Source organism: Shinella sp. 1A1 (genome assembly GCF_055379515.1).
In genome coordinates this window covers 885748-942020 of the sequence record NZ_AP039671.1, presented here as the reverse complement: position 1 = coordinate 942020, position 56273 = coordinate 885748, and the positions used below count along the sequence as shown (strand labels likewise).

Annotated in this window: 51 protein-coding genes, 1 tRNA gene and 1 pseudogene (1 of these 53 running past the window's edge); 28 read left to right on the top strand and 25 right to left on the bottom strand. The window is 64.9% G+C overall.

Going from position 1 to position 56273, the window contains the following annotated elements; translation table 11 throughout:
• Positions 1-51: 51 nt before the first annotated feature.
• The 7 genes from nadA to recO all read right to left on the bottom strand — a co-directional run bounded on the left by nadA (position 52) and on the right by recO (position 8570).
• Positions 52-1131, bottom strand: a complete 1080-nt coding sequence (gene nadA, locus ACZ48C_RS04615) for a quinolinate synthase NadA (protein WP_464782338.1) — start codon at positions 1129-1131, stop codon at positions 52-54.
• Between the two features lie 167 nt (positions 1132-1298).
• Complete coding sequence (locus ACZ48C_RS04610; RefSeq protein ID WP_464782337.1) at positions 1299-2531, bottom strand: MFS transporter; 1233 nt, start codon at positions 2529-2531, stop codon at positions 1299-1301.
• Between the two features lie 208 nt (positions 2532-2739).
• On the bottom strand, positions 2740-3585 hold the full coding sequence (locus tag ACZ48C_RS04605) for an MOSC domain-containing protein (RefSeq protein WP_464782336.1): 846 nt from the start codon (positions 3583-3585) through the stop codon (positions 2740-2742).
• 78 nt (positions 3586-3663) lie between these two features.
• Positions 3664-4317, bottom strand: a complete 654-nt coding sequence (locus ACZ48C_RS04600) for an HD domain-containing protein (RefSeq protein WP_464782335.1) — start codon at positions 4315-4317, stop codon at positions 3664-3666.
• Between the two features lie 36 nt (positions 4318-4353).
• Positions 4354-7206, bottom strand: coding sequence for a DUF2339 domain-containing protein (locus tag ACZ48C_RS04595; protein WP_464782334.1), 2853 nt, complete (start codon positions 7204-7206; stop codon positions 4354-4356).
• 96 nt (positions 7207-7302) lie between these two features.
• Positions 7303-7812, bottom strand: coding sequence for a PaaI family thioesterase (locus ACZ48C_RS04590; RefSeq protein WP_464782333.1), 510 nt, complete (start codon positions 7810-7812; stop codon positions 7303-7305).
• Positions 7809-8570 (bottom strand): DNA repair protein RecO, encoded by a 762-nt coding sequence (gene recO, locus ACZ48C_RS04585; RefSeq protein WP_318911277.1) that lies wholly within the window; start codon positions 8568-8570, stop codon positions 7809-7811. The genes ACZ48C_RS04590 and recO overlap by 4 nt, the downstream gene beginning before the upstream one ends.
• 261 nt (positions 8571-8831) lie before the next feature.
• On the opposite strand from recO, the gene ACZ48C_RS04580 reads away from it, so the two are divergent.
• Positions 8832-9539 (top strand): L,D-transpeptidase, encoded by a 708-nt coding sequence (locus ACZ48C_RS04580; RefSeq protein WP_464782332.1) that lies wholly within the window; start codon positions 8832-8834, stop codon positions 9537-9539.
• Between the two features lie 63 nt (positions 9540-9602).
• On the opposite strand, the gene ACZ48C_RS04575 is transcribed toward ACZ48C_RS04580, so the two are convergent.
• The gene (locus ACZ48C_RS04575; protein WP_464782331.1) at positions 9603-10091 is read right to left on the bottom strand and encodes an SRPBCC domain-containing protein; all 489 of its coding nucleotides are present in this window, start codon (positions 10089-10091) and stop codon (positions 9603-9605) included.
• A 73-nt stretch (positions 10092-10164) separates the two neighbouring features.
• Here ACZ48C_RS04575 and ACZ48C_RS04570 point away from each other — a divergent pair, with 73 nt between their 5' ends.
• Positions 10165-10488, top strand: a complete 324-nt coding sequence (locus ACZ48C_RS04570) for an ArsR/SmtB family transcription factor (RefSeq protein WP_119258833.1) — start codon at positions 10165-10167, stop codon at positions 10486-10488.
• 32 nt (positions 10489-10520) lie between these two features.
• On the opposite strand, the gene bla is transcribed toward ACZ48C_RS04570, so the two are convergent.
• Together bla and ACZ48C_RS04560 are read right to left on the bottom strand one after the other, a co-directional pair.
• The gene (gene bla / locus ACZ48C_RS04565) at positions 10521-11414 is read right to left on the bottom strand and encodes a BKC/GPC family carbapenem-hydrolyzing class A beta-lactamase (RefSeq protein WP_464782330.1); all 894 of its coding nucleotides are present in this window, start codon (positions 11412-11414) and stop codon (positions 10521-10523) included.
• 147 nt (positions 11415-11561) lie between these two features.
• Positions 11562-13871, bottom strand: coding sequence for a Tex family protein (locus ACZ48C_RS04560; RefSeq protein ID WP_464782329.1), 2310 nt, complete (start codon positions 13869-13871; stop codon positions 11562-11564).
• Between the two features lie 226 nt (positions 13872-14097).
• Between ACZ48C_RS04560 and ACZ48C_RS04555 the strand changes: the two genes are divergently transcribed.
• Together ACZ48C_RS04555 and ACZ48C_RS04550 are read left to right on the top strand one after the other, a co-directional pair.
• Positions 14098-15147, top strand: coding sequence for a polyamine ABC transporter substrate-binding protein (locus ACZ48C_RS04555; RefSeq protein WP_119258836.1), 1050 nt, complete (start codon positions 14098-14100; stop codon positions 15145-15147).
• Positions 15134-17497, top strand: a complete 2364-nt coding sequence (locus tag ACZ48C_RS04550; RefSeq protein WP_464782328.1) for a putative bifunctional diguanylate cyclase/phosphodiesterase — start codon at positions 15134-15136, stop codon at positions 17495-17497. Before ACZ48C_RS04555 ends, ACZ48C_RS04550 begins: the two co-directional genes overlap by 14 nt.
• A 177-nt stretch (positions 17498-17674) precedes the next feature.
• On the opposite strand, the gene era is transcribed toward ACZ48C_RS04550, so the two are convergent.
• The 8 genes from era to rpoZ all read right to left on the bottom strand — a co-directional run bounded on the left by era (position 17675) and on the right by rpoZ (position 24395).
• A complete protein-coding gene (gene era, locus ACZ48C_RS04545) occupies positions 17675-18619 on the bottom strand; it encodes a GTPase Era (RefSeq protein WP_464782327.1) in 945 nt (314 codons plus the stop codon).
• 69 nt (positions 18620-18688) lie between these two features.
• On the bottom strand, positions 18689-19402 hold the full coding sequence (rnc, locus tag ACZ48C_RS04540; protein WP_119258838.1) for a ribonuclease III: 714 nt from the start codon (positions 19400-19402) through the stop codon (positions 18689-18691).
• Complete coding sequence (gene lepB / locus ACZ48C_RS04535; RefSeq protein ID WP_413251117.1) at positions 19399-20169, bottom strand: signal peptidase I; 771 nt, start codon at positions 20167-20169, stop codon at positions 19399-19401. Before lepB ends, rnc begins: the two co-directional genes overlap by 4 nt.
• A gap of 72 nt (positions 20170-20241) precedes the next feature.
• Positions 20242-20652 (bottom strand): holo-ACP synthase, encoded by a 411-nt coding sequence (gene acpS, locus ACZ48C_RS04530; RefSeq protein WP_119258839.1) that lies wholly within the window; start codon positions 20650-20652, stop codon positions 20242-20244.
• Positions 20649-21224 (bottom strand): DUF2062 domain-containing protein, encoded by a 576-nt coding sequence (locus tag ACZ48C_RS04525; protein ID WP_424546745.1) that lies wholly within the window; start codon positions 21222-21224, stop codon positions 20649-20651. Before ACZ48C_RS04525 ends, acpS begins: the two co-directional genes overlap by 4 nt.
• A 111-nt stretch (positions 21225-21335) precedes the next feature.
• Positions 21336-21488, bottom strand: coding sequence for a DUF3563 family protein (locus ACZ48C_RS04520; RefSeq protein ID WP_119258841.1), 153 nt, complete (start codon positions 21486-21488; stop codon positions 21336-21338).
• Positions 21489-21656: 168 nt separating this feature from the next.
• The gene (locus ACZ48C_RS04515; RefSeq protein WP_119258842.1) at positions 21657-23885 is read right to left on the bottom strand and encodes a RelA/SpoT family protein; all 2229 of its coding nucleotides are present in this window, start codon (positions 23883-23885) and stop codon (positions 21657-21659) included.
• 108 nt (positions 23886-23993) lie between these two features.
• Entirely contained in the window at positions 23994-24395 is a 402-nt protein-coding gene (gene rpoZ, locus ACZ48C_RS04510; RefSeq protein WP_119258843.1) for a DNA-directed RNA polymerase subunit omega, read from the bottom strand.
• 408 nt (positions 24396-24803) lie between these two features.
• On the opposite strand from rpoZ, the gene ACZ48C_RS04505 reads away from it, so the two are divergent.
• The 3 genes from ACZ48C_RS04505 to ACZ48C_RS04495 all read left to right on the top strand — a co-directional run bounded on the left by ACZ48C_RS04505 (position 24804) and on the right by ACZ48C_RS04495 (position 26610).
• Complete coding sequence (locus tag ACZ48C_RS04505) at positions 24804-25379, top strand: LabA-like NYN domain-containing protein (protein ID WP_119258924.1); 576 nt, start codon at positions 24804-24806, stop codon at positions 25377-25379.
• 49 nt (positions 25380-25428) lie between these two features.
• Entirely contained in the window at positions 25429-25962 is a 534-nt protein-coding gene (locus tag ACZ48C_RS04500; RefSeq protein ID WP_464782326.1) for a GNAT family N-acetyltransferase, read from the top strand.
• 183 nt (positions 25963-26145) lie between these two features.
• Positions 26146-26610 (top strand): hypothetical protein, encoded by a 465-nt coding sequence (locus tag ACZ48C_RS04495; protein WP_464782325.1) that lies wholly within the window; start codon positions 26146-26148, stop codon positions 26608-26610.
• Positions 26611-26628: 18 nt separating this feature from the next.
• Here the strand turns inward: ACZ48C_RS04495 and smpB are convergent, their stop codons facing one another.
• Positions 26629-27108: an SsrA-binding protein SmpB gene (gene smpB / locus ACZ48C_RS04490; RefSeq protein WP_119258846.1), complete on the bottom strand. Its 480-nt coding sequence runs from the start codon at positions 27106-27108 to the stop codon at positions 26629-26631.
• Position 27109: 1 nt separating this feature from the next.
• A complete protein-coding gene (dapA, locus tag ACZ48C_RS04485) occupies positions 27110-27994 on the bottom strand; it encodes a 4-hydroxy-tetrahydrodipicolinate synthase (protein ID WP_464782324.1) in 885 nt (294 codons plus the stop codon).
• 321 nt (positions 27995-28315) lie between these two features.
• Between dapA and ACZ48C_RS04480 the strand changes: the two genes are divergently transcribed.
• Positions 28316-30385 (top strand): lytic transglycosylase domain-containing protein, encoded by a 2070-nt coding sequence (locus ACZ48C_RS04480; protein WP_464782323.1) that lies wholly within the window; start codon positions 28316-28318, stop codon positions 30383-30385.
• A gap of 149 nt (positions 30386-30534) precedes the next feature.
• A complete protein-coding gene (locus ACZ48C_RS04475; RefSeq protein ID WP_464782322.1) occupies positions 30535-31413 on the top strand; it encodes an alpha/beta fold hydrolase in 879 nt (292 codons plus the stop codon).
• 89 nt (positions 31414-31502) lie between these two features.
• Here the strand turns inward: ACZ48C_RS04475 and ACZ48C_RS04470 are convergent, their stop codons facing one another.
• A complete protein-coding gene (locus tag ACZ48C_RS04470; RefSeq protein ID WP_464782321.1) occupies positions 31503-32561 on the bottom strand; it encodes a porin in 1059 nt (352 codons plus the stop codon).
• Positions 32562-33232: 671 nt separating this feature from the next.
• On the opposite strand from ACZ48C_RS04470, the pseudogene ACZ48C_RS04465 reads away from it, so the two are divergent.
• Together ACZ48C_RS04465 and ACZ48C_RS04460 are read left to right on the top strand one after the other, a co-directional pair.
• Positions 33233-33395 (top strand): annotated as a pseudogene (locus ACZ48C_RS04465) (porin); the annotation flags it as partial.
• A gap of 377 nt (positions 33396-33772) precedes the next feature.
• Positions 33773-33862 (top strand) — tRNA-Ser (locus ACZ48C_RS04460).
• Positions 33863-34005: 143 nt separating this feature from the next.
• Here the strand turns inward: ACZ48C_RS04460 and ACZ48C_RS04455 are convergent.
• Together ACZ48C_RS04455 and ACZ48C_RS04450 are read right to left on the bottom strand one after the other, a co-directional pair.
• A complete protein-coding gene (locus ACZ48C_RS04455; protein ID WP_464782320.1) occupies positions 34006-37353 on the bottom strand; it encodes a caspase family protein in 3348 nt (1115 codons plus the stop codon).
• A 98-nt stretch (positions 37354-37451) separates the two neighbouring features.
• The gene (locus ACZ48C_RS04450; protein WP_464782319.1) at positions 37452-38573 is read right to left on the bottom strand and encodes a Gfo/Idh/MocA family protein; all 1122 of its coding nucleotides are present in this window, start codon (positions 38571-38573) and stop codon (positions 37452-37454) included.
• A gap of 190 nt (positions 38574-38763) precedes the next feature.
• Between ACZ48C_RS04450 and ACZ48C_RS04445 the strand changes: the two genes are divergently transcribed.
• From ACZ48C_RS04445 to iolB, 5 genes are all read left to right on the top strand, one after another.
• A complete protein-coding gene (locus ACZ48C_RS04445; protein ID WP_119258855.1) occupies positions 38764-39636 on the top strand; it encodes a MurR/RpiR family transcriptional regulator in 873 nt (290 codons plus the stop codon).
• Between the two features lie 104 nt (positions 39637-39740).
• Positions 39741-41663, top strand: coding sequence for a bifunctional 5-dehydro-2-deoxygluconokinase/5-dehydro-2-deoxyphosphogluconate aldolase (locus ACZ48C_RS04440; RefSeq protein WP_464782318.1), 1923 nt, complete (start codon positions 39741-39743; stop codon positions 41661-41663).
• Between the two features lie 24 nt (positions 41664-41687).
• On the top strand, positions 41688-43538 hold the full coding sequence (gene iolD, locus ACZ48C_RS04435; RefSeq protein ID WP_464782317.1) for a 3D-(3,5/4)-trihydroxycyclohexane-1,2-dione acylhydrolase (decyclizing): 1851 nt from the start codon (positions 41688-41690) through the stop codon (positions 43536-43538).
• A 120-nt stretch (positions 43539-43658) separates the two neighbouring features.
• The gene (iolE, locus tag ACZ48C_RS04430; RefSeq protein ID WP_464782316.1) at positions 43659-44576 is read left to right on the top strand and encodes a myo-inosose-2 dehydratase; all 918 of its coding nucleotides are present in this window, start codon (positions 43659-43661) and stop codon (positions 44574-44576) included.
• 34 nt (positions 44577-44610) lie between these two features.
• Positions 44611-45405 (top strand): 5-deoxy-glucuronate isomerase, encoded by a 795-nt coding sequence (iolB, locus tag ACZ48C_RS04425; protein ID WP_464782315.1) that lies wholly within the window; start codon positions 44611-44613, stop codon positions 45403-45405.
• Between the two features lie 244 nt (positions 45406-45649).
• Here iolB and ACZ48C_RS04420 read toward each other — a convergent pair whose 3' ends face one another.
• Positions 45650-46678, bottom strand: a complete 1029-nt coding sequence (locus ACZ48C_RS04420; RefSeq protein WP_464782314.1) for an extracellular catalytic domain type 1 short-chain-length polyhydroxyalkanoate depolymerase — start codon at positions 46676-46678, stop codon at positions 45650-45652.
• A gap of 230 nt (positions 46679-46908) precedes the next feature.
• On the opposite strand from ACZ48C_RS04420, the gene ACZ48C_RS04415 reads away from it, so the two are divergent.
• From ACZ48C_RS04415 to ACZ48C_RS04400, 4 genes are all read left to right on the top strand, one after another.
• Positions 46909-48132, top strand: coding sequence for an acyl-CoA dehydrogenase (locus ACZ48C_RS04415; RefSeq protein ID WP_464782313.1), 1224 nt, complete (start codon positions 46909-46911; stop codon positions 48130-48132).
• Positions 48133-48251: 119 nt separating this feature from the next.
• Positions 48252-48608 carry a hypothetical protein gene (locus ACZ48C_RS04410; protein ID WP_464782312.1) on the top strand — a complete coding sequence of 119 codons (357 nt, stop codon included), beginning with the start codon at positions 48252-48254 and terminating at the stop codon, positions 48606-48608.
• A 124-nt stretch (positions 48609-48732) separates the two neighbouring features.
• Positions 48733-49164 carry a PilZ domain-containing protein gene (locus ACZ48C_RS04405; RefSeq protein ID WP_464782311.1) on the top strand — a complete coding sequence of 144 codons (432 nt, stop codon included), beginning with the start codon at positions 48733-48735 and terminating at the stop codon, positions 49162-49164.
• Positions 49165-49278: 114 nt separating this feature from the next.
• Positions 49279-50400 (top strand): pyridoxal phosphate-dependent aminotransferase, encoded by a 1122-nt coding sequence (locus ACZ48C_RS04400; protein WP_464782310.1) that lies wholly within the window; start codon positions 49279-49281, stop codon positions 50398-50400.
• Between the two features lie 47 nt (positions 50401-50447).
• Here ACZ48C_RS04400 and ACZ48C_RS04395 read toward each other — a convergent pair whose 3' ends face one another.
• Positions 50448-50717, bottom strand: coding sequence for an SEL1-like repeat protein (locus ACZ48C_RS04395; RefSeq protein WP_464782309.1), 270 nt, complete (start codon positions 50715-50717; stop codon positions 50448-50450).
• Between the two features lie 466 nt (positions 50718-51183).
• On the opposite strand from ACZ48C_RS04395, the gene ACZ48C_RS04390 reads away from it, so the two are divergent.
• From ACZ48C_RS04390 to ACZ48C_RS04355, 8 genes are all read left to right on the top strand, one after another.
• Complete coding sequence (locus ACZ48C_RS04390) at positions 51184-51525, top strand: DUF2147 domain-containing protein (protein ID WP_464782308.1); 342 nt, start codon at positions 51184-51186, stop codon at positions 51523-51525.
• Positions 51526-51941: 416 nt separating this feature from the next.
• Positions 51942-52106, top strand: coding sequence for a hypothetical protein (locus tag ACZ48C_RS04385; RefSeq protein WP_162911522.1), 165 nt, complete (start codon positions 51942-51944; stop codon positions 52104-52106).
• A gap of 28 nt (positions 52107-52134) precedes the next feature.
• On the top strand, positions 52135-52311 hold the full coding sequence (locus tag ACZ48C_RS04380) for a hypothetical protein (protein ID WP_464782307.1): 177 nt from the start codon (positions 52135-52137) through the stop codon (positions 52309-52311).
• A gap of 68 nt (positions 52312-52379) precedes the next feature.
• Positions 52380-52700, top strand: a complete 321-nt coding sequence (locus ACZ48C_RS04375; protein WP_119258864.1) for a YnfA family protein — start codon at positions 52380-52382, stop codon at positions 52698-52700.
• A 129-nt stretch (positions 52701-52829) separates the two neighbouring features.
• On the top strand, positions 52830-54332 hold the full coding sequence (locus ACZ48C_RS04370) for an AMP nucleosidase (protein WP_464782306.1): 1503 nt from the start codon (positions 52830-52832) through the stop codon (positions 54330-54332).
• A gap of 121 nt (positions 54333-54453) precedes the next feature.
• Positions 54454-54861 carry a GtrA family protein gene (locus ACZ48C_RS04365; RefSeq protein ID WP_464782305.1) on the top strand — a complete coding sequence of 136 codons (408 nt, stop codon included), beginning with the start codon at positions 54454-54456 and terminating at the stop codon, positions 54859-54861.
• Positions 54858-55865 (top strand): glycosyltransferase family 2 protein, encoded by a 1008-nt coding sequence (locus ACZ48C_RS04360; RefSeq protein WP_424546699.1) that lies wholly within the window; start codon positions 54858-54860, stop codon positions 55863-55865. The genes ACZ48C_RS04365 and ACZ48C_RS04360 overlap by 4 nt, the downstream gene beginning before the upstream one ends.
• Positions 55866-56273, top strand: partial view of a glycosyltransferase family 39 protein gene (locus tag ACZ48C_RS04355; protein ID WP_464782304.1) — the beginning only. The gene runs 1095 nt beyond the window's last position; only the first 408 of its 1503 coding nucleotides appear in the window; it begins with the start codon at positions 55866-55868; its stop codon lies off the right edge, out of view.

Genomic DNA, 56273 nt, shown 5'->3' with positions numbered 1-56273 from the left:
GAAAACCGCACCGTCCGCGCTCTGCCTTCCGCGATCCGAAAGCCAGCCACGTTACTGCTTCAAGTTCACCATCCGCTCGACGGCAAGGCGCGCCCGATCGGCGATCGCCGGATCGACCAGAACCTCCTCCGTCATGTTCACAAGGCTGTCGAGGATCTTCGGCAGCGTGATGCGCTTCATGTGCGGACAGAGGTTGCAGGGCTTCACGAAATCGACGCCCGGCAGCTCGGCCTGGATGTTGGAGGCCATGGAGCATTCGGTGACGAGCAGCACGCGCGCGGGATGGTTGTCCTTCACATAGTTGATCATGCCCGCCGTCGATCCGGCGAAGTCGCAGACGGCGATGACGTCCGGGTGGCATTCCGGGTGGCCGATGATCTCGATGCCGGGATGGGCTTCCTTGTAAGCGAGCAGCTCCTGCGGGGTGAAGCGCTCGTGCACCTCGCAATGGCCCTTCCAGGTGAGGATCTTCTTGTTCGTCTGCTTGGCGACGTTCATCGCCAGATATTCGTCCGGGATGCAGAGGACGGTGTCACTCTCCAAGCTCTCGATGACGGCAAGAACGTTGGACGAGGTGCAGCAGATATCCGTCTCCGCCTTCACGTCGGCCGAGGTGTTGACGTAGGTGACGACCGGCACGCCGGGATAACGCTGCTTGAGCAGGCGCACGTCCGCGCCGGTGATCGATTCCGACAGCGAGCAACCGGCGCGCGCATCCGGGATGAGGACGGTCTTTTCCGGGTTCAGCAGTTTGGAGGTCTCGGCCATGAAGTGCACGCCGCACTGGATGATGATCTCGGCATCGACCCGGGTGGCGTCGCGGGCGAGCTGAAGCGAATCGCCGACGATGTCGGCGACGCAGTGGAAGATTTCCGGCGTCTGGTAGTTATGCGCGAGGATGACCGCGCCGCGCTCCTTCTTCAGCCGGTTGATGGCGGCAACATAGGGCGCGTAGACCGGCCATTCGAAGGCGGGGATGAACTGTTTGACCTTCTCGTAGAGGTGCTCGGTCTCGCGGGCGATCTCCGGCGTGAAGGTGAGGTCCGGTTTCTCGGCGACGCCGAAGCGCTCCGCGGCGGTCAGCGGACGTGCAGCTTCGGCCTCCACTGCATGCTGGGCCAGAACGGTCATGGAACCCTCCTCCTCCGCCGTTTCCGGCGGCTTCGCCATTTTGCTCATATTGAGCATAACAGCTGTAAAACAAAACCGGCATTGCCGGTGGTTCAGATTTAGAAACTTTTATGACGCTTTGCAAGGCGCGCCGCCCGAATTCCTTCGGGCGGCGATACCGTTTCGAATCAGGCCATCGCCGGGCGGGCGACGCCCTTCTCCTCGATCGGCCAGTGCACGATCGCCGCGAAGATGCCGAGCACGACGCCCAGCCACCATACCGGATCGTAGGTGCCGAAATGGTCGTAGAGATAGCCGCCCATCCACACGCCGAGGAACGAGCCGATCTGGTGCGACAGGAAGACGATGCCGCCGAGCAGGCCGAGATGCTTCGTGCCGAACATGATGGCGACGAGGCCGTTGGTCGGCGGCACGGTGGAGAGCCAGAGCAGGCCCATCACCACGGCAAAAATGATGACGGAGGCCGGCGACTTCGGTAGGAGGATGAAGGCCGAGACCGCGACCGAGCGGGCAAGGTAGATATAGGCGAGGAAATAGGGCTTCGAGTAACGCTGGCCGATGAAGCCGGCGGCGAGCGAGCCGATGACGTTGAAGAAGCCGATCAGCGCCAGCGCGATCACCGCATAGCGCGCATCGATGCCGATATCGCCGAGATAGGCCGGGAAATGCGCGGTGATGAAGGCGACCTGATAGCCGCAGACGAAGAAGCCGGCGGTGAGCAGCAGATAGCTGCGGTGGCCGAGCGCCTCGCGCAGAGCTTCGCCGATGGTCTGCTTGTATTCGCTGGCGGCGATGATGCCGGAGGAGGAATTGCCGCGCAGCGGAATACCGAGGAGCGGCACGAGAAGCATCATGACGCCGAGCCAGACGAGGCTATCGGACCAGCCGAAGGCGCTGATCAGGCCCTGCGAGAGCGGCGCGAAGAGGAACATGCCGGCCGAGCCCGCCGCCGTGCAGATGCCGAAGGCCATGGAGCGCTGGTCCGGCGTGACGTTGCGGGCGAAGGCGGAGAGCAGGATGCCGAAGGAGCCGGCCCCGACGCCGAGCCCGACCAGTACGCCGCCGCCGACATGCAGCCAGAGCGGCGAGGTGCCGAGCGACATCAGGAAGAGGCCGAGCGCATAGACGAGGCCCGAGACGAGCAGCACGCGCCAGGTGCCGAACTTGTCGGCGATGGCGCCGAAGAAGGGCTGGCTGACGCCCCAGGCGAGGTTCTGCAAGGCCATGGCGAGGCCGAAGGTCGTGCGGTCCCAGCCGGTATCCTGCAGCATCGGAAGCTGGAAGAAACCCATCGCCGAGCGCGGGCCGAAGGTCAGCACGGCGATCAGCGAACCGGCGACGATGATGAGCCAGGGCATCGGCCGGCTCGCGGCCGGAGCCGTAACGGTGGTAGCGGACATGGTGGTCTCCATTAGAGCATTTCCGCTTTTCTTCGAATCGCGAAAACGCTCTAATTCTTTTTCTTCACGCAATTCCAGGACGCAAAACCGCTTCGCACTTTTGCTGGAATTGCTCCAGGGAGACGGACCCTACGCGCCGCCATCGATGAACGAAAGCGAATTTAATTGAGCGGACGATCAACCGGGTTGATGGAAGAGCGGGCGAGATTCACGCCCGCACCTTGAGCGGCCAGCGATCGGCGCGCGTGCCCTTCACCTCCACCGCATCACCGAGGCGGATGTCACCCTCGCCGCGCGGCACCGCGTTCCAGCCGAAGAGGACGCCGGGCACGCGGCGGTCGGCCGACATGCGCTTTTCCGCAAGGCCCTGGATCGGGTTGCCGCCGATGCGCTCGCCGGTCATCTGGTCCTGCGTGGTCATGATGCAGCGGGCGCAAGGCTTGACGAGGTCGAAGGTGACGCCGCCGATCTCGATGATTTGCCAGAAATCCTCCTGCCAGGGCTCCTCGCAGGTGACGAGGATATTGGTGCGGAAGCGGTCCATGCCGACCGGCTCCTGCCCCTTGGCGACGAGCGTGCGGTTGAGGTCGGCCAGCGACCCCGTCGTGGTGACGAGGACGGGAAAACCGTCCGCAAAACGCACCGGCACCGGCTTTCCGGCCCATTCCTCGCCCTCGGCGCGGTGGGCCGCCGCATCCATATGCACCAGCTTCACAGGCCGGGCGAACCAGTCCGACAGCGCCTCGTTCACCGCCTCGTCGGCCACCGCGGCATTGACGGGCGTATCCCAGATCGTCACGTCGAGGCGGTCTTCCGGCTCGAAGCTCGCGAAGAGCTGGCGGCCCTCCATCTCCAGATGCAGGCTCTCGCCGACCGGCGTCGCCTCGACGCGGGCGAGCATCTGGAGTTCGCGCTGGGTGATACAGCGTCCGTCCGGCTCGACGATCATGAAGCGCCGGTCGCCGGCAAGGCCGTCGAGGCGCACGGACGCGCTCTCGACGGGAATGGCCCGGCCGCTCTTCAGCGGATAGATATTGAGAGCCTCGACCTTCATGGGACGACCTTTCCTGAAACTTCGATTCAACGCCTTGCCGGATCGATTCAATCCGGCGGCACAAAAGCATGTTTTCGCTCAGATTTCATCCAGGAGCATGTCGCGGATGGCGCGCAGGCGCTCCGTGCGGGCCTTGGCCATGCGCGCGCCCGCCTTCGTGCGGAACCCATCTGCCAGCCGGAAGAGCTTCACCTCGAAATGGTCGATGGCGAAGGCCTTGTCGTCGAGGGGGCGGTGCTCGGCGAGCGGATCCAGCGGATCGTAGAGGCCGCTGCCCATGCGGCCCGCGATATAGAAGCAGCGCGCCGCGCCGACCATGCCGATGGCGTCCAGCCGGTCGGCGTCCTGCAGGATTTTCGCCTCCAGCGTTTCCGGCGGGATATCGGCGGAGAAGCTGTGCGTGAGGATGGCATGGGCGACGGCGGCGACATCCGCTTCGCTCCAGCCCTCGGCGGCAAGCAGGCCCGCGGCCTTTTCGGCGGCAAGGCGCGAGGCCTGCCGGCGCAGCGGCGAATTCTTCTCCACCGCCACGCAATCATGCAGCAGCACGGCGGCGGCGAGGAGCCGGAGGTCCCCGCCCTCCTCCGCCTGGATGCGCCGGGCGCTCTTCCACACGCGGATGAGATGGGCGGCGTCGTGCGAGCCGTCATCGGCGGCGAAGGCCTGCGGCAGCAGGCGTCCGGCAAGGTCCCCGAGGGGCGAGAAGGCAGCGGCGAGGCAGGTGAAGGACATGGGCACCCCGAAAAAGACTGCCCGAGACCTATCCCGTCAGGACGGTGCGTTCAATTCCACCTTTTCGTCCGTCCCGGCCTTTCCCGAGAGGATCTTCTGGTAGAACAGGCCGATGCCGATCAGTACCGCGCCGAGGCCGATGAAGGAGAGCGCCCGCAGGATGCCTTCGAGGTTCGACATGTCGATGAGGAAGACCTTGACGACGGCGATCAGCACGAGGCCGGCGGAGGCAAGGCGGATGCTCTTGGAATCGAACTTCGAACCGACGGCGAGCAGCGCCACGCCGAGCAGCAGCCAGACGACCGAATAGGTATAGGTCTCCGGCTGGAGGAAACCCTTCCAGTCGGCGATGCCCTCGCCGTGCCAGTAGCGCCGGACGGAAAGCGTGACCCAGGCGAAGGCGAGCGCGACGCCGGTGAGCGCCAGCATGATGACATAGGGCAGCGGCCGGCGATCCCGCGCATACCAGGCAAGCCCGCCATAGGCGATGCCGGGAATGAGATAGCCGATCAGCAAGAGGTCGAAGAACGGCCACCTGCCGAGCAGCTCGCCGGTGAAATAGGGATTGAGCCCGATGAAATGGGCGCTCAGCACCGAAAGGACCGAGAGCCCGCCGACCGCCATGGAGCCATAGCGGAAGACCGGGCTCGGCGACTTGAGATCGAGCGACATCATGGTTGCCGAGGCGCCGATGACCAGCAGCGTGTAGATCGCCTGCTCGCCGAGCGTCGGCACGGAGCTGTCGAGCACGCCGCCGTTCATGCCGTGGCGCACGAGGATGGCGGCGGTCAGCAGCAGGAAGAGGCTGGCGAGCGCCTGGAGGAGATTGCGGATGCGCAGATCCGGCCAGCGGCGCAGCTCGAAGGCCGACAGCGCGAGCAGCGCGGCCGGAATGCCGTAGCCGGCGAGAAGCTGGTTGAAGACCGGCATTTTCGAAAGGTTCGCCGCGCCGACGATGGTCGGCTCCCAGGCGATGCGGCCGGCGACGACGAGGGCCGCGCCCGCCATCAGCCAGGGCAGCACCGGCCAGCGGCGAAGGCGCGTGGCGAAGACGGCGGCGGCGCCGAGAAGCGCGATGCCGAGCGTGGTGGCAAGGCCGTCGGTCAGCGCGTGCAGCGCCAGGACGAGGAAGGCGAAGCCCCCGGCGGCGAGCGCCCATTGCGGGACGAAGACGCCTCCCATCTCCTGCTTTTCGCGCGAGAACGCCTCGGCCGCGCCGAGGAAGACGAGGCCGAGGACGACGGCGAGAAGGCCGTGCTTCAGGTCGAAGGAGAGATTGCCGAAGGTGAGGAAGCTGATCGCGAGGATCGCCAGCGGCACGGCCGGCGCGAGCAGGCTCCAGATCGCGGCGAAGAGGCCGGAGCCGGCAAGGCGCAGGCGTACCGCCGCAAGGCCGACGGCCGCATAGGCGACGGCAAGCGCCAGCAGCAGGCCGACCGGCACCGAGCCGAGGACGGGAGCCGGCCCGAGGACGGGAACCGGCAGGGTCGTCCCGTCGAGCGTCGGCGGGGCGACCACGCCGAGCGTATCGATGAGCAGGCCGACCGGCATGGCGGACATCGCCACGGTGCCGGCCACCGCGCCGACGGCCGAGAAGACGGCCGGATAGATCGCCCAGCAGCGTAGCGCGCCGAGCAGCGCGAGCGCGAGGACGACGGCGACGAAGCCGTAATCGGCGGAGGCGACGAGAGGCACCTTGCCGGCGAGCATCAGCGCCGGGAAGAGCATGGCGAGCGCGCCGGTCAGCGACACCGCGACGGCGGGCGGGGCGAAGAGACGGTCGAGCGCATCGCCGGAGGACGCGCCCGTCGGCGCGGGCATCTCGTCCGCCGTGATGCCGCCCGGCCAGAGCAGGCCATGGCCGAGGGCGAGCACGAGCATGGCCAGCAGCACCGGCAACACCTCGACCCTGTCGGCCTGCGAGAGATAGAGCAAGGCCCAGAGCGCCATGCCGACATTGGCGAGCGCCGGCACGACCTGCCAGCGGCGGATGCGCGAGGCGGCGAAGGTGGCAAGCCAGGCGATGCCGAGGAAGCCGAAGAGGCCCCACGGGTTCGGCTCGCTGGTCGAGACCAGCGCGGGCGTCAGCAGCGAGGCGAGCAGGCCGAGGCCGGCCAGCGCCTGCCCGTGCAGCAGCGAAAGGCCAATGGTGGCGAAGGCGACGACGGCGAGCAGCACGAAGGCGGCCGGCGCACCGAGATAGGCGTAGAAGGCATAGGCGACATAGGTCACGGCGAAGAGCGTGATGGCGCCCGCCGCCGTCAGCACGCCGGGGATCATGGCGTTCTGGAAGGCGTTGGCGATGAGCGGCTGGGTGCGGCGGCGCACGAATTCGCCGGCCGCCATCAGCACGAGGCCGAAGAGCGCCGCGAGCGACAGCCGCACGGCGGGGCTCAAAAGCCCCGCCTCGATGGAATACTTGACCATGAAGATGCCGCCGAGCGCGAGCGCGATGCCGCCGACCCAGACGGCCCAGCGCGCGCCAATGCGGCTCTCGAAGCTTTCCTTCGGCCTTGCCGGCGCGGCGGCGGGCACGGCGGCGGCTTCTTCCGCCGTCTCGCTTGCGGCCACGGCATCGGCCGGCACGGTGGGCGTATCGCCGCCGAAGATGGAGCGGCCCTTGCCGGCCTCGTCCGCCTGCGCCGCCGCCCAGGGGCTGGAGAAGCCCTCCTCCTCCTCCTCCGGCGGCTCGGGCAGCTCTTCCGTCGCGGCTTCGGCCGTCTCTTCGGCAGAGACCGCCGCTGCAAGGGGCACGCCGCCCGCCTTCAGGGCCTCGACCTCCTGCCGGAGGCGCATCACCTCATCGCCGAGTTTCTGCGCGCTGTTGCGCGAGGCATTGAGGGTATAGAGCGCCAGGCCAAAGGCGACGAGGCCGAGTATTTCAAGCATTGCGACTCCAGAGCGGCACTGTCCGGGCGGAACACTACCCGGTTTTTCTCAAACGCCAAACGTAGTTACGTTTCAGGCAGGCGATCTCTTCGCCGCTCAGCGCATCAGATTTTCGATGGGGAAGATGGCGCAGGTCTCCGTGCCGTGGGCGAGCAGCTTGCCCTTGCCGTCGCGCAGCCACGCTTCCGACGTGGCGATGGTGCGGCCGCGATGGACGATCCTTCCCTCGCAGAACACCTCGCCCATGCCGGGCAGAACGGGGCGCACGAGATTCAGCTTGAACTCGATGGTCGTATAGGCCTCGCCCGGCCTGACCGTCGAGAAGACGGCGCAGCCGAGCGCCGAATCCATCACCGTGGCGGTCCAGCCGCCATGCACCGTGCCGAGCGGGTTGAGATGGTCGGCAGAGGGCATGCCGGCGAAGACGACGCGCCCCTCCTCCACCTCGGTCATGCTGAAGGCGAGAGTCCTTGCCATCGGCGGCGCGGGCAGATCGCCGATAAGCATCGCCCGCAGCACCTTGAGACCGCCGTCGCGCGCCACCACGTCGAGCGGCAGCGTGCCGACGCCGGCAACCGTCATCCCCGGATAGATCTCGACCGTCATGCATGCGCCTCCCTGCGTTCCCCGTCCTGCCGGCCGAGCGCCTTCAAGGCCGCCTGCACGAAGCCTTCGCGGGCGCTCGCAAGCTCCAGCCCGCGCGGCTCGCAGACATGGCGGTTGAGGAAGAAGGCGGTCAGGCGAAAACCGTCGGCGAGCGCGGCGGCATCGGCGGCGTGCCGGCTCTCGTCGCCGAGGAAGGCGGGAAGCGCCAGCATCTTGTCCGCCCAGGGCGCGCCCGCCGCGCGCGAGACGGCGCGGCCGGATTTCGGCGAGACGTAGCAGAGGTCGTCGCGGCTGCCGGTCGCCACGCATTCGAGGAGATCGAGGCCGAAGCCGAGGTCGTTCAGTACGGCGAGTTCGAAGCGGATGAAGAGCTCGCCGGCATCGGCCGGCTCGTGCAGATGGTCGAGGATGACCGACAGCGCCTCGTAGAGATGGGGATGGGGATCGCGCTCCGGCAGGAAGCGCAGCAGCGCCGCCATGGCCTGCACGCCGTAGACGGCCGTCGCGGTCTCCATGAGGCGGCCGGCGCGAAGCTCCAGCGGCTCGAGGCGGAACTCGCCGAGATGCTCGTCGAGCCGCGCGCGCCATGTCACTTCAACGGAATTGCCCGGCTGGAGCACCGGCTGCATCGTCCGCGACCGGCCGCCGCGCACCATGCCGAGATGCCGGCCACGGCCACGCGTCATCACCTCGGCGATCACCGACGTCTCGCCGTGGCGCCGCACGCCCAGAACGATGGCTTCGTCACTCCATTGCATGGCAAAGCCTTACGCCCTCGATGGGGCGGGAGCAAGCGCAACGCATGCTGCCTTGCCCCTTACCGTCTCCCCGCAGCCGAGGAGAACGGCCGGCAGGCGGATGAGGGGCAATCCCAAGCACGGGTGCGTGGCCATATCGCCACACCTAACCCCTTGCCACAGTTTCGCTTTCTTCTCGCCCTGCCGGCGCCGCCTTTGGCTTTATAGACCCCGGCCAAGGCCAAGAGGCCGCATTGCAGTTCCAGATACAGGTGCCCTTTCATGTGCGTGTCCCGCGCCCTCGCCCTTCTCGCCGTCGCCGCAACGCTTGCCGGCTGCGTCACCACCGCTAAGCCGGTGAGGAAGGGGCCGGACCCGATGCATGTCGCCATGTACGGGCCGCAGCCGGAGGAGCGCTTCCCGCTGCCGGCGATGAACATCAGCCGGGTGAACCCGAAATATTTCCGCCAGCAGGTGGCCTACCAGACGATGGAGCCGGCCGGCACGATCGTCATCGATACGCAGAACCGCTTCCTCTACCTCGTGCAGGGCGAAGGCATGGCGATGCGCTACGGCATCGGCGTCGGCAAGGCGGGACTGGAATTCGAGGGCGCGGCGCGCATCGGCCGCAAGGCGGAATGGCCGCGCTGGACGCCGACACCGAGCATGATCAAGCGCGAACCGGAGCGGAACCTCAAATGGGCGAACGGTATGGAGCCGGGCCTGACCAATCCGCTCGGGCCGCGCGCGCTCTATCTCTACAAGGACGGCAAGGACACGCTGTTCCGCATCCACGGCACGTCCGAGCCGTGGTCGATCGGCAAGGCCGTGTCGAGCGGCTGCATCCGCCTCTTCAACCAGGACATCATCGACCTCTACGGCCGCGTGCCGAGCGGCAGCCGCGTCGTCGTGCTGCAGCATCAGACGCCTGCGGAGGAAATAACGCCGGTGGCGGCGGCCAACGGCTTCGTACCGCCGGCCGCCATCTAGGGACCGTCAAGTCCGGCTTTCAAAAGGGCGCTATCGCTTCACAGCGATAGCGCCCTTTCCGCATCAGGTGAAATCCTGCTGCTCGGATGTGACGACGCCGTTCATCTCGCTCGGGTAATAGCCCTCGCGCAGGTTGATGCCGTATTCGACATAGGCCTTCATGCAGGCGAGCATCTGCGACCAGCCCTCGCAATTCATGTAGGAGGATTTCTGGCCGCGGTCGTTCTCACGCCAGCCGGTCTCGGCGATGGTGACCATCGTGCCGCCGTCGTCGAGCGGCTTGAAGCGCATCTCGACACGCGTCTTGTAAGGCTCCTCGTCCTTGTCGACCATGGCGTCCCAGCGGAAGACGATGAGCGCGTCCTTCTCCACCCTGTCGACGATGACCGGGGCCATGCCCCACCATGTCACCGTCGTGCCTTCGACCAGCGGTGCACTCGCCCCGCCGATCGTGGTGAAATAGCCGCTCAGCTTCTTCGGATTGACCACAGCATCGAAAACCTCTGCGACCGGCTTGCCGATCCGGCCGTTCACGCGAAATTCCAGCGTCATGCCGTCCTCCTTGGGCGCTACCCGCCCTCTTCTCGATCTTGTACCCGGTCAAAATATGTTATAAAAACATAACATGTCAAGCGAATCGAAAGAGGATGCCGTTTTCAAGGCGCTCGCCAACGGCAAAAGGCGGCAGATGCTGGATGCGATCAGGGATGCGCCGCTGACAACGGGCGCGCTCTGCGAAAGGTTTCCGGAGATGGACCGCTGCACGGTCATGCAGCACCTGAAGGTGCTGGAGGAGGCGGAGCTGATCATTCCCCGCCGCGAGGGCCGCGAGCGCTGGAACCATCTCAACGCCCTGCCGATCCAGGCGATCCACGACCGCTGGATCAGCCAATATGCCGGCCATGCGATGACCGTGCTTTCGGCGCTGCAAGCCGACCTCGAAGGGTGACGGCGCCGCCCTTCGGCAGCGCCCTCCAACAATCAGACCTCGGCGGCGATGCGGCCGATCTCGGCAATGACGGCATTGCGCTCGTCGCCGGAAATGCCTGGGATCTCACAGAAGGCCGTGACGACAATCGCGCCGCGGTCCGGCGACCAGGCGACGGCCACGTCATTGGCATTGCCCTGCTTGTCGCCGTTCGTGCCGGTCTTGTCGCCGGTCATCCAGTCCGCCGGGAAGCCGGCGCGCAGCCGCGTGTCGCCGGTCTTGTTCATCACCAGCCAGGCGGCAAGCTGCGCCTTCGACGATGGCGAAAGCACGTCGGAGAAGACCAGCCGGCGCAGCGTTTCGGTCATGGCGAGCGGGGTCGTCGTGTCGCGCTCGTCGTCCGGCGCATCGTGGTAGTTGAGCTTGGGCTCGGTGCGGTCGAGGCGGGTCACCTCGTCGCCGAAGCCGCGCAGGAACTGCGTCACCGCCTTCGGTCCGCCGGAAGCCGCAAGCAGAAGATTGGCGGCGGCATTGTCGCTGAGCGTGATCGTCGCCGCGCAGAGTTCGGCAATCGAGATCCCGTTGCCGCCAACGCGCTTCTCCACCACCGGGGACCAGTCCACGAGGTCGGATTTCTTCACCACGATACGGCGGTCGAGGTCTTCCTCCTTGCGGTCGACGCGGGCGAGGATATGGCCTGCCAGCAGCGCCTTGAAGGTGCTGCACATCAGGAAGCGCTCGTCGGCGCGGTAGCCGAGCCGGGCGCCCGTCGCGAGATTATGTATGGCAACGCCGATGCGGCCCTCGTGGCGCCCTTCGAGCTCCGCAAGCCGCTTTTCCAGTTTTCCCTCCCCGGCCGCCGCCGCGGTGCCGGCAAGCGCGGAGACGGCGGGAACGGCAAGGAGAGCGCCGGCAATCGCCCGCCGGCGTGAAATCGTGATCGTCATCGTGTATTTTCCTGTCTTTCGGGCACCGGCGCGCCTTGCGCCGACGGCCCGTTCAGCCCGCCCACGCCGCGAATATGGCCAAGCGCAAGGGACAGGACAAACGACGATTTCTGCCGTCAGCCATTAGGAAAATTTGGGCTTCTGCCCTTATTTCCGTTTCATCGCCTCGGCGAGCGCGGCGCCGAAAGCGCCCTGCGCGGGCGCCTGCTGCTTCGGCGCGGCCTGGCTGAACTTCGGCTTCATGCCGGCATTGCGGTCATTCCGGGGCGCATTGTCGCGGGCGGCCGGCGCGCCGCCGTCCTTGCGCATGGTGAGGCCGATGCGCTTGCGTGGCACGTCCACCTCCGTCACCCGCACCTTCACCACGTCACCGGCCTTCACCACCTCATGCGGATCCTTGACGAAGCGGTCGGCGAGCTGGGAGACGTGCACGAGGCCGTCCTGATGCACGCCGATATCGACGAAGGCGCCGAAGGCGGCGACGTTCGTCACCGTGCCCTCCAGCAGCATGCCGACCTTGAGGTCCTTGATGTCGTCGACGCCGTCAGCGAAGGTCGCGGTCCGGAATTCCGGACGCGGGTCGCGGCCGGGCTTTTCGAGTTCGGCGAGAATGTCCCTGACGGTCGGAAGGCCGAAGCGCTCGTCGACGAAGACCTTCGGGTCGAGCGCCTTCAGCGCCGCGCTGTCGCCCATCAGGGCGCGCAGGTCTCGCCCGCAGGCCGCGACGATCTTCTTGGCAACGCCATAGGCTTCCGGGTGCACGGAGGAGGCATCGAGCGGCTCCTTGCCGTTCGGGATGCGCAGGAAGCCGGCGCATTGCTCGAAGGTGCGCGCGCCGAGGCGCGAGACCTTCATCAGCTCCTTGCGGCTCTCGAAGGGGCCGTTCGCATCGCGATGCGCGACGATGGCCTCCGCCGAGGATTTTCCCAGGCCGGAAACGCGGGCGAGCAGCGGCGCGGAGGCGGTGTTGAGATCGACGCCGACGGCGTTCACCGCATCTTCCACCACCGCGTCCAGCGAGCGCGAAAGCTTGCCCTGGTCGACATCGTGCTGGTACTGGCCGACGCCGATCGACTTCGGCTCGATCTTCACGAGTTCGGCCAGCGGATCCTGCAGGCGGCGGGCGATGGAGACCGCACCGCGCAGCGAGACGTCGAGATTCGGGAACTCCGCGGCCGCCGTTTCCGAGGCGGAATAGACCGAAGCGCCGGCCTCCGAGACGATGACCTTGGTGGGCTTGGGCGCGGGAAGCTGGGCGAGCATATCGGCCACCAGCTTTTCCGTCTCGCGGCTGCCCGTGCCGTTGCCGATGGCGATCAGCTCGACCTTGTGCTTGCGGATCAGCGAGGCAAGCTCGGCCTGCGTGCCGCGCACGTCGTTCTTCGGCGGGAAGGGATAGACCGTCGTCGTCTCGACCACCTTACCGGTATTATCGACCACGGCGACCTTGACGCCGGTGCGGATGCCCGGATCGAGACCCATCGTGGCGCGCGTGCCGGCGGGCGCGGCGAGCAGCAGGTCCTTGAGGTTTCGGGCGAAGACGCGGATCGCCTCCTCTTCCGAGCGCTCGCGCATCTCGCGCATCAGGTCGAGCGAGAGTGACATGGAGAGCTTGACGCGCCAGGTCCAGCCGATCACCTCGGCCAGCCACTTGTCGCCCGGCTTCGTGCCGACGGCATAGAACGAGGCGATGATGCGCTCGACGGGCTTGACCGGCTCGGTGCTGTCCTGGTCGACGACGATATCGACCGACAGGAACTCCTCGTTCCAGCCGCGCAGCATGGCGAGCGCGCGGTGGCCCGGAACGGTCGCCCAGCGTTCGGTGTGGTCGAAATAGTCGGAGAACTTGGCGCCGGCCTCCTGCTTGCCCTCCACGACGCGGGAGCGCAGGAAGGCGTTGTCCTTCATGTATTCGCGCAGGCGCTTGAGGAGGTCGGCATTTTCCGTCAACTGCTCGGCGACGATGTCGCGCGCGCCTTCCAGCGCGGCCTTCACGTCCGGCACCTCGGCGGAAAGGAACTTTTCCGCAAGCTCGGCCGGCACCAGCGCGCGGTCGGCAAGGATTTGCTCGGCCAGCGGGCCGAGGCCGCGCTCACGGGCGATCTCCGCCTTGGTGCGGCGCTTGGGCTTGTAGGGCAGGTAGATGTCCTCGAGCTCGGCCTTGGTGGTGACCGTGGCGATCTTGGCGGCCAGCTCGTCCGTCAGCTTGCCCTGCCCCGCGATGGAATCGAGGATCGAGGCGCGGCGGGCCTCCAGCTCGCGCAGATAGGTCAGCCGCTCGGCGAGCGTGCGCAGCTGCGTATCGTCGAGGCCGCCCGTCACCTCCTTGCGGTAGCGCGCGATGAAGGGCACGGTCGCACCCTCGTCCAGCAGCTCCACGGCGGCGGAGACCTGCACGGAGGTCGCCTTGATCTCGGCGGCGATCAGGTTGGCGATCTTGAGCGGTGTCGGGGCCATGTCGAACTCCTCGTGATGGTGCGGGCGGCGACCATAGTGAGCGCATGGCGACAGGCCAACCACCGGGCCTGCCGCGGCGGGCCACGTCCACAATATATCACCGGCCGCGCGGCCTTGCGCCGCCGCATCAGGGTTGAATGGACAAAAAAGGGGGCTTGGCGGTTGTAACCCTTCATAAAGCCTTGCCGACTATCCTGCCTTGCGTAACGGCAACGGGGCCTTCGGCATGCGCGGCGCATTTCTTGCAGCAGTCTCTCTGACGGCCATCGCCGCGGCCGCTCCAGCCCACGCGGCGACGCTCAATCTCCTCATCTGGGAAACCTATATCGACGAGCAGATCCTCGCTGATTTCACGGTCGAGACCGGCATCGAGGTGCGCCAGATCTTCTACGACAGCGGCGATGCCCGCGACGAGATCCTCGCCGATCCGAACAGCAATATCGACGTGGTCGTCACCAACGAGAACGGCGCGAAGCTCTACGGCAACCGCGGCATCATCATGGCGCTCGACCGCAAGAACGTGCCCGCGCTGAAGGACTTCGAGGAAAGCTGGACGAAGCGTTGCGGCGGCTATGGCGTGCCCTATCTCTGGGGCACGATGGGCATCCTCTACCGTTCCGACAAGATCACCGAGGCGCCCTCCTCATGGGCGGACCTGATGAAGCCGGCGGAAAGCCTGCGCGGCCACATCGCCATGTACGACGACCATGCGGAAGCCTTCGTCGCGCCGCTCGTGCTGCTCGGCAAGTCGGTCAATGCCAACGACAACGAAACGTTGAAGGCGGCGTTCGAGCTGATGAAGGTGCAGCTTCCCTATGTGCTGACCTACGACTACGTCATCACCTCGATCCAGAGCGCCGACAAGGGGCCGAACATCTACATGGCGCTCGGCTACAGCGGCGACCAGTACACGCTGAACGGCAAGGTCAACGCGCCCGGCCTCTGGCGCTATGCCGTGCCGAAGGAAGGCACGCTCTCCTGGCTCGACTGCATCACCGTCAGCGAGCGCTCGCGGGACAAGGCGAACGCGCTGCGGCTGGTCGACTATATCAGCAATGCGAAGAACGGCGCGCGCAACGCCCTCAAGCTCAACATGCCCACCGCAAGCACCGCAGCGCTCGCGCTGCTGCCGCAAGACATCCGCTCCAATCCCGAAATCTATGCCGCACCGGAAATCCTGGCCAGAAGCCAGCTTCAGGAGGAACTGACCGTCCAATCGGTCCAGGCCCGCCGCCGCATCATCAGCAGTCTGGCCCAACTCAGTGACGCTCGGTAAACGCGCCCTCGCCCTCATCTTCCCGGTCGTCCTCTCGGGCTACGTGCTCGCGGCCTCCCTCATCTACTATGTCCAGGGCTCCGCGATCCTCGGGCTGGAGCGTGCGCGCCTGTGGCAGCAGATGGGCCTGCTCACCGCGCTCTTCCAGAACGAGGTGACGCAGAACCGCAGCCTCATCTATTCGCTGGTCGCCGGCGATACGGTGCGCCTCTTCGTCAACGAGCCGGATGCGGGCTATCGCAGCACGGCGCTCGGCGTGCGCCTGCAGCAGAGCATCACCTCGCTTTCCGACGACCGCAAGAAGTTCATCTCGGTCGCGATCATCCGCCCGCCGCTGACGGTCGACTATTATTACGAGGACAGCGCCGATCCGTTCGCCGAGATCACGCCGCAGCAGCTCGCCCATGCCCGGCAGGTCATCGCGAGCCCGCGCCTTTCGTCCTGGGCCTATCTCGACACGGCCGGCATCGAGCCGCTGATCGTGCATTCCGAATTCATCGACCCGCTGACCTTCAACCGGCCGGTTGCCAGCGCCAAGGACAGCGCGATCCTCGTGCAGACCGCCGTGCGGCCCAATGCCTTTCTCGAGATGAAGCGCACGCTCGAAAAGGAATATGGCGCGGCGATCGAGATCGGGCAGCACCAGTTCCTGGCGCAGGGTGCGCTCTCGGCCACCGCGACGCTCGGCCCCTCGCTCTTCGCCCGCCTGACGCCCGACGCCGCGTTCCTCGAAAGCCGGCTGGGGACGCTGAAGAGCCTGCTCGCGCTCGGCGCCATCGCGCTCAGTCTCTGCACCATCGGCCTCGTGCTGCTGCTCGTGCGGCGCTACATCACCAATCCCATCGCGCGGCTCGACCGCCAGCTTACAGACGTCATGACCGGCAGCCGCAGCGGCATCCTGGCAATGGACGAAGTGGGCGAGATCGGCCGTCTTTCGGCCAATGTCAAACGGCTGCACGACCATTCCATGCAGTCCTTCGACCTCGTGCAGAACGCTTCCTGGACGGATACGCTGACGGGCATTTCCAACCGCGAATATTTCAACATCCGCTCCACGCAGCTTCTGGAAGAGGCCGAGGAAGCCGGCCTCGGCTGCACGCTGCTCTTCATCGACGTCGACAACTTCAAGTTCGTCAACGACAAGCACGGCCACAAGATCGGCGACGAGCTCCTGAAGACGCTTGCCGACCGCATCTCGGCCATCGTCGCCCGCATCGTCGCGGATCGCGGCCTGCCGGACGGCCTCTTCGCCCGCCTTTCCGGCGACGAATTCGCCATCATGCTGCGCTGTCAGCCGGGCGGCGGCACGATCACCGAAATGGCAAACAACATCCTCTCGCTCTTTGCGGAAGGCTTCGAGGTTCTGGACAAGGCCTATCCGGTGACGGCGAGCATCGGCATCGCCGTCTATCCGGAAGATGCCCGTACCCTGCCGGAGCTGATCGCCAATGCCGATGCGGCCATGTACCAGGCGAAATCGCAGGGCAAGAACGGCTCGGCCCGCTATTCACGCTCGCTGCACGAAAAGCGCACCCGCCAGCGCCGCATCGAGGAGGAGCTGCGCGTCCTCGATCCCGACGAGGAATTCCATCTCGTCTACATGCCCATCGTCGACGGCCACGGCCGCGTGACGGGCTGCGAGGCGCTGCTGCGCTGGACCTCTCCCGCACTCGGCAGCGTGACGCCGGACGAGTTCATCCCGATCGCGGAGACCACCGGCCTCTTCAGCAAGATCGACTGGTGGGTGATCGACCGGGCCATGGCCGACCATGGCCGGATCCGCAAGCTCTTCGGCGCCGAGACGATCCTCTGCATCAACATCTCGTCGGCGGAACTCTACACGAAGTCGATCAGCGACCATTTCTGCGAGTGTGCCGACCGGCACGGCGTCGACACGCGCCTCATCGAGATCGAGCTGACGGAAACTTTCGCGGTGAAGCTGGGCGAGCAGTCGCGCCGCAATATCGAGATCCTGCGCAGCCGCGGCTTCCGCATCTCCATCGACGATTTCGGGGCGGGCTATACCTCGGTGCAGCAGATCATCGAATATCCGGCCGAGACCATCAAGCTCGACCGCGCGCTCGTCGAAAGCCTCACCCGCTCGGCGGCCCTGCCGACGCTGCGGGCGCTCGTCGCGCTCTGCCACGCGCAGGACATGTCGGTGATCGCCGAGGGCATCGATACGACCGAGAAGATGACCCTGCTCGCCGCGGCGGGCTGCGACCTCTACCAGGGCTACCTGATCAGCCGCCCCCTCACCCTGGAAGATCTCGGCATCTGGGCCATGCAGCGGCTCATCGACAAGGCGCGCGAGGGCGCGCAGAAGCCGGAGCGGCGCGCTCGGGCGTGAGGTCTCTTGGAAAATGACGAGGGGGCTGCCCCTCATCCCCCTGCCGGGACCTTCTCCCCGCGGGCGGGGAGAAGGGATATGCCGCATCCTTTTCCCGAATCATTGCCCGTTCGTGGGGCAAGCCCCTCTCCCCGCTCGCGGGGAGAGGTTAGGGCAAATCCGCAATATGCGCTCCGATCAGGACGTCGGGAAATCCAGGCCCATTTCGCGGAAACGGGCCGGGTCGTCGCCCCAGTTCTCGCGCACCTTCACGAACAGGAAGAGGTGCACGGGCTGTTCGAGGATGTCCGACAGCTCCTTGCGCGAGGCCATGGAGATCGCCTTGATCGCCTCGCCGTTCTTGCCGAGCGCGATCTTCTTCTGGCTGTCGCGCTCGACATAGATGACCTGCTCGATGCGCACCGAGCCGTCCTTGCGCTCTTCCCACTTCTCCGTCTCGACATGCGAGGAATAGGGAAGCTCCTGATGCAGGCGCAGGAACAGCTTTTCGCGGGTGATCTCGGCGGCAAGCTGGCGCATGGGCAGGTCGGAGATCTGGTCTTCCGGATAGTACCAGGGGCCTTCCGGCAGCGCGGCGGCGAGATAGTTCATCACGTCCTCGCAGCCCGAGCCGTTGAGGGCCGAGATCATGAAGGTGCGCTCGAACTTGACGACCTCGTTCACCGCCGCCGTCAGCTTCAGCAGGTCCTCCGGCTTCACCCGGTCAACCTTGTTGAGGACGAGGATCTTCGGCTGGCGAACTTCCTTCAGGCCCTCCAAGATGGTCTCGGCATCGCCCTTGAGGCCACGCTCGCTGTCGATCAGGAACATGATGAAATCAGCATCCTTGGCGCCGCCCCAGGCGGTCGTGACCATGGCGCGGTCGAGCCGGCGGCGCGGCTTGAAGATACCGGGCGTGTCCATGAAGACGATCTGGGCGTTGTCGTGGATCGCGATGCCGCGCACGATGGCGCGCGTCGTCTGCACCTTGTGGCTGACGATCGACACCTTCGCGCCAACCAGGCGGTTGACGAGGGTCGACTTGCCGGCATTGGTCGCGCCGATCAGCGCCACGAAGCCCGAGCGGGTCGCGCCCTCACCGGTCGTTCCGGTCTCGGCGGGGGTCTGGTTTTCTTCGGTCATGGTGTCCGTCAATCTTGTGTTTTCAGGCAACTCCCGGCGCAAAGCCCTACGGCTCCTGCCGGAATCGCCTCAGGCGCCGCCCTTGGGCCAGACGCCTTCGCGTTCCAGAATCTTCGTCGCGGCCACCTGCTCGGCGGCCCGTTTCGAGCGGTCAGTGCCCGTTTCCGGCTTCACGCCCCTGATCTCCACCGTCACGGTGAAGCGCGGGTCGTGGTCCGGTCCGGAGCGCTCGTCCACCCGGTAGTTCGGCGTCACGCCGAACCGGGCATGCGCCCATTCCTGCAATTCCGTCTTGGCGTCGCGCCGCGCACCTTCCGCCCGGGCGGCCCTGCCCTCCCAGTTGGCGAGGATGAAGCCGCGCGCCGCCTCCAGACCGCCGTCGAGATAGATCGCGGCGATCAGCGACTCTACCACATCGGCCCTGACGTTCATCATGGCTTTTCCGGTGAGCTTCTTGACGTCCGCGCCGGTGCGGATGAAGCGGTGAAGGGCGAGGTCGTCGGAGACCGCCGCACAGCTCTCGGCGCTGACGAGCTGGTTGAGGCGGACGGAAAGCTCGCCCTCCTTCGCCTCTCGAAAGGTGCGGAACAGCATCTCGGCGACGCAGAGCCCGAGGACCCGGTCGCCGAGGAATTCCAGCCGCTCGTAGTTGCTGCCCTTGCCGGGCCGGGCGCTGGCATGGGTGATCGCCCGGTCGAGACGGTCCTTGTCGGTGAAGACGTAGCCGATCAGCTCTTCGAGGGCTTTCCGGTTCGCGTCGTTCAGCGGTATGGCGCCCTTCATTCAACGACCTTGAAGAGGCGGTCCCAGCGCAGGTTGGTCGGCCACTTCCAGACTTCGCTGAACGACGTGTCGTGCCCCAGCGAGAAGAAGATGAGGCTTGCGCGGCCGATCAGGTTCTCGGCCGGCACGAAGCCGACGTCGAAGCGGCTGTCGGCCGAGTTGTCGCGGTTGTCGCCCATCATGAAATAATGGCCTTCCGGCACGATGAACTCGCGCGTGTTGTCGCCGACGGTGCCCGGACGGGTATCCAGCGTGTCGTAGGAAACGCCGTTGTCCATGGTCTCGCGGAAGACCGGCACGTCCTCGCCGGTGTCGTACTGGTCGTCGGCGCGGAAGAAGCCGTTATGCTCGCGCGGCACGGGCTGGCCGTTGACGTAGAGGACGCTGTCCTTGACCTGCACATGGTCGCCCGGCAGGCCGACGAGGCGCTTGATATAGTCGATGTCGGGGTTCGGCGGGAAGCGGAAGACGACGATGTCGCCGCGCTTCGGCTCGCTGGCGAAGATGCGGCCCGAGAACAGGTTCGGCGAGAACGGCAGCGAATACTTCGAATAGCCGTAGGAGAACTTGTTGACGAAGAGATAGTCGCCGACGAGCAGCGTCGGCATCATCGAGCCCGAAGGAATGGTGAAGGGCTGGAAAAGCACCGTGCGGATCACCACGGCGAGCAGCAGCGCCTGGATGATGACCTTGACGTTTTCCCACAGGCCGCTCTCAGCCTTATCAGTCTTCTCTGCCACGCCGGACTTGTCCTTATTTGCAAACATGGGGCCCTCTATAGAGGAAAGGTTGCCTGTTGGAAATCGTGTCGGTCAAAAAGACACATGGCGAAACACCGGCTAGCCGGACGTTCCGGCCGGCAGCGCCTCGATGATCACGAATGCCTGTGCCAGCGGGAAATCGTCGGTAATGGTGATGTGGATGCGCGCCTCGTGCCCCTCGGGCAGGAGCTGCTTCAGCTTTTCGAGCGCGCCGCCGGTCAGCCGCATGGTCGGCTTGCCGCCCGGCAGGTTGACGACGCCCATGTCCTTCCAGAACACGCCCTGCGCCAACCCCGTGCCGAGCGCCTTGGAACAGGCCTCCTTGGCGGCGAAACGCTTGGCGTAGGAGGCCGCGCGGTTGCGGCGGCCGTCGGACTTCGCCCGCTCGATCTCGGTGAAGCAGCGCTCCGTGAAGCGTTCGCCGAAGCGCTCCAGCGACTTCTCCACCCGGCGGATGTCGATGAGGTCGCTGCCGATGCCGATGATCATAGGGGAGTGTCTCCATGGGAAAGGACGGGCACGCGCTTCACGAGGCGGGCATGGCGTCGCGCCGCCACCGAACGCGCCGCAAGGCGGGTTGCGCCATAGGCGAGGAAAGCCGCGCCGCCGCCGAGGACGAGCGCGCCGACGAGCATCGGCTCAAGCACAGGATGCCAGAGCTCGGAAAATTGCAGATGTTCCATGCGGTGGAAGAGGTCGGCCGCGCTGATCGCCTCGCCCGAACGGATGCCGAGCAGCACCTCGCCGACGCGGAAGGTCGCAAGGGCGATGAGCGGGATGGTCAGCGGATTGGCGATGGTCGTGGCGAGCGCCGCGGCGACGAGATTGCCGGCCGTCAGGTAGGCGAGCGCAAGGGCCAGGATGACATGGAAGCCGAGCAGCGGCGTGAAAGCGGAGAAAGTACCGGCCGCGACCCCCGCCGCAATCGCATGGGGCGAAGCGGAAAGGCGCAGGATGCGCTTGGCGAGGTAGCGCGCGGGACGCGAGAACCCCTTGCGCGGCCAGAAGAATTCGCGCAATCGCTCGGGCCAGGAGGCCTTCTTTCGGCGTCGGAACAACATCGCCCAGACATAGCCGATCCGTTGGTGGCATTTCAATGGCGGCGCCGTCATGGCGCCGGATGCGGCAGCCGCCGTGGCGCAGCGATCTGCGCCACACGGCAAGCCGAAGCCTTAGTAGGACCTGCGGAAGAGGCCGCGGTCGATCTGACGCTGGCGGTATTCCAGGTCGATGCGGTCGATGGCGGCGTTCAGGTAGGCCATCTCGCGCTCGTCGGCATTCGGGATGCGCAGGGCGCGGGTGAAATTCTTGATCTGCTTCAACATTGGTAAACCTCGTTCGGTTACCTCCCGACGCAGAAGATAGGTTTACCCGCCCCTTCGCACCAGCGACACTATCCCAATACAGCCATGCGGAATGCGCATAACGGCTGGTCAAATCTTGGGCAAACCTGCCTCAATCGAGGCAGGTCGCCACATTTTTGCATGGGACCGTCACGCGAAGACACGATTGATCGTCGAAACGCACTGCAGTTCCTTCAACTGGCCGATGAGTTGGTTGAGCTGGCGCAGGTCCCAGACCTCCAGATCGATATGCACCTCGGTGAAGTCGGCCGCCACGCGCGCCATCGACATGGAGCGGATGTTGATGTCGCTGGTGGCGATGGTCTGCGTGACCTCGGCCAGCGTGCCCGGCTCGTTCAGCGCATTGATCATGATGCGCGCCATGAAGCGGGTGTTGTTCGCCTCGTCGAGGTCCCAGCGCACGTCGATCCAGCGCTCCGGCTCGTCGTCGAACTTCTGCAGCGCCGGCGACTGGATCGGGTAGATGGTGATGCCCTTGTCCTTCTCCATGATGCCGACGATGCGGTCGCCCGGCACGGCGCCGCCGGCGGAGAAGTGCACCTCGGCATTGCCGGAAAGGCCGCGGATCGGCAGCGCATCGGGGCCGGCCTCGCCCTCCTCGCGCTCCAGCGCCGCCTTGTTCTTGCCCGGTAGCTTGAAGACCATGCCGGCCGCACTGCGCATGTTGAACCAGCCGTCGTCCGAGCTCGGCTTCACCGTCACGCGCTCGTCCTGGTAATCCGGGAAGACGGCGCGCAGCACGTCGAGCGAGGAAAGCTCGCCGCGCCCGACGGAGGCGATGGCGTCCTCCACCTCCTTCTGGCCGAGGCGATGCAGCACCGGCTTCAGCCCGTCGCGGGAGAACTGCTTTCCGGCGCGCTCGAAGGTGCGCTCCAGAATGCGGTAGCCGAGGCCGGAATATTGCTTGCGCACGGCGGCGCGGGTCGCGCGTCGGATGGCCGCGCGCGCCTTGCCGGTAACGACGATCTCCTCCCAGGCCGGCGGCGGCACCTGGATGCCCGAGCGGATGATCTCGACCTCGTCGCCATTGTTGAGGCGGGTGACGAGCGGCATGATGCGGCCGTTGATCTTGGCGCCGACGCAGGTGTCGCCGATATTGGTGTGCACCGCATAGGCGAAGTCGATGGGCGTCGCGCCGCGCGGCAGCGTGATAAGTTGACCCTTCGGCGTGAAGGTGAAGACCTGGTCCTGGAAGAGCTCCAGCTTGGTGTGCTCCAGGAACTCTTCCGGATTATCGCCCTCGGCCAGCGCCTCGATGGTTCGGCGCAGCATGGCATAGGCGTTGGAGCGCGGCGAGCGCACCTCGTCCGCGCCGGCGGCTTCCTTGTCCTTGTAGAGCGAATGGGCGGCGATACCGTATTCGGCGATCTCGTGCATGCGCTTGGTGCGGATCTGCAGCTCGATGCGCTGGCGCGACGGGCCGACGATGGTCGTATGGATCGACTGGTAGTCGTTCTGCTTCGGCGTCGAGATATAGTCCTTGAAGCGGCCCGGCACGACGCGCCAGCGCGTGTGCACGATGCCGAGCGCCGCATAGCAGGCGGGAATGTCGCCGACGAGGATGCGGAAGGCATAGACGTCGGAGAGCTGCTCGAAGGACAGCGACTTCGACTGCATCTTGCGGAAGACCGAATAGGGCTTCTTCTGCCGGCCCTTGACCAGCGCCTCGTCGAGGCCGTTCGTCACCAGCAGCTCGCGCAGCTCCTCCTCGATCTTGCGGATCAGGCCCTCGTTGCGCCGGGAAAGCTCCTCCAGCTTGCGGCTGACGGTCTCGTAGGCCTCCGGGTTGATGTAGCGGAAGGACAGGTCCTCCAGCTCCTCGCGCATGTCCTGCATGCCCATGCGGCCGGCCAGCGGCGCATAGATGTCCATCGTCTCTTCGGAGATGCGGGCGCGCTTTTCCGGCGACATGTGGTCGAGCGTGCGCATGTTGTGCAGGCGGTCGGCAAGCTTGACGAGGAGCACGCGCACGTCGTCGGAAATGGCGAGCAGCAGCTTGCGCAGGTTCTCGGCCTGCTTGGCCTTCTTGGAAACGAGGTCGAGTTTCTTGATCTTGGTGAGGCCCTCGACCAGCGCGCCGATATCCTCGCCGAACAGTTCGTCGATCTCGGCGCGCGTGGCGCTGGTATCCTCGATCGTATCGTGCAGCAGGGCCACCGCGATGGTGGATTCGTCGAGGCGCATATCCGTCAGGATGGCGGCGACTTCGAGGGGATGCGAGATATAGGGGTCGCCGCTCGCCCGCTTCTGCTGTCCATGCTTCTGCATGGCATAGACATAGGCCTTGTTCAGCAGGGCTTCGTTGGCATCGGGCTTGTATTTCTGAACCCGCTCAACGAGTTCATATTGACGCATCATCCTCGGTCGGCTTTCTCCCCGCTCCCGCAGGGCAAAAAAAAGTGCGCCCCAACTTAAAAGGGGCGCACCGGCATTCGCAACAGCAAAGGTTTCGGTAAGTTACCGAAATCAGTAATCGTCGCTCTTTTCCGGCGGAACGAGGCCTTCGATGCCGGCCAGAAGCTCTTCTTCCGACATGCGGTCGAAGGCGATGGTTTCCGGCTGGTCCTCATCCTCGTCGACGGTGGCGGTCGTCGCATCGTCGGCAATGAGGCTTGCCGGATCGGGCTCGGGCTCGTCCACTTCCACATGCTTCTGCAGCGAGTGGATCAGGTCTTCCTTGAGGTCGTCGGGCGAAAGGGTTTCGTCGGCGATCTCGCGCAGCGCGACGACCGGGTTCTTGTCGTTGTCGCGGTCGATGGTGATGGCGGCGCCCTGCGAGATGAGGCGGGCGCGATGGCTTGCAAGAAGAACCAGCTCGAAGCGGTTGTCTACCTTGTCAATGCAATCTTCAACGGTGACACGGGCCATTGCCTGTCCTTTGTGATCGAGAATTTCAGGAGTTTGCATGCCCGATACAGGGATCGGGCCGGAAATTCAAGTTTTTCCTTCCCGCGCCCCCGGCGGGGCATGTCGTAAGGTTGCCCATATAACTTCTGATTGATGCCTCCCGCTAGGGGAGGCGGAAGGGCGAAATATCGGACAAATGGGGTAAAGCGCGGGAACTATTCCCCAATTCGGAAGTCATTGAATTTACTGAAACGATGCCGGAAACAAAATTGAACGGCGCAACCTAGATTTGCTTGGAAACCGGCGACGGCTGCCCTAAATGAATATTATATGAAAAATAGGTAATTCAACCGGAATGTGCACCAGGCAAGCAGAAACCGGCTGAAACCCAACCTTTTTCCTCAACTTCTATTTAAAGGATTGCGCGACATGTTCGACCCCCGCGAGAAAATCGCCCTCTTCATCGACGGTGCAAATCTCTATGCGGCGTCCAGGACACTCGGCTTCGACATAGACTACAGGAAGCTTCTGAAGGCCTTCCAGAAGCGCGGCTACCTGCTGCGCGCCTATTACTATACCGCCCTCATCGAGGACCAGGAATATTCCTCCATCCGCCCGCTGATCGACTGGCTCGACTATAATGGCTACAAGGTCGTCACCAAGCCGGCCAAGGAATTCACCGACTCGCTCGGCCGCCGCAAGATCAAGGGCAACATGGATATCGAGCTGGCCATCGACGCGATGGAACAGTCCGAGACGGTCGACCACCTCGTCATCTTCTCCGGCGACGGCGACTTCACCACGCTCGTCGAGGCGCTGCAGCGCAGAGGCCGCAAGGTCTCCGTCGTCTCCACCATGCAGACCCAGCCGCCGATGATCGCCGACGACCTGCGCCGCCAGGCCGACTATTTCATCGACCTCGGCACGCTGAAGGCCGAGATCGGCCGCGACCCGTCCGAGCGCCCGCAGCGCACGGCCGAGCCGGTGGAAACCGCCGCGGACTGAGGCGGCAGGCTCCGCCTCTTCAAGCCGTCAGCGGAGGGGATGCACGAGAATGGCTGTCTTGCAGACGACGCGGCTGACGCTCCGCCCCTGCCGCCCGGATGACCGCGACGATTTCATCGCCCTCGAACGCGACCCCGAGGTCATGCGCTTCCTCAATGGCGGCCACGCCGTCGATCGGGCGCGGGCAGATCCGAGCGCGACATTCCTCATGCCGGAGGGAACGGAACCTCATGTCTGGACGGCGCGGCGCACGACCAGCGGCGCCTTCGTGGGATGGTTCTGCCTCTGGCCGGAGGGCGAGGCCCTTGCCGAACTCGGATATCGCCTGCGCCGGGAGGACTGGGGACAGGGACTGGCCTCGGAAGGCGCCCTCGCCCTCGTCGGCTGGGGTTTCGAAGACGGCGGCTATGACAGGATCGTGGCGACCACGATGGCGGTGAACCGTGGATCGCGCCGCGTGATGGAAAAGGTGGGCATGAGATACACGCGCACCGACCATATCGACTATCCCGACCCGATTGCCGGCAGCGAGCACGGCGATGTCTGGTACGAGATGACACGCGGCGAATGGCGCGGCCGCTAGCCGGATAAAGCGGGCCATCGCACGCGGCCCTCCCTTTTCATACTCTTCCGTAAACCCGGAAATCCGCCATATTCAATGTTCGTTAAACATTGATTCAAATGCCCCTGCCCCTCGTTAACGTTCCGCAAGACTCTGCTGATATTGCGAAATCCTACAGTCACTTCGCATCAGGATTTCCGGAAAATGGTGGACGCAGTATCGCTTTCGGGCAACAGCTACCGGGCCGCATCGAGCGCGCTCGCATCGCGCATCGCCGAAAGCCGCCCCGCAGCGGAAGCCTTGGCCGCACTGAGCGGCCCGCAGCCGGTGACGACGGTTCCCGCTCCCTCCGATGCGGCGGAAGAGATCGGCGATCTCGCCTTCCTCTATGCGCCGAACGGCCAGCCGGGGCTTGCGACCCAGCCCGTCAGCACCGTCTCCGCCACGCAGTCGACGCCTGACACGCGCGTTGCCGCGGAACGCAACCCGAGCGCACGGCTCGCCATCGAAAGCACGGATCTCGACGCCCTGATGTCGTCGTTCCTGACCGCGCGCGCGCCGAGCGCCAATCCTGCGCCCTCGCCGGACGTGCCGGCGCCCGCGAGCAACGAGCAGCTTGCGCTCGCCGCCCGCCAGTCGGTGATCAACCAGCTCTACAACCAGTTCTGAGGAAGACCGAAGGCCGGATCAGCCGCGTTCGCGCAGCAGGCGGCCCTTCTGGCGATTCCAGTCGCGTTCCTTCTCCGTCTCGCGCTTGTCGTGCAGCTTCTTGCCCTTGGCGAGCGCGAGTTCGAGCTTGGCCCGGCCGCTGTCGTTGAAATAGATCTTCAGCGGCACGAGGGTCATGCCCTCGCGGTTGATCGCCACGCGCAGGCGATGGATCTCGCGACGCGACAGGAGGAGTTTGCGCCGCCGGCGCGTCTCGTGGTTGAAGCGGTTCGCCTGCAGGTATTCCGGCAGGTAGGAATTGATCAGCCAGATTTCGCCGCCCTCGTCGGAGGCGTAGGATTCGGCGATATTCGCCTTGCCTTCGCGCAGCGACTTGACCTCCGTGCCGGTCAGCACGAGACCAGCCTCGTAGGTATCGACGATCTCGTAGTTGTAGCGGGCCTTGCGGTTCTCCGCGACAATCTTCTTGATCGTTGTCGGACGCGCTTTCGTCGCCATATCAGTTCAGCAGCCCGGCGTGGCGCAGCGCCGCGTCGATGGCCGCCTCCGTGGCCGGCTCCAGCGAGGAGACGAGCGGGGAGCGGACGGTGCGGTTCATCCCGCGCACGCGCGAGAGGCCGTATTTCGCACCGCAGACGCCCGGCTCCATGAAGATCGCCTTGTGCAGCGGCATCAGCCGGTCCTGGTATTCCAGCGCCTTGGCATAGTCGCCGGCAAGCGTCGCCTTCTGGAACTCGGCACAAAGCCGCGGGGCGACATTGGCCGTGACCGAGATGCAGCCGACGCCGCCATGGGCGTTGAAGCCGAGCGCGGTCGCATCCTCGCCCGAAAGCTGGACGAACTCCTTGCCGCAAGCGATGCGCTGCTCGGAAACGCGCTCGATCTTGCCCGTCGCATCCTTGACGCCCATGATCGAGGGGTGCGCCTTGTGCAGCGCGCCCATCGTTTCCGGCGTCATGTCGATCACCGAACGGCCCGGAATGTTGTAGATGACGATCGGCACCTTCACGGCCTCGGCGACGGCCGCGAAATGCGCGAAGAGGCCTTTCTGCGTCGGCTTGTTATAATAGGGCGTGACGACGAGGATCGCGTCCGCGCCCGCCTTTTCGGCGTGCTGGGCGAGATCGATCGCTTCCTTGGTGTTGTTGGAGCCGGCGCCGGCGATCACGGGCACGCGGCCGGCGGCAACCTTGATGCAGAGTTCCACCACCCGTTTGTGCTCGTCATGCGACAGCGTCGGCGATTCGCCGGTGGTGCCGACCGGCACCAGGCCGTGGCTGCCTTCGCCGATCTGCCATTCCACATGCGCGGCAAAGGCGTCTTCATCGACGGCGCCGGCAGCCGTGAACGGGGTGACGAGAGCGGGAATGGATCCCTTGAACATCGAGAACTCCTGAGGCCAGAGCCGCCGCAAGGGCATACATGCTTTGGCCGTATTCCGTGGTTAAAAACGGTCGCACAATAATCATGTGACAGGGATGCGGCAAGCGCGTGACGGGCGTTTTCATGTACGATCAAGGCGGAAATCCGCATGCCCGCACGAATAGTTACGCTGCTTCATCCGTCGCCTGAGAACCGGCAGCCTTCACGGATTGGTGAGAGGCGCGGTTAAGGTTTCGTTAAGGCAACGAAGGGTTAATGTTTGTCGGAGAACAGGCGGAAAGCGAGGGTCCATGCGCCGCCTGCCAGGCATCCGGGACGTAGCATGATCTCGAGAAACGGTTTTGCCCTTTGCACCTTGCTGCTTGCCGGAGCGGCTACCCTTGCGCTCCACTCCTCGCCTGTCGAGGCGGACAGTTCCGCCGTGTCGGAGATCAAGCCGCTCGGCTTCGCCGCCCAGATGCCCTCCCCCGAGGTGATCACCAATGCCATTCCGCGCGCCGAGGCCCTGCAGCCGGTCAATCCGGATCTCAGCGCCGGGCTCGACGCGCTTTCCAACCGCGATCCCGCCGCCGCCATCGCCGCGCGCGACCGCCTTCCTTCCGGCAGCCTCGACCGGCATATCCTCACCTGGGCCATTGTCGTTTCCGGCCAGCGGGGCGTTCCCTCCGTTGAAATCGCCAGCGCCCAGCGCGAGCTCAAGGGCTGGCCGGGCCTGAAGGCGCTGCGCGGCCATTCCGAGCGGGCGCTCGCCCGCGAGAACCCGCCGGTCGCCGACGTGCTGGCCGCCTTCGGTACCACCCGCCCGGAAACGCCGGAAGGCGCCATCGTGCTGTCCCGCGCGCTCGTCGCCTCCGGCGAGACGGCCCGGGCGACCGAAATCCTGCGCGCCTTCTGGCAGAAGGAGGCGCTCACCAAGGACCTCGAAAGCCAGATCCTCGGCGAATTCGGCACGCTTCTTACCGTCGCGGACCACAAGGCCCGCATGGAGATGCTGCTTTACCGCGACCGCGCCGACCAGGCGCAACGTTTCGGCGATCTCGGCAAGGCGCAATCCTTCTACCGCGCCTGGGCGGCCGTCATCCGCAAGAGCCGGAATGCCGGCGACCTCATCAAGGCGGTGGATGCGAGCTGGCAGAAGGACCCGGCCTATACCTATCTGCGCATCCGCTACCTGCGGAACCGGGAAGATTACCGCGCGGCCGCGAAACTCTTTTCCGCCATGCCGGAGGAACCCGCACGGCTCGTCAATCCGGGCGCGTGGTGGAACGAGCAGCGCATCGTCAGCCGCGGGCTTGCCGATCTCGGCGACTATCGCGATGCCTATCGCGTCGCCGCCCGGCACGGCGCGGACGATCCGGCCGATATCGTGGAGGCGGAATTCCATGCCGGCTGGTATGCGCTGCGCGATCTCGGCGAGACAAAGATCGCGGCAAAGCACTTCCAGCGCATCCTGCAGGTCTCCGACAGGCCGATCTCCGTCTCCCGCGCCTGGTACTGGCTCGGGCGCGCGGCGGAAAAGGGCGGGCCGGGCGATGCGAAGGACTATTTCGCCAAGGCCGCGAACTTTCCCGGCACCTTCTACGGCCAGCTTGCCGCCGCGCGGCTCGGCCGCACGACGCTGAATGTCGCCTATCCGACGCCGACGGCGGAGGAGCGCACAAGCTTCCGCCAGCGCGAGGCCGTGCAGGCCATCGCCCGCCTTCAGGCCGCCGGCCATGGCTGGCGGGCCGACAGCCTCTACCGGGCGCTCGCGGGCGAGATGATGAGCCCCGGGGAGCTCGCCCTCCTCGCCGCCGACGCCGAGAAGGACGGCAACCACCAGCTTTCCCTGCAGATCGGCAAGATCGCCTTTGGCCGCGGCATCGATGTGGCGGCGCTCGCCTTCCCCATCGGCGTCATTCCCGACGGCGCCAATATAGCCGGCTCCGGCAAGGCGCTCGCCTATGCCATCGCGCGGCAGGAAAGCGCCTTCAACCCGGCCGCCGTCTCCGCCGCCAATGCGCAAGGGCTGCTGCAGCTCATGCCCGGCACGGCGGAAGGCGTCGCCAAGCGCTACGGCCTTGCCTATTCCAAGGAGCGGCTGACGACGGACCCCGCCTATAATGCGACGCTCGGCGCGCATTATCTCGGCGAGCAGATCGACAAGTTCGGCGGCTCCTACGTCCTCACCTTCATCGCCTACAATGCCGGCCCGCGCCGCGTGCCGCAGTGGATCGCCCGCTATGGCGACCCGCGCGGCAAGCCGATCGACGATGTCGTCGACTGGATCGAGCGCATCCCCTTCTCCGAAACCCGCGGCTACGTGCAGCGCGTCATGGAGAATTACCAGGTCTACAAAACCCGCCTCGGCCAGAAGGCCGATATCGTGCATGATTTAAGCGTGGGGCGCTGAGGCGGCCGCGCCTTGCGATGGCGCACGCCAAAAATTCTGCCTCGCCGCATGAATACTCTATCTCTTTGTTTTCATGCGAGGGCGGGCGTAACGGCTTCGCATGCCGCACGAAATTGCTCTAGTCTGCCTCCAGATCAGGAGGCCTGTGCATGACGAACGATACCAGCCACTTCCTTTCCGCACCGGACGGGCTGCAACTGCATGCTCGCGACTACCCGCCCGCGCCGGGAGGGGAAAGACGCCTCCCCGTCATCTGCCTGCCGGGACTCAGCCGCAACGCCCGGGATTTCCACCCATTCGCCACGCTTCTCTCGCAGGACGCGACCTTGCCCCGTCGGGTCGTCGCGCTCGACTATCGCGGCCGGGGACTTTCCGCCTGGGATAACGATGCCGCCAACTATAATGTCGTTATCGAATGCCGCGACGTCATCGCCGCATGCGCCGCGCTCGGCATATCGCGCGCGATCTTCGTCGGCACCTCCCGCGGTGGCCTCATCCTGCATGTCATGGCGGCAACACAGCCGGACCTCATCGACGCCGCAGTCCTCAACGACATAGGGCCGGCAATCGAGGCCGAGGGACTGAAGGAAATTCGCGACTATCTTGCGAACCGCGCCTTCCCGGCCACCTTCGAAGACGCCGCCGACGCGCTCAAACGCATCCACGGCCCCACCTTCCCCGCCCTTTCCCGGGCGGATTGGCTCGATATGGCCCACGCCATCTATAGAGAGACGAACGGCCGCATCGCCGCCGATCACGATCCCCGGCTGGCCGACCAGTTGCAGGCCGTGGATTTCAGCCAGCCTCTGCCGACGCTATGGCCGCAATTCGCTCTTCTGGCGGAACGGCCCCTGTTCGTGGTGCGGGGAGAACATTCGAGGCTGTTCTCGACGGAAACCATGGCGCGCATGAAGGCGAAGGCCCCGAATCTGGAGACGGCTACCGCCGAAGGCCAGGGTCATGCCCCACTGCTTCATCACCGCAGCCTGTTTCCGCGGATACAGGCTTTCCTGAATCACCGGCCGTAAGAAGGCAGCCTTTTCCAAAAAGCAGGCTGAATAGAAAAACCCGCAGCCTCAGGGAGGCTGCGGGTCATTCATCTGATTATGAAATCAGATTAGAAGTTGCGCTGCAGACGCAGGAAGCCGCTAACTTCGTCGTCACCGTTGTCCGGATCGGTGTAGTTAACCGTTGCCTTGACAGCGAGGTTTTCGACAACCTGGTAGTCGACCGTCAGGCCAACGCGCCATGCGTCGTTGCCCTTTACGAGCTCGTAGTCGCCGAAGTACTGGGCGCCGGGCGTGATCGACAGCTTGTCGGTTGCCTTGAACGAGTAGTCAGCAGCAACGCTCCACTTGGCGGCGTCGTAGTAGGCGTTCTGGCCGCTTGCATAGAGGCCCATCAGTTCGAAGGTGCCCGGACCGACTTCAGCCGAGAGCCAAGCGCGGACTGCGCCTTCTTCAGCAGCGTTGTCGTATGCGCCGAGCAGTTCGAAGTTCACGCCACCGAGGGTCGCTGCAACCATGCCGGAAACGCCGACATTGTTGTGCGTGATTTCAGTGCCGACTACCGAGTCATAGTAGTCCGGAATTTCGTCAACGGCCAGACCGGCGCGGAAGGTACCGCCGTCATAGACGTAGCGAACCGAGGTGAAACGGGTGACGTTCGACGCCGTTTCGGTTTCGCCGATCATGTCGTTATCCCACCAGTTCAGGAAGGTACCGGCACGGAAGCCACCGAGTTCGATATAGGCTTCATCGAAATAGAGGTTCGAAGAGCCGCTGCCGACCGCGTCAACACGGAAGTCGGGAGCCAGCAGACCGTTGTCGCCATAGGCAGAGTTGCCAGCTTCACCCTGAACGGTGATGACGCTCGTGAGCGTGCCGAGTTCCGTGTCGGACTTGGCTTCAACGGCCAGGTGACCACGGGTCCAGGTGTTCCAGTCAGAACGGCCGAATTCGCCACGACCGAAGTCGGTCTGGAAACGAACGTAACCGCCGATCTTGAGGCAGGTTTCGGTGCCCGGGATGTAGAAGAAGCCGGTGCCGAACGCGTCGCAGACGCGAACGTATTCCATCGGCTCGGGTTCGGCAGCAACGATAGCGTCGGCGGCCTGTGCGCCGGAAACTGCTGCGAGAGCCGCAGCGGAGCCGATGAGAAGGCTCTTGATGTTCATTTCTGACCTCCAGTCAAAAAGTTTCAAACGGGTCTGGGTTTTTTGCTGAAGGACAGCGTTCCCTGCCCCATCCCCAAGTTCAGGAAGCGGACGATCAACCGCCCCTGCTTCCGAAGCTGAAAATACAAGACGCGTTTCCGTAAGCAATCACCAAACTGAAACGAGAGGGGGTTTGCGTCAGCCTTCGCCCCGCGCTGTTGCGCAAAGGACACAAAACGGCAGGTAGGATCGCTAAAAGTTTATGGATTCTTAACAAAACACCTTATGAAGCGGGCACTTAGCGGGCGCCCGACTATCATATGGCATGCCACAAACCCGGCGAGAAGCGGGCAAATGCGGCCCCGCAAGGTGGCGGTGAAGCGTTTTTAGCGCGGCGGTTCAGCTCCGACCCCGCCCTTTTCATGCGGACCGGAAGAGAATCGCTGTCGTCATTTACCTGTTCGATTCGCCCGACTCGGCGCGCCAGCAATCATCGATTGGCCGAGTTGCGTTGCATCGGTATGGAGGCCATGGCGTCCTTATTCCGGTTGACGGCGACGCATCGGGCTATCATGACGTCGGCCTTCCGCCAAGCGCAAGGCACATACACTCACTCACGCCCACTCTATATATAGGCACCTTGATTACAGCTCCGCCAAAACCCACGCAGGGCTCTTTGACTGGGGGGCGAAGTGAACACCGCGAGTCTTCTTATCGGCTCCGCTGCGGTTCGCGGAGGTTTCCGGTGCACAGGCCGCCGACGCTATCGTTGCTGCTGAGCCTGAGCCGATGGAATACCTTCGCGTCTGCGACGCGTTCGGCACCGAAACATGCCTCGAGATCGGCGGTTACGTTCTCGACATCTGCGTGCCGATCCTCGAGCGCGCCGCTCGAACGAAGACGGCTTGACGGCCGGATTTACTCCGCCGGCGCCGGATTGCATTCGGCGCCGGCGATGCCGACTACCCACGAGAATCAGATAAAATGACAAGCTGCGGCGAGCATCTTCGGCTTTCAAGCCGGCTTCGTTTCCAGTCGCAGCGTCAGCGTCCCGGGCGGCGCACGGATGGGAAAAAAGCACTGCGGAAAGCTTGCGGAAACAGGCCGAGAAACAATAGCTTGCGCCCTCTTTTTCGTCGGGTCGGCCTCCGCTGTTGAAATTCAGAATATTGTCGCAAGAACCGAAAAAAGCCTTGCAATCTCAGTCCATGCCGCATAGTGAAACCGCGAGCGGAGAGGTGGCCGAGTGGTCGAAGGCGCTCCCCTGCTAAGGGAGTATACCGGAAACGGTATCGAGGGTTCGAATCCCTTCTTCTCCGCCAGTTCCCCCTACTCTTTCCTTTATTTCATATTCCAGGCGTCCGCAGTCGCTTGCTCGCGCAAGCCGCTACGCGGTTACCGTTCGACATGAAAAGCCGCCGGAAACGGTCGTTTCCAGCGGCTTTGCTCTGTGTACCGGCGCGGCTCAGGTGCGGGCGGCGAGGCGGTCGATGGCGTTCTGCGTCGAAGCGCCGAAATCGCCGTCGACGGGGCCGTTGTAGTAGCCGCGGTCACGCAGGATCTGTTGGAACTCCTTGCGGAACTGCGGCGTGAAGTTCGCCGGAGAGCCCTTGAGCTCCTGCAGCTTGCCCTGATCGCCGCCCTCCACGCTGGCAGCAGCCCAGCGGGCGGCCTCCTTGGCATTGGCGCGGGTGCCGAGGCCCTGGTCGTAGAGGCGCGAGAGATTGCCCATGGCATAGGTATTGCCACCGTTGGCCGCCTTCTCGTACCAGTTCAGGGCTTCGACATAGTCCTGCTTCACGCCGTTGCCGGCGTCATAGAGCCAGCCGAGCGAGGCCATGGAATAGTAGTCGTTGAAGGCCGCGGCCTTCTCGTACCACTTGCGCGCCTCGACATAATCGACCGCAACGCCGAGGCCGGACTGGTAGGCATAGCCGACCGAGGACATGGCGTTGATGTCGCCGCCTTCCGCGCCCTTCTTGTACCAGTCGAGCGAGATGTTGTGGTCGCGCGGCGTGCCGAGGCCTTCGCGGTAGAACCAGCCCATCGTGGCCTGCGCGTTGGCATAGCCCTGTTCGGCGGCCTTGCGATACCACTTGATCGCCTCGTCATAGTCCTTGCGCGTGCCGTTGTAGCCTTCGCGGTAGAGCCAGCCGAGGGACGCCTGGGCATAGGCATTGCCGGCATTGGCGGCCTGCTCGAACATGCGCGTGCCCTTGCCCATGTCGACAGCGCCGTCCGTGCCGTAGATCGAATACCAGGCAAGGTTGGTCAGCGCGTAGAGGTTCCCCGCATCGGCCGCCTTCTGGTAATTCTCGCGCGCCTGCGGATAGTTGCGCGCGGCATCATGGGCGCGGCCCAGCATGTTGCGAATCGAATTGTCCGAGGGGTTGGCGCTCAGCGCCGCCTCGCAGACCGGTATAGCCCGGCCATAGTCGATCTGCGCGAAGAGCTTGCCGACGAAGCCCGGACGGACATTCGGCTCGCCCGCCAGCTCGTAGCACTGCTCGGCCTCCGAGCCGCTGAGGGCGACAGTCGACTGGCCCGTCGTCGTGACGGTCGAGGTGCCGGCGCTCGACAGCGTGCTGTCGTTGCGGCCGGTTGCCAGCTTTTCGATCGCGGCCATGGTGGCCGGGCCGAATTCGCCGTCGGACGCACCGCTGTAGTAGCCGCGCTCCTTCAGGAGATCCTGCATTTCCCGGCGGAAGGCGACGGTGAAGTTGCCGGGATTCTCCTTCAGCTCCTTCAGCTTGGTGGCATCGCCGCTCTCGATGCTGGCGGCGGCCCAGCGGACAGCCTCCTTCGCGTCGGACGGCGTGCCAAGGCCTTGGTCGTAGAGGCGCGAAAGGTTGCCCATGGCATAGGAACTGCCGGCATTGGCGGCCTTCTCGTACCAGTAGCGGGCCTCCACATAGTCCTGCTTCACGCCGTTGCCGACGTCATAGAGCCATGCGAGCGAGGCCATGGAATAGGCGTCGCCGATATTGGCGGCCTTTTCGTACCAGACCTTGGCCTCGCCGTAGTTCTGCGATGTGCCGAGGCCGTTCTGGTAGGCCCAGCCGAGCGAGGACATGGCGTTGGCATCGCCCGCATCGGCCGCCTTGCGGTACCAGGCAAGCGACTGGACATAATCCTGCGAGACGCCGAGGCCCTCGCGGTAGAACCAGCCCATCGTCGCCATGGCATTGGCATAGCCCTGGTTGGCGGACTGCTGGTACCACTTCAAGGCCTCGTTATAGTCCTGGCGGGTGCCGCCATAGCCTTCCCGGTACAGCCAGCCGAGCGAGGCCTGCGCATAGGAATTGCCGGCGATCGCCGCCTTCTCGAACATCGAGAGGCCCTTGGCCACGTCGACCGGCCCATCCGTGCCGTAGATCGAGAACCAGGCGAGGTTGGTGAGCGCGTACATGTTGCCGAGCTCGATGGCCTTCTCGTAGTTGCGCCGCGCCTCGACATAGTTGCGATCGGCATCGTGCGAGCGGCCGAGCAGATTCACCAGCATGCCGTCGGAAGGGTTCTCGTTGACGGCCTGCGCGCAGGCGGTGAGCGCCCGCTTGGCATCGATCTTCAGGAAGTTGACGCCCATGAAGCCGGGCAGCGACTGCGGCTCGCCGGCCAGGAGGAAGCAATCGCGCGAGGCGGCCGTTTCCTTGGCGGCGAGGTTGACGCTGAGGCCCTTCTTGGGCTCCAGCGCGGCGATCAGGTGTTCGGCGTCGCCGCGGTGCTGGCTGTCCGGATAGCGCTCGATGAAGCGTTGCAGGGCGGCCGCGTCGGTCGATTCCTTCAGCGCCTCCCAGGCGATGCTTGCCGCGTCCTGACCTTCGTTCTGGGTAGCCTCCTTGAGGCTGGCGAGCTTCTTTTCCGCCAGCATCTTGTAGACCGGGTCCTTGCCGTGCTTGGCGATGAAGGCGTTGATCAGGTCCTCGTCGGCAAGGTCGCGGATGTTCTGCCAGTCGGCGGCCGCCTCGGACTGGCCGTTCGGCGAGACTTCCTGCGTGTTGCCGCTGTTGGTGATGTTGATGTTCACTTCCTTGATATTCAGGAAGATCTGCGCGCCGCCGAGCGAACCGTAGACGAAGGGTTCCTGCTCGCGATTGGTCGCCTGCACCACCTCGTCGCGCACCTTGCCGAGCGCGATCCGCACGTCGAGGCCCGGCTCCGTGAGGTATTTCGCGAGCGCCGTGGCGAAGGGGCTGTTCCTGCCCTCCCCGTCCAGCGCCACCGTACCGGCCTTGGAGGCGAAGGCGATCAGCGTGTCGGCCGATTCGGGCTCGACGCGGGCAAGGCCGCGGCTGACGGCGCGCGTGCCGATGGAGCGCGTCATGGAGGCGGCGAAGGGATTGTTGCGGCAGGCGTCGAGAATGAAGAGCTTCAGCTTCTTGGCGCCTTCCAGCGAGCGCTGGACGCGGTCGATGGCGACGCTCTCGTCCTCGACGTCGCGGTCGCTCCTCAGCGCCGCGTCGACGGGGATCAGGTAATTGACCCCGTTCATCTCCATCGCATGGCCGGAATAGTAGACCACGGCCATTTCCGCATCGATGGATTCGTCCTCGAAATCGCGCAACGCCTTGACCATGGCGGCGCGGTCGAGATCGAAGACGGTCTTCACGGAATCAAAGCCCGCTTCCTGGAACGAGGCGCGCATCAGCTCCACGTCGTTCGCAGGATTGTTGAGCGGTGCGGTTTCCTCGTATTTCTGATTGCCTATCAGCAGCGCCACGCGTTTGGCCTCTGCGGCGCCCGCGTTGAACACAACGACAGCAATCGAGACAAGGAAAACCGGCGCCCAGCGTTTCGGTAGTCGCTTGAACATGCCTATCCCTCCGGCATTATTGCCGAGAGTATTACGTATGGGATTGGTCGTTTCAATGCGTGGCCGGCCGGATTTTTTTGAACCCGGCCGCCGAAAACTCACGCAGAGGCGATCTCCACCCAGCGTCCCTCGCGGAACGACCGCGCCATGGCGTGCACGGATTGTTCGATGCGCAGACCATGATTGAAATCAATGGAATGCGAGGCCATGCCGGCGATTGCGGCGATCAGCTCGCGGCATTCGATGACCTTGAGATCGTTGAAACCGAGGCCGTGGCCGGGCGCCGGGATGAAGCGGTCATAGGGCCTGTGGTGCGGCGCGGTCAGGACTGTGGAAAAGCCCTGCTCGGTGGCGCGGCCTTCGGTCGTGTAGAGCTGGAACTCGTTCATGCGCTCCTGGTCGTAGAGGATCGAGCCCTTCGAGCCGTAGATCTGCAGGGCGATGCGGCCCTTGCGGCCCCAGGCGGAGCGGTTGGCCATCAGCACGCCGGAAATGCCGCCGGGAAGGCGCATCAGGACGCTGGCGATATCGTGATTCTCGACGGCGCGGCGGCCGCCTTCCTTCAGCGGGCGCTCGGCATAGGGTTTGGCCAGCGAGGCGATGACGGCCTCGACATGGCCGAAGAGGCTCCAGAGCAGCGAAAGCGGGTGCACCGCGAAATCGTCGAGCGCGCCGTAGCCGGAGGATGCCTCGCTCTTCCAGTAGAAGGGTGCGTCCGGATCGGCCATGAAGTCCTCGTCCATCTCGATGCGGACATGGTTGACCGTGCCGATGCGGCCCTCGTCGAGCAGCAGGCGGATGTGCCGCATCACCGGGTTCTGGATGTAATTGTAGCCCATGACGGCCACCTTGCCGGAGGCGCGCTGGGCGGCGAGCATGCGCTCGGCATCGGCGAAGGCGGGCGCCATCGGCTTCTCGCACCAGACATGCTTGCCGGCCTCGAGCGCGGCGATGGCCATCTCGGCATGGAACTGGTTCGGCGTGGTGACGGAAATGACATCGATCTCGGGATCGGACAGAAGGTCGCGCCAGTCGGCGGTGGATCTGGCGAAGCCGAATTCGCGGGCGCGGCTTGCCGCCAGTTCCGCATTGGCCTCGGCGAGATGCACGAGGCGCGGGCGCTCGACGTCGCCGAAGACGGTGCTGACATTGTTCCAGGCGAGCGCGTGGCACTTGCCCATGTAACCCGTGCCGATCAGTCCGATACCCAAGGCCTTCATGACAATCCTCCATCGTCTCCGGCCCTCGCAAAACCGCTACGCAGTTTCGCAAGAGTTGATATACCTCGCGCTGAGGGCGCGCCTTGCGCCATCCATAGCGGGAAAGATTTGGAACGAAAACTATCTTTTCCGACGATATGGAATATTTATTTCATTTGTCGCAGAATGGCCGCACGAGGAGAACAGATCCATGAACAGCAGCGAAGCGGCCCTTACGCGCGTGCCCCGCGATTTCGACAGCCTGCGCAGCGTCATCATCGAGCGCAAGGCGACCATGCCGAAGCGGCTGGCGCAGGTGGCGGCCTATGCGCTTTCCAACCCGGACGATATGGCCTTCGGGACGGCGGCGAGCATCGCAACGGCGGCCGACGTGCAGCCCTCCACGCTGGTGCGCCTTGCCCACCACCTCGGCTACGAGGGCTTTTCCGACCTCCAGAACGTCTTTCGCGCACGCCTGCGCGACCGGACGCTTTCCTATGAGGAGCGCATGCTCTCGCTGGAGGCGGGGCCGGCGGCCAACAGCGACGCGGAACTGCTCTCCGGCTTCCTGACGGCGGCGAGCCAGTCGGTGGCACGGCTCGCCGGCACCATCGACGGCGAGACCTTCTCCAAGGCCGTCGACCTGCTCGCCCGGGCGGAGACCATCTATCTCGTCGCCAAGCGGCGCTCCTATCCGCTGACGGCGCATATCGCCTATGCCTTCGGCAAGCTCGGCATCCGCCACCAGATCATCGCCTCGCCGAACGGCATCGATCCCGAAATGACGCAGTTCGCAACGACCCGGGACGCCGTGATCGCCGCAAGCTTCGCGCCCTATGCCGCCGAAAGCCTGACGCAGGCGCAGGAGCTCGCCGCCCGGGGCGTGCCCATCGTCGCCATCACCGATTCCGTCTTCTCCCCCCTCGCCGCCTCCGCCACCCACTGGTTCGAAGTGTCGGAGGCCGATTATGCCGGCTTCCGCTCGCTTTCCGCCTCCATCGCGCTCGCCATGGCGCTGCCGGTCGCCATCGCGGAGCGGCGGCGCAGCCTCAAGCGCTCACCCAAAGGGAATGCTGTGGAATAGAAACGGAATGTATATTCCGAATTGACAGAATAATGGAATTCATGTTTCATTTTCCCGAAATCCGCCGCGCATCCACGACGGCGCCGCAAGACCGGGAGGAAGACATGCCCCATACCGACCAGACGAAGACGCTGGACGTCATCACGATCGGCCGTTCGTCCGTCGACCTCTACGGCCAGCAGCTCGGCACGCGCCTGGAAGACACGGCCTCCTTCGCGAAATCGGTCGGCGGCTGCCCCGCCAATATCGCCATCGGCACCGCCCGCCTCGGCCTCAGGTCCGCGCTCATCACCCGCGTCGGCGACGAGCAGATGGGCCGCTTCATCCGCGAGCAATCCGCCCGCGAAGGCGTCAATGTCGAAGGCATCCGGACAGACAGGGAGCGCCTGACGGCGCTCGTGCTGCTCGCCATCGAATCCGAGGGCGTTTCGCCGATGATCTTCGTGCGCACCGACTGCGCCGACATGGCGCTCGACGAGGGCGACGTGGACGAGGCCTTCGTGCGCTCCTCGCGCGCCGTGCTGGTTTCCGGCACGCATTTCTCCCGTCCCAACACCGAGGCCGCGCAGCGCAAGGCGATCCGCATCGCCAGGGAGAGCGGTGGCAAGGTCGTCTTCGACATCGACTATCGTCCGAACCTCTGGGGCCTTGCCGGCCATGCCGAGGGTTTCGAGCGCTATGTGAAGTCCGACCGCGTCTCGGCCATCATGAAATCCGTATTGCCGGATTGCGACCTGATCGTCGGCACCGAGGAGGAGATCATGATCGCCTCGGGCGCGGACGACGTGCTCGCCTCGCTGAAGGCGATCCGCGCGGTCTCCGCCGCCACAATCGTCCTGAAGCGCGGCGCGATGGGCTGCATCGTCTATGACGGCCCGATCTCCGACGACCTGGAAGACGGCGTGGTGGGCCAGGGCTTTCCCATCGAGGTCTATAACGTGCTCGGCGCGGGGGATGCCTTCATGTCCGGCTTCCTTCGCGGCTGGCTTACTGGCGAGGACCATGCGACCTCCGCCACCTGGGCCAATGCCTGCGGCGCCTTCGCCGTCTCGCGCCTGCTCTGCTCGCCGGAATATCCGAGCTGGGAGGAGCTGGAATTCTTCCTGAAGAACGGCAGCAAGCACCGGGCGCTGCGCAAGGACGAGGCGATCAACCACATCCATTGGGCGACGAACCGCAAGCAGGGCGACATTCCGCTCCTCATGGCGCTCGCCTGCGACCATCGCATGCAGCTCGTCGACGTCGCCGACGAACTCGGCGTGCCGCACGAAAAGATTTCTGAATTCAAGCGCCTCACCGTGGAAGCCGCCGCGCGGGTGGCCGGGGGACGGCCGGGCTATGGCATGCTGATCGACGAGCGCTTCGGGCGCGACGCCTTCTTCGACGCCGCCACCAAGGATTTCTCCTGGCTCGGCCGGCCGGTCGAGCTGCCGGGCTCCAAGCCGCTGCGCTTCGAATTCAGCCAGGATATCGGCTCGCAGCTCGTGGAATGGCCGCTCGACCATTGCATCAAGTGCCTGTGCTTCTACCATCCCGACGATCCGGCCGCGCTCAAGCAGGAGCAGCAGGAGAAGCTGCGCACGCTCTTCGAGGCGGCGCGCCGCGTTGGGCGTGAGCTGCTGGTCGAGATCATCGCCGGCAAGAACGGGCCGCTCAAGGACGATACGATCTCCACCGCGTTGCAGGAGCTCTACGATCTCGGCATCAAGCCGGACTGGTGGAAGCTGGAGCCGCAGGCCTCCCCGGAGGCATGGCGGAACATCGAGGCGGTGATCGCCCGGAACGATGCCTATTGCCGCGGCATCGTGCTGCTCGGGCTGGAAGCGCCGACCGAGGACCTCATCAAGGCCTTCGAGGCGACGAAGGTGGCGCCGGCCGTCAAGGGCTTTGCCGTCGGCCGCACGATCTTCGCGGACGCCGCCCGCGCCTGGATGGCCGGCAGGATGGACGACGAGGCGGCCATCGCCGACATGGCCGGCCGCTTCCGCACGCTGACCGACGCATGGCTCGGCACGCGCGGACTGTAAGACAGAGAATTTGGGAGGAAGACCATGGCAAAGACGATCCGGCTGACGATGGCGCAGGCCGTCGCGCATTTCCTGAAGGCGCAGATGACCGTCGTGGACGGCAGGAAGGTGCCGATCTTCGCCGGTGTCTGGGCCATTTTCGGCCATGGCAACGTCGCGGGCATGGGCGAGGCGCTCTACCAGGTGCGCGAGGAGCTGCCGACGCTGCGCGCCCATAACGAGCAGGGCATGGCGCATGCCGCCGTCGCCTTCGCCAAGGCGAGCTTCCGCCAGCGCTTCATGGCCTGCACGACCTCCATCGGCCCCGGCGCGCTCAACATGGTGACGGCCGCCGGCGTCGCGCATGTCAATCGCCTGCCCGTCCTGTTCCTGCCCGGCGATGTCTTCGCCAACCGCATTCCCGACCCGGTGCTCCAGCAGATCGAGAATTTCGGCGACGGCACCGTTTCGGTCAACGACGCCTTCCGCTGCGTCTCGCGCTATTTCGACCGCATCACCCGCCCCGAGCAGATCATCCCGGCGCTGAAGCGCGCCATGCAGGTGTTGACCGATCCCGTCGATTGCGGCCCGGTGACGCTCTCGCTCTGCCAGGACGTGCAGGCGGAAGCCTACGACTATCCGGCGAGCCTCTTCGAAGAGAAGGTCTGGACGCAGCGCCGCCCGCGCCCGGACAGCGACGAGCTGGCCGCCGCCATCGAGGCGCTGAGGAAAGCGGAAAAGCCGCTGATCCTTGCCGGCGGCGGCGTGCTCTATTCGCAGGCAACCGCCGAACTGAAGGCATTCGCCGAGCGCCACGGCATTCCCGTCGCCGTCACCCAGGCGGGCAAGTCGGCGATCCCGGACGACCATCCGCTCTGCATGGGCTCCATCGGCGTCACCGGCACCTCCGCCGCCAATGCCTTTGCCGAGGAGGCGGACGTCATCCTCGCCGTCGGCACGCGCATGCAGGATTTCACGACCGGTTCCTGGGCGCTCTTCAAGAATGAGAAGCTGAAGATGATCGGCCTCAACACCGTCGCCTTCGATGCTACCAAGCATGACAGCCAGCCACTCGTTTCCGACGCCCGCGAGGGGCTGACGCTGCTTTCCGAAGCGCTCGGCGGCTGGAAGGCCCCGGCCTCCGTGGAAGCCTCGGCCAGGGCCCGCAAGGCCGAATGGATGGCGGCGGCGAACCGGGCGACCGCGCCGACCAATGCCGACCTTCCCTCCGACGCGCAGGTCATCGGCGCGGTGCAGCGCACCATCGGCGGGGCGAATTCCGTGCTCGTCTGCGCGGCCGGCGGCCTTCCGGGCGAATTGCACAAGCTCTGGCAGGCGGTGAAGCCCGGCGGCTACCACATGGAATATGGCTTTTCCTGCATGGGCTACGAGATCGCCGGGGCGCTCGGCGTCAAGCTGGCGCGGCCGGAGGCGGATGTCGTCGTCATGGTCGGCGACGGCTCCTACATGATGATGAATTCCGAGCTTTCCACCTCGATCATGCTCGGCAAAAAATTGACCGTCGTCGTGCTCGACAACCGCGGCTACGGCTGCATCAACCGCCTGCAGATGGGCACCGGCGGCGCCAACTTCAACAACCTGCTGAAGGACGCGATGATCGAGACCATGCCGGACATCGACTTCCGCGCCCATGCCGAAAGCATGGGGGCCGTCGCCGTCAAGGTCTCCTCCATCGCCGACTTGGAAACGGCCATCGAGGAAAGCAAGGCGAACGACCGTACCTCGGTCATCGTCATCGACACCGATCCGCTGATCACCACGCAGGAAGGCGGCCACTGGTGGGACGTCGCCGTGCCGGAGGTGAGCCCCCGGGCCGAGGTCAACAAGGCGCGCGAGGCCTATGTGAAGGCCCGCGCGGCGCAGAGCCTCGGGTAGGATACAGCCAATGCCCCTCTCCTCCTCTCCTTCATCCTCGGATCAAGCCCGAGGATGAAGGAGGAAAGGCAGAGAGATAATGATATCGGAAGGCCGTTTGCCTTCCCCAAGGAGATCCAGATGAAAGCCAAACTCGGCATGTCGCCCATCGCCTGGTGGAACGACGACCTTCCTGAACTCAGCGACGATGTCTCGCTTGAGGAGTGCCTTCGCCAGTCGCGCAGCGCCGGCTTTACCGGCATGGAACAGGGCCGCCGCTTCCCCGGCACGCCCGAGGAGATGCTGCCGATCCTGCGCGCGGCAGATGTGACGCTGTGCGGCGGCTGGTTCTCGGGCACGCTGGTCGATGAAGAGCTTGCCGCCAACAAGGACCGCATCGCGCCGATGATCGAGCTGTTCAAGGCCGTCGATGCGCCCTGCATCGTCTACGGCGAGGTCGGCCGTTCCATCCAGGGCGACCGCTCGAAGCCGCTCGCCACCAAGCCGCGCCTTTCCGACGACGAGATGAAGGCCTATGGCCGCAAGCTCACAGAATTCGGCGAATGGTGCGCGGAACAGGGCATGCCCCTCTCCTACCATCACCACATGGCCGCCGTCGTGGAGACCGAGCCGGAGCTCGACGCCTTCATGAAGGCCTCCGGCGAAGGCATTCCGCTGCTGCTCGATGCCGGGCACCTCGCCTTTGCCGGCGGCGACGTGCTGCGCGCCATCGGCAACCACCATGCCCGCATCAACCACGTCCATGTGAAGGACATCCGCCGGTCCGTGGTCGACGGCCTTGATCGCAGCCGGCAATCCTTCCTCGACGCGGTGGCGCTCGGCGCCTTCACCGTGCCGGGCGACGGCTCGCTCGATTTCGGCGCCATCGTGCAGAAGCTGGCCGATTACGGCTATGAAGGCTGGTTCGTCGTGGAAGCCGAGCAGGACCCGCGCAAGGCGCCGCCGCAGAAAATGGCCGAGATCGGTCATAAGGAACTGATGCGCGTCATGACCGCCGCGGGTTATACCGTGGAGACGGAAGGTTTCCCGAAGGGCTGAACCCTGCCGGACGCCGAATGAAAGGAACATGCCCATGCCGAACCTCCTCGTAAAACCGAACGGCACCCATGGCCGCGTCAGCCATGTGACGCCCGAAAGCGCCGGCTGGACCTATGTCGGCTTCGACCTGCACCGCATGAAGCCCGGCGAGATCGTCGCGGCGGAAACGGGAAGCCGCGAGGTCTGCCTCGTCTGGATCTCCGGCAAGGGCAAGGCGACCGCGGGCGGCAAGGATTTCGGCGTCCTCGGCGAGCGCATGAACCCCTTCGAGGGGGCGCCGCATGCGCTCTACATCCCCGCCGATTCCAACTGGTCGGTGACGGCGGAGACCGACCTGGAGCTCGCCGTCTGCTCGGCACCGGGCGGCGGCGATCACGAGGCGAAGGCCATTCCGCCGGGCACCCATCCGAAGCTTTCGCGCGGCAAGGGCTCGAATGTCCGCCACGTCTACAACATCATGCCGGAAGACGATAATTCGGCCCATTCGCTGCTCGTGGTCGAGGTCATCACCCCGAGCGGCAACACCTCGTCCTATCCCTCGCACAAGCACGACCGGGACGACCTGCCGAACGAAAGCCTGCTGGAAGAGACCTACTACCACCGCATCAACCCGCCGCAGGGCTTCGCCTTCCAGCGCGTCTACACGGACGACCGCTCGCTCGACGAGGCGGTGGCGGTGGAGGACGGCGACGTGACGCTGGTGCCGAAGGGCTACCACCCCTGCGCCACCATCCACGGCTACGATCTCTACTATCTCAACGTGATGGCGGGGCCGAAGCGGGTATGGAAGTTCCACAACGCGAAGGAGCATGAGTGGCTGCTGGGGTGAGCCCTGGCGAGGCCGTTGTCTGACCGCCTCCGTTCGAACGGGGCGGCCCGATGTTCAACACATCACGCCGCCGGTGCCGGTTGCCCCTCATCCGCCTGCCGGCCCTTCTTCCCGCAAGCGGGGAGAAGGGATATGCCGCGCCGTTTTTCCCGATCAATGACCTGCGTGGGGCAAGTCCCCTCTCTCCGCTTGCGGGGAGAGGGTTAGGGTGAGGGGCGAATGGAAAAGAATGGCGCAGCGCCGCCTACCGCTTCCACTTCCGCGTCAAACCCCACGCCCTGGCGATCTCCAGCGTCGACGAGAACCCCGCCTCCAGCATGAACGGCTCGGCGGATACCGCATGGCCGCCGCCCTCGCCGGGAAGCACCGGCGTGCCGTGGCCCATGCCGTCGATCTCGTGGAAGGTGACGAGGGGCTTGCCGTCCTTGTCGGGCCAGATGCGCGTGCGGCGGCCCTTCATGCGCTTTTCCACGAAGGCGTCCTTCGGCAGGCGGTAGAGGTCGCGCCATTGCTCGACGAGGGCGAGGCCGTTGGAAAGGGAGACGGTTTCGTCGGCCGTGCCGTGCCAGATCGAGATGGCGGGCTTGCGGGGGATGCGGGGAGAAATCTTGCGGACGAGGTCGGCCCATTCGCGGGCGGTGCGCTCCGGGGCCTCCTTCATGGCGTCGAAGGCGCGGGTGGCGTCGCGCGCCGCGCCGAAGGGAAGACCCGCGATGATCGCGCCGCCGGCGAAAAGCTCGGGATAGTTGGCCAGCATCGCGGCCGTCATCGCACCGCCGGCGGAAAGGCCGGTGATGAAGATGCGCTGCGGGTCGCTGCCCGCCTGTTCGGCGGCATGGGCCACCATCTGGCGGATCGACATCAGTTCGCCGCGGTCGCGCGTCACCTCGCTCGGGCGGAACCAGGTGAAGCAGAGCCGCGGATTGTTCGCCTCGCGCTGCTGGGCATAGACGACGGCAAAGCCGCGCTCGTCTGCGAGCGACGCCCAGCCGGCGGCACGGTCGTAGCTTTCGGCATCCTGCTGGCAGCCGTGCAGCACCAGAACGAGCGGCCGCCCGGCGGGCAGGCCTTCGGGAATATGCGCGAACATGCGCAGACAGCCGGGATTGCTGCCGAAATCCGTGACCTCGACAAGCGGCGAGCCGCCTGCCGGACGACGGCGGGTGGCGGGCGTCTTGCGCTCGGGTGTGCGGTGGAAGGGCCAGAGCAGGTCGCCCAGCCGCGCCTCGGTCGGCAGCAGCCGCTCGACCGACCTCTTGAAGCGGTCTCGCATGCCCGGCCTCTCTTTCGTGGAATTGCTCATCGTCAGGCTACATGCGCCTCGTGAAGGACAGGATCAAGGCAGAAGGGGCGAATTTGCGGGGGATGGCTCATTCTCCGGGCTCATGAGGGCATTCATAAATAGCCAAAGCGTTCGCCCCTCGCTTTCGTTCCCGCCCTTTCGGATGAAGGCAAGCTGATGTAGCACTTCTGCAACGACAAAACCGCGACAGGATGGAAGCAATGAGCGAGCACCACGGCGTCACTCCGGAACAGGCCCGCGCCAAGATGGCGCCCTTCGACTGGGCCGACCCCTTCCTCCTTGAGGACCAGCTGACCGACGAAGAGCGCATGATCCGCGATACGGCCCGCGCCTATTGCCAGGACAAGCTGGCCTCGCGCGTCACCGAGGCGAACCGCCACGAGATCTTCCACCGCGAGATCATGAGCGAGATGGGCGAACTCGGCCTGCTCGGCCCGACGATCCCCGAGGAATACGGCGGCGTCGGCGCCAACTACGTCTCCTACGGCCTCGTCGCCCGCGAAGTCGAGCGCGTCGATTCCGGTTACCGCTCGGCCATGTCCGTGCAGTCCTCCCTCGTCATGCACCCGATCTTCGCCTACGGCACGGAAGAGACCCGCAGGAAGTATCTCCCCAAGCTCGCCTCCGGCGAATGGGTCGGTTGCTTCGGCCTCACCGAGCCGGACCATGGTTCTGACCCCTCCTCCATGATCACCCGCGCCAAGAAGGTCGACGGTGGCTACCTGATCTCGGGCGCCAAGAACTGGATCACCAATTCGCCGATCGCCGATGTCGCGGTCGTCTGGGCCAAGTCCGACGCGCATGACGGCAAGATCAAGGGCTTCGTGCTGGAACGCGGCATGAAGGGCTTCGAGACGCCGAAGATCGAGGGCAAGTTCTCGCTGCGCGCCTCCGTCACCGGCATGATCATGATGCAGGACGTCTTCGTTCCCGAAGAAAACCTGCTGCTGGAAGTCGCCGGCCTTGCCGGCCCGTTCGGCTGCCTCAACCGCGCCCGCTACGGCATCGCCTGGGGCGCCATGGGCGCCGCAGAATTCTGCTGGCACGCCGCGCGCCAGTACACGCTTGATCGCAAGCAGTTCGGCAAGCCGCTCGCCGCCACCCAGCTCATCCAGAAGAAGCTGGCCGACATGGAAACCGAGATCGCGCTCGGCCTTCAGGGCGCGCTGCGCCTCGGCCGCCTGTTCGACGAGCACCGCGCCCCGGCCGAGTTGATCTCGCTGATGAAGCGCAACAATTGCGGCAAGGCGCTCGATATCGCCCGCGTTTCCCGCGACATGCACGGCGGCAACGGCGTCTCCGATGAGTACGGCGTCATCCGCCACGTCATGAACCTCGAAGCTGTCAACACCTATGAGGGCACGCACGACATCCACGCACTGATCCTCGGCCGCGCGCAGACGGGGCTCCAGGCGTTCCAGTAAGTCTTTCCCACCTTTACGGTTTCCGGCGGCCGCCCGCTAAAATGCGGGCGGCCGTTTTCATCTTTTATCCATCCCGTTTCGATACAGTCGAAACCCGGCAACAGAAGCGGGAGGGAACCATGCCCCTCGAAACCGTCCACGAGCAGCTTCGCCTGCGCCATCCCAAGCGCAGCTTCGTCCCGTATCGCCTCGACAAGCCCGGCTTCATCACCCCGATCGGCCATCACCTCAGCACGGCGCAGCGCTATACCTGCCTCGTGCGCAGCATTTCGAGCGCCGGCGCGGCGATCTCGATCAACAAGGCGCTGGAATTGCCCGAGAACTTCTATCTGGAGATCCAGGGCATCCGGGACGGCATCCCCTGCACGGAATTCAAGCGCGACGGCGAGGATATGACCGTGCGCTTCAACATGTTCCTCGACACGGATTTTCTCAATCTGGTGCTCGGCCGGACGGTCCCCGCGCAGGACGACTGAAGCGGCCTTCAGCAAAAATCCGGGCCGATAAATTTTTAAGCATTTGTTTCAGCGAAACAAAACGGTCCCCTGCGACACTTCGCCCATCTTCAGGACATGATGTCCCCCTACCGGGAGTATGGCAATGAGTTTGGGTGCCGATCCGCGCTCCACCGCGGGACTTTACGAGCGCAAGTGGGAGCGCTTTGCCGTGAACCGGCAGGGCATGCTGATGACGGTCGGCTTCGACCTCGCGGCGCCGAAGCTGCGAAGCTGCAAGCTCATCGACATTTCGCAGGGCGGCGCGAGCTTCGTCGTGTCCACCACGATCGGCCTTCCGCTGCATTATTATCTCTCCGTCGTCGGCGTCACCTCGCGCATCGGCTGCGCCGAGGTCTATCGCAACGACAGCCGCATCGGCGTGCAGTTCATCAAGGAAATCGACGAGGAGCTGCTCCACACCATCGTTCGCTCCGACTACTTTACCGGCGGCGTCAGCAACACCCGCCCGAAGCAGGAGGAGCGCCGCTACATGGCGGGCGTCGAAAGAGCCGGCCTCGGCTCGGCGGCCACCTGAGCGTTTCACCTTCCGCCATTATTGGATAGGGTGCCCGTGGAAGACCGATTCCGGCGGGCATTTCTCCGTCCGGCAGCCGGTTCCCCCGTTCATCGATACCAGGCGCCTTCATTCATGTCCGCATTCTCCCGTTTCACCGCCCTCGCCCAGTCCCTGCCCGCCACCGTTCCCTTCGTCGGGCCGGAAGCTATCGAGCGCAATCGCGGCCTTGCCGTGAAGGCGCGCATCGGGGCGAACGAAAGCGGCTTCGGCCCCGCCCCTTCCGTGCTGGAGGCGATGCGCGCAGCGGCTGAAACCACGTGGATGTACAGCGATCCGGAGAATTTCGAGCTGCGCGAGGCGCTGGCCCTTGCCCACGGCATCTCGCGCGACAACATCGCCGTCGGCGGCGGCATCGACGGCCTGCTCGGCGAAATCGCAAGGCTCGTCATCGAGCCGGGCACGCCGGTCGTCACCTCGCTCGGCGGCTATCCGACCTTCAACTACCATGTGAACGGTTTCGGCGGCCGGCTCGTCACCGTGCCCTACGTCGGCGACCGGGAGGACCTCGACGGCCTTCTCGAAGCGGTGCGCCGCGAAGACGCGCCGCTCGTCTATTTCGCCAATCCCGACAATCCGATGGGAAGCTGGTGGGATGCCGACAGCGTCGTCTCCTTCGCGCGGGCGCTGCCGGAAACGACGCTGCTCATCCTCGACGAAGCCTATGGGGAAACCGCGCCGGCCGGGACCATCCCGCCCATCGGCGCGCTGATCGGCCAGCCGAACGTGCTGCGCATGCGCACCTTCTCCAAGGCCTACGGCCTTGCCGGCGCGCGCATCGGCTATGCGATCGGCACGCTCGGCAACGCGCAGGCCTTCGACAAGATCCGCAATCATTTCGGCATGTCACGGATTTCGGTGCAGGGCGCGCTCGCTGCCCTCAAGGACCAGGCCTATCTGGCGGATGTCATCGCCCGCATCGCGGCATCCCGCGAGCGCATCGCGGGGATCGCCCGGGCCAACGGGCTTCTGCCGCTCGCCTCCGCCACCAATTTCGTCACCGTCGATTGCGGCCGGGACGGCACCCGTGCCAAGGCCATCGTCGACGGGCTGATGGAGCACGGCGTCTTCATCCGCATGCCCGGCATCGCGCCCCTCAACCGATGCATCCGCATCAGCGTCGGGACGCAGGAGGACATGGCGTTGCTGGAGGCGGCATTGCCGCGGGTTCTGGAGAGAATAGCAAATAGCGAATAGGGATTGCCGCTTCGGCGGTCTTTTCTTCCCTATTCGCTATTCGCCCCTCAATGCACCGTCATCCATTCGCGGGCGGCGCGCAGCGCCTCTACGAGGTCACTTTTCGTCATCGTCGCCGCAAGGTCGGCGCGCAGCTCGGCGGCGCGGTCGCAACCCTTGATGGCGGCGATGTTCAGCCACTTGTGCGCCTGGACGAGGTCGATGTCGCGGCCTCGGCCCGTCGCATACATGAGGCCCATGTCGCAGAAGATTTCGGCGCGGTTCTCGCCGCCCATCGTGGCGGCCGTTTCGATGGTCTGAAAGTCAAAGCGTGCCATTTCGATTGTCCCTGTCTTCTTTGGTTTACTGCCGTATTGCCCTGTTTTGTCGCCCTTTTCGGGCCTCCTTAGGCGCCTGCCGTCTTCTGCGGCTCGGTCTTCCTTCGGAGTTTTGCGGCCCGGTTTTCCGTGCTCGTCTTATGGCTCCACTATGCCGCGGGCCTTTCAAAATGCGCTTAAAATGCATGCTTAATTTGAGACGAACAAAATCCAAACGCTTGGTAAAATTGGATTTTCGTTAAACATCGCATCCCCTGGAAACGGCGGCATTCGCATAAAATTTTACCGATTGTTCAACCGCCGATTTCAACCCTTCGCTAACCACGGCAAACGACCGCATCCTTCACCCTCGCGTTTTTTCGCCGGTCTATCCCCCTTCAAGACGCCTGAAATCCGCGCGAAAGGCATATTTACCTTTACGTGCCCGTAAGATATCTTTCGGTCGTCATTCCGGAGGAGGAAGAGAATGAAACCGAGGACATGGATCGTCGCCGCCGCGCTTCTGGCGGCGCCGGGCATCGCGCTGGCCGCCGAACCGATCGAGGGCAACTGGAAGACGCCGAGCGGCGCCACCGCCGCCATCGCCAAATGCGGCGGCAGCTTCTGCATCACGCTGAAGACGGGCAAGCATGCCGGAAAGCGCATCGGCAAGCTCGACGGCGCGGGCGCCGACTATAGCGGCTCGATCACCGACCCGGAGACGGACAAGACCTATAGCGGCTCCGGCGCCGTCAACGGCAATTCCCTGCGCATGAAGGGCTGCGTCCTGGCCGTTCTCTGCAAGTCGCAGACCTGGACGCGGCTGTGAACGGCCAGGTCGCGGCTTTCGGCGCACGTTCCTGAAGCCATGTTAAAGCCGGCGCACCGCGCCGGCTCATACTGCCGATAAAGTGTGAAACCTCTCTTCCGTCATGCTCGGGCCTGTCCCGTGCATCTGCAAACGCCTCCGTGTCTCGATACGTTGGCAGATCCTCGGCACAAGGCCGAGGATGACGGCGGTGCGTGAGGCGGGGTTCGTCAGCAGGCTGAACCGGCGCATCTTGTCCATTTCAGCCGCTCGCCTTCGCTCAAGCCGCTGATTTCAAGGCTTCATCGACGTCCCGTCCCTTTCCGAAAACCGAATCACACCTTTCCTGAACGGGAGATGAACCGGCCTCTCAGGGACCGTTCAGTCCGCAGGTGCGAAAACGACCACACCGAAACATCTGGATGAGGGACATCACCATGGACATCCTCGCACGCCGCCTCACGATCATCACCCTGCTGATGGCCGTCTTCGCCATCATGCTGGCCGCCGCCGTCGAGACGGACTATCGCCGCAGCACGCACAACGGCACCGGCAAGCTCATCGCCTGCTCCACGCCGAGCATGTGCCGCGCCTCGCTCTGACCCGACCTCGCCTGCCGGACGAAACCCGATGATCGCCGCCCTCGCCCACGCCTCGACCATGCTGCTGCGCATCCTGACGCTTTGCGCGATGATGATCACCCCGGTCGGGGCGCTCGCCTGGAGCAATGCGGGCGGCCTCGGCATCACCAAGCAGGGCGCGGGCCTCGTGCTTTTCGTCACACTCCAGCGCCAGTCGATGAGTTGAGGCAGGCTTCGTCTTTGCCGTTCCGTGCTAAACCGGGCCGACCTCTCGCCGCCAGCCCGGAGCACCGGATGAAATCCCTTCTCGTCTTTTCCGCCGCCGCCCTTGCCGAGATCGCCGGCTGCTTCGCCTTCTGGGCCTGGTGGCGGCTCGACAAGTCCATCCTGTGGCTCATCCCCGGCATGGCCTCGCTCGCCCTTTTCGGCTGGCTGCTGGCGCAGGTCGACAGCGCCTTTGCGGGCCGCGCCTATGCCGCCTATGGCGGCGTCTATATCGCCGCCTCGCTGCTCTGGCTCTGGCTTGCCGAGGGCATGCGCCCCGACCGCTTCGACCTTGCCGGCGCGACGCTTGCGCTGGTCGGCGCGGGCATCGTTCTCGCCGCCCCGCGATAGGGGTGCCGCCCCCCTATCCTCCTGTTTTCACGCCGCTATGGGCATGGCGCCGCAGCGTCCTTACCCCGGGGCTTGCGGGCGCGCGGAACTTGTCGTTTGCTTGTCAAATAACAACAACTATAGTGATTCATGAGCAAACGAACCTTCTCGCCGAAACCGCTTTCCTTCGCCACGCCCGAGCCTTACGAGCCGCGCTCCTTCGACGATCCGGTCGCCGCCGTCGATGCCCTCGAGGCGCTCTACGAGCGCAATACGAAATTCCTCACCGACGCCTTCGTCTCGCTCGGCCGGACCGGCACGCCGGAAACGCGTTTCCGCGCCTGCTATCCGCAGGTCAGCATCGAGACGACGAGCTTTGGCCATGTCGATTCCCGCCTGTCCTACGGCTATGTCGCCTCGCCCGGCGTCTATACGACGACGATCACCCGGCCGAAACTCTTCCGGCATTACCTCAAGGAACAGCTCGGCCTCCTGATGCGCAATCACGGGGTGCGCGTCATCGTCTCGGAATCGACGACGCCGATCCCGCTGCACTTCGCCTTCGGCGAAGGGGCCCATGTGGAGGCGGAAGTCGCCGAAGGCATCGAGCTTCCGTTGCGCGACCTCTTCGACGCGCCGGACCTGACCAATACCGACGACGAGATCGCCAACGGCGCCTACGAGCCCGGCCCGGGCGAGCCCTCGCCGCTTGCGCCCTTCACCGCGCAGCGCGTCGATTATTCGCTCGCCCGCCTCAGCCACTACACGGCGACCAGGGCCAATCATTTCCAGAATTTCGTGCTCTTCACGAACTACCAGTTCTATGTCGACGAATTCTGCGAATGGGCGCGCCAGCAGATGGCGGAGGGCGGCAACGGCTACACGGCCTTCGTCGAGCCCGGCAACATCATCACCCCGGCCGGTTCCGACAAGCCGGAGCCCAACATCACCCCCGGCCGCCTGCCGCAGATGCCGGCCTACCACATCAAGAAGAAGGGCCATGGCGGCATCACGCTGGTCAATATCGGCGTCGGCCCCTCCAACGCCAAGACGATCACCGACCATATCGCCGTGCTGCGCCCGCATGCCTGGCTGATGCTCGGCCATTGCGCGGGCCTCAGGAACAGCCAGACGCTCGGCGACTATGTGCTCGCCCATGCCTATGTGCGCGAGGACCACGTGCTCGACGACGACCTGCCGGTCTGGGTGCCGATCCCGGCGCTCGCCGAGGTGCAGGTGGCGCTCGAAAGCGCGGTAGAGGAGGTCACGGGCCTCCAGGGCTACGATCTCAAGCGCATCATGCGCACCGGCACCGTCGCGACCATCGACAACCGCAACTGGGAACTGCGCGACCAGCGCGGACCGGTGAAGCGGCTTTCCCAGTCGCGCGCCATCGCGCTCGACATGGAATCGGCGACCATCGCCGCCAACGGCTTCCGCTTCCGCGTGCCCTACGGCACGCTGCTGTGCGTTTCCGACAAGCCGCTGCACGGCGAACTGAAACTGCCCGGCATGGCGACGGCCTTCTACCGAACCCAGGTCAACCAGCATCTGAGGATCGGCATCCGGGCGCTGGAAAAACTCGCCGGCATGCCGACGGAAAAGCTGCATTCCCGCAAGCTGAGAAGCTTCTTCGAGACGGCGTTCCAGTAGAGGGGACGGTGGACAGGCCGGCTCATAAGGTCTAGTCACCCTGGAAGTTTGGACGTGCCGGGATGTTCTCTGACATTCCGGCACGTTTTGCCTCACGCTTTCGTCGAGCTATCCGTCCGCCATGCCCAATCTTCCGAAGCTCCTTTCCATCCTGAAGAACTTCCTGATCTTTAGCGGCGGGTCGGTCATCGGCGCGATCATCGATTATGTCGTCACGCTCGGCGCCAACGGCCTTTTCGGCACGCCTCCCTCCCTGGCGCTGGCGGCCTCCATGGTGGCTAGCGGATCGATCGTGTTCCTCTATCACGACAGGATCACCTTCCGCACGTCCGGCGCCGGATGGATGAAACGCTATGTCAAGTTCATGATGCTGACGGCGATCGTCCTTGCCCTCCGGGTCGTCGTCCTGGAATTGTTCATTGCCGCAGGGCTTCCCGTCTTCATCGCCGTCGCGATGGCCATCGGGATCGTTTCCGTCGCCAATTTTGCAGCCTCGTCGATGCTCGTCTTCATGAAAGGAAGCAAATGACCGCCGGCCAGAGCCTTTCCATCGTCGTTCCGATCTATAACGAGGCGGAGAACCTTCCGCATCTGGTCGACAGGCTGAACACGGTCTCCGAGCGCATCCGCCTCGAATACGGACTCGCCGCCGTCCACTACGTCTTCATCGACGACGGCAGCTCCGACGGAAGCTTCGACATTCTCGGCGGGCTCGACTATGCCGGGCACAGCGCCACGCTCCTGCAATTCTCCCGGAATTTCGGCAAGGAAGCCGCCCTTTCGGCCGGCATCGACGCCGCGATCGATGCCGATGCCATCATCATGATGGATGCCGATCTCCAGCACCCTCCCGAACTTCTCCTCGATCTCGTGCGGGTCTGGAAGACGGAAGCGGTCGACAGCGTCTTCACCTACAAGGAAGACCGCCGGGCATCGGAAGGCTTCCTCAAGGCCAAGCTGACAAGCGGCTTCTACTGGATCATGAACCGGGGCGCGCGCTTTTCCATCACCGAGAATGCGGGCGACTTCCGGCTGATCAGCCGGCGCTATGCCAATGCCCTGCGCCTGCTGCCGGAAAGCCAGCGCTTCATGAAGGGGCTTTACGGCTGGGTGGGATTTGCCCAGCGCGGCCTGCCGCTCACTCCGCCGCCCCGCGAGCGCGGCGTCTCCAGCTTCAACGGCGCACGGCTGCTCGCCATGTCCTTCGACGCGATGACCAGCTTCACCACGGCCCCCCTGCGCCTGATGGCGCTCGCCGGCCTTTTCATCGCCTGCGTCAGCGCGCTCTATGGCGTCTACATCATCGTGGAACGGCTCTTCTTCACCTCGAACGGCATTGGCCTTGCCTCCGTTCTGGCGCTGATCGCCTTCTTCGGCGGTATCCAGATGATCTTCCTCGGCCTGCTCGGGGAATATATCGGCAAAACCGTGCTCGAGGCGAAGCGCCGCCCGCCATATATACTGGCCGAGAAGCGCGTGGTATCGCCGGCAGCAGACACCGTGGCGTCCGCACAAAACGAGGCCTCTTCCTGAATGTTCAAGACCCTCTCCTCCAAGCCGACACTGTTCGTCCTGATCCACTGCCTCGTCTGGTGGGCGATGGTCCTCATCGCCAAGCCGAGCCTCGACCGCTACGGCGACATGGTCGAAGTCTACGCCTGGTCGCAACACTGGCTGGCCGGCTCGAGCAAGCATCCGCAGTTCCTGCCATGGATGGCCAAGATCTGGTTCCTGGCGGCCCCCAAGAGCGTGGCTTCGTTCTACCTGCTTTCGGCCGTCAATCTCGCCGTCGCCATGCTCGGCATCCTGGCGCTCGGCCGCGCGCTCAGGCTCAGCGACATGCAGGTGCTCGTCGCGCTTGCCCTCGGGGCGCTGGCCTTCCCGTATCTGACCCTCGCCGACAAGCTCAACATGAACGCGATCTGCCTTTCCACCTGGCCA

Excerpts from the sequence above, each read along its gene's own strand:
- ACZ48C_RS04375 (WP_119258864.1), top strand. The coding sequence starts at position 52,380 with ATGAAATCCCTTCTCGTCTTTTCCGCCGCCGCCCTTGCCGAGATCGCC.
- iolE (WP_464782316.1), top strand. The coding sequence starts at position 43,659 with ATGAAAGCCAAACTCGGCATGTCGCCCATCGCCTGGTGGAACGACGAC.
- iolB (WP_464782315.1), top strand. The coding sequence starts at position 44,611 with ATGCCGAACCTCCTCGTAAAACCGAACGGCACCCATGGCCGCGTCAGC.
- ACZ48C_RS04450 (WP_464782319.1), bottom strand. The coding sequence starts at position 38,573 with ATGAAGGCCTTGGGTATCGGACTGATCGGCACGGGTTACATGGGCAAG.
- ACZ48C_RS04515 (WP_119258842.1), bottom strand. The coding sequence starts at position 23,885 with ATGATGCGTCAATATGAACTCGTTGAGCGGGTTCAGAAATACAAGCCC.
- ACZ48C_RS04595 (WP_464782334.1), bottom strand. The coding sequence starts at position 7,206 with ATGCTTGAAATACTCGGCCTCGTCGCCTTTGGCCTGGCGCTCTATACC.
- acpS (WP_119258839.1), bottom strand. The coding sequence starts at position 20,652 with ATGATCATCGGCATCGGCAGCGACCTCATCGACATCCGCCGGGTGGAG.
- smpB (WP_119258846.1), bottom strand. The coding sequence starts at position 27,108 with ATGGCGACGAAAGCGCGTCCGACAACGATCAAGAAGATTGTCGCGGAG.
- iolD (WP_464782317.1), top strand. The coding sequence starts at position 41,688 with ATGGCAAAGACGATCCGGCTGACGATGGCGCAGGCCGTCGCGCATTTC.
- ACZ48C_RS04360 (WP_424546699.1), top strand. The coding sequence starts at position 54,858 with ATGACCGCCGGCCAGAGCCTTTCCATCGTCGTTCCGATCTATAACGAG.
- ACZ48C_RS04380 (WP_464782307.1), top strand. The coding sequence starts at position 52,135 with ATGATCGCCGCCCTCGCCCACGCCTCGACCATGCTGCTGCGCATCCTG.
- era (WP_464782327.1), bottom strand. The coding sequence starts at position 18,619 with ATGACCGAAGAAAACCAGACCCCCGCCGAGACCGGAACGACCGGTGAG.
- ACZ48C_RS04500 (WP_464782326.1), top strand. The coding sequence starts at position 25,429 with ATGGCTGTCTTGCAGACGACGCGGCTGACGCTCCGCCCCTGCCGCCCG.
- ACZ48C_RS04580 (WP_464782332.1), top strand. The coding sequence starts at position 8,832 with ATGTGCGTGTCCCGCGCCCTCGCCCTTCTCGCCGTCGCCGCAACGCTT.
- rpoZ (WP_119258843.1), bottom strand. The coding sequence starts at position 24,395 with ATGGCCCGTGTCACCGTTGAAGATTGCATTGACAAGGTAGACAACCGC.
- ACZ48C_RS04575 (WP_464782331.1), bottom strand. The coding sequence starts at position 10,091 with ATGACGCTGGAATTTCGCGTGAACGGCCGGATCGGCAAGCCGGTCGCA.
- ACZ48C_RS04570 (WP_119258833.1), top strand. The coding sequence starts at position 10,165 with ATGTCAAGCGAATCGAAAGAGGATGCCGTTTTCAAGGCGCTCGCCAAC.
- ACZ48C_RS04560 (WP_464782329.1), bottom strand. The coding sequence starts at position 13,871 with ATGGCCCCGACACCGCTCAAGATCGCCAACCTGATCGCCGCCGAGATC.
- ACZ48C_RS04610 (WP_464782337.1), bottom strand. The coding sequence starts at position 2,531 with ATGTCCGCTACCACCGTTACGGCTCCGGCCGCGAGCCGGCCGATGCCC.
- ACZ48C_RS04495 (WP_464782325.1), top strand. The coding sequence starts at position 26,146 with ATGGTGGACGCAGTATCGCTTTCGGGCAACAGCTACCGGGCCGCATCG.
- ACZ48C_RS04480 (WP_464782323.1), top strand. The coding sequence starts at position 28,316 with ATGATCTCGAGAAACGGTTTTGCCCTTTGCACCTTGCTGCTTGCCGGA.
- ACZ48C_RS04445 (WP_119258855.1), top strand. The coding sequence starts at position 38,764 with ATGAACAGCAGCGAAGCGGCCCTTACGCGCGTGCCCCGCGATTTCGAC.
- ACZ48C_RS04600 (WP_464782335.1), bottom strand. The coding sequence starts at position 4,317 with ATGTCCTTCACCTGCCTCGCCGCTGCCTTCTCGCCCCTCGGGGACCTT.
- nadA (WP_464782338.1), bottom strand. The coding sequence starts at position 1,131 with ATGACCGTTCTGGCCCAGCATGCAGTGGAGGCCGAAGCTGCACGTCCG.
- ACZ48C_RS04455 (WP_464782320.1), bottom strand. The coding sequence starts at position 37,353 with ATGTTCAAGCGACTACCGAAACGCTGGGCGCCGGTTTTCCTTGTCTCG.
- ACZ48C_RS04400 (WP_464782310.1), top strand. The coding sequence starts at position 49,279 with ATGTCCGCATTCTCCCGTTTCACCGCCCTCGCCCAGTCCCTGCCCGCC.
- dapA (WP_464782324.1), bottom strand. The coding sequence starts at position 27,994 with ATGTTCAAGGGATCCATTCCCGCTCTCGTCACCCCGTTCACGGCTGCC.
- ACZ48C_RS04475 (WP_464782322.1), top strand. The coding sequence starts at position 30,535 with ATGACGAACGATACCAGCCACTTCCTTTCCGCACCGGACGGGCTGCAA.
- ACZ48C_RS04370 (WP_464782306.1), top strand. The coding sequence starts at position 52,830 with ATGAGCAAACGAACCTTCTCGCCGAAACCGCTTTCCTTCGCCACGCCC.
- ACZ48C_RS04395 (WP_464782309.1), bottom strand. The coding sequence starts at position 50,717 with ATGGCACGCTTTGACTTTCAGACCATCGAAACGGCCGCCACGATGGGC.
- ACZ48C_RS04520 (WP_119258841.1), bottom strand. The coding sequence starts at position 21,488 with ATGTTGAAGCAGATCAAGAATTTCACCCGCGCCCTGCGCATCCCGAAT.
- ACZ48C_RS04525 (WP_424546745.1), bottom strand. The coding sequence starts at position 21,224 with ATGTTGTTCCGACGCCGAAAGAAGGCCTCCTGGCCCGAGCGATTGCGC.
- ACZ48C_RS04505 (WP_119258924.1), top strand. The coding sequence starts at position 24,804 with ATGTTCGACCCCCGCGAGAAAATCGCCCTCTTCATCGACGGTGCAAAT.
- ACZ48C_RS04390 (WP_464782308.1), top strand. The coding sequence starts at position 51,184 with ATGAAACCGAGGACATGGATCGTCGCCGCCGCGCTTCTGGCGGCGCCG.
- lepB (WP_413251117.1), bottom strand. The coding sequence starts at position 20,169 with ATGTTTGCAAATAAGGACAAGTCCGGCGTGGCAGAGAAGACTGATAAG.
- ACZ48C_RS04555 (WP_119258836.1), top strand. The coding sequence starts at position 14,098 with ATGCGCGGCGCATTTCTTGCAGCAGTCTCTCTGACGGCCATCGCCGCG.
- recO (WP_318911277.1), bottom strand. The coding sequence starts at position 8,570 with ATGCAATGGAGTGACGAAGCCATCGTTCTGGGCGTGCGGCGCCACGGC.
- ACZ48C_RS04605 (WP_464782336.1), bottom strand. The coding sequence starts at position 3,585 with ATGAAGGTCGAGGCTCTCAATATCTATCCGCTGAAGAGCGGCCGGGCC.
- rnc (WP_119258838.1), bottom strand. The coding sequence starts at position 19,402 with ATGAAGGGCGCCATACCGCTGAACGACGCGAACCGGAAAGCCCTCGAA.
- ACZ48C_RS04410 (WP_464782312.1), top strand. The coding sequence starts at position 48,252 with ATGCCCCTCGAAACCGTCCACGAGCAGCTTCGCCTGCGCCATCCCAAG.
- ACZ48C_RS04405 (WP_464782311.1), top strand. The coding sequence starts at position 48,733 with ATGAGTTTGGGTGCCGATCCGCGCTCCACCGCGGGACTTTACGAGCGC.
- ACZ48C_RS04385 (WP_162911522.1), top strand. The coding sequence starts at position 51,942 with ATGGACATCCTCGCACGCCGCCTCACGATCATCACCCTGCTGATGGCC.
- ACZ48C_RS04440 (WP_464782318.1), top strand. The coding sequence starts at position 39,741 with ATGCCCCATACCGACCAGACGAAGACGCTGGACGTCATCACGATCGGC.
- ACZ48C_RS04590 (WP_464782333.1), bottom strand. The coding sequence starts at position 7,812 with ATGACGGTCGAGATCTATCCGGGGATGACGGTTGCCGGCGTCGGCACG.
- ACZ48C_RS04415 (WP_464782313.1), top strand. The coding sequence starts at position 46,909 with ATGAGCGAGCACCACGGCGTCACTCCGGAACAGGCCCGCGCCAAGATG.
- ACZ48C_RS04420 (WP_464782314.1), bottom strand. The coding sequence starts at position 46,678 with ATGCGAGACCGCTTCAAGAGGTCGGTCGAGCGGCTGCTGCCGACCGAG.
- bla (WP_464782330.1), bottom strand. The coding sequence starts at position 11,414 with ATGACGATCACGATTTCACGCCGGCGGGCGATTGCCGGCGCTCTCCTT.
- ACZ48C_RS04365 (WP_464782305.1), top strand. The coding sequence starts at position 54,454 with ATGCCCAATCTTCCGAAGCTCCTTTCCATCCTGAAGAACTTCCTGATC.
- ACZ48C_RS04470 (WP_464782321.1), bottom strand. The coding sequence starts at position 32,561 with ATGAACATCAAGAGCCTTCTCATCGGCTCCGCTGCGGCTCTCGCAGCA.